The sequence below is a fragment of the Methylobacterium sp. J-118 genome (assembly GCF_057836565.1).
Genome location: NZ_JBYQFA010000001.1, coordinates 1,938,339 through 1,994,551, shown reverse-complemented (window position 1 = coordinate 1,994,551; position 56,213 = coordinate 1,938,339). Strand labels below are relative to the sequence as shown.

49 protein-coding genes and 1 pseudogene (2 of these 50 cut by a window edge) are annotated in these 56,213 nt (G+C 72.3%); 30 read left to right on the top strand and 20 right to left on the bottom strand.

What is annotated here, in order from left to right:
- From AC3IF3_RS09715 to AC3IF3_RS09695, 5 genes are all read right to left on the bottom strand, one after another.
- Positions 1-750, bottom strand: the 5' portion of a protein-coding gene (locus AC3IF3_RS09715; protein WP_489228522.1) for an Rne/Rng family ribonuclease. Its footprint begins 2,343 nt before the window's first position; 750 of the gene's 3,093 nt are visible here — the first part of the coding sequence; it begins with the start codon at positions 748-750; the stop codon falls past the left edge of the window.
- Between the two features lie 619 nt (positions 751-1,369).
- Entirely contained in the window at positions 1,370-2,698 is a 1,329-nt protein-coding gene (glcF, locus tag AC3IF3_RS09710; RefSeq protein ID WP_489228520.1) for a glycolate oxidase subunit GlcF, read from the bottom strand.
- Positions 2,699-2,832: 134 nt separating this feature from the next.
- Positions 2,833-4,020, bottom strand: coding sequence for an FAD-binding protein (locus tag AC3IF3_RS09705; RefSeq protein ID WP_489228518.1), 1,188 nt, complete (start codon positions 4,018-4,020; stop codon positions 2,833-2,835).
- Positions 4,021-4,157: 137 nt separating this feature from the next.
- The gene (locus AC3IF3_RS09700) at positions 4,158-5,600 is read right to left on the bottom strand and encodes a lipopolysaccharide biosynthesis protein (protein WP_243970089.1); all 1,443 of its coding nucleotides are present in this window, start codon (positions 5,598-5,600) and stop codon (positions 4,158-4,160) included.
- Between the two features lie 126 nt (positions 5,601-5,726).
- Positions 5,727-7,826, bottom strand: coding sequence for a methyl-accepting chemotaxis protein (locus AC3IF3_RS09695; protein ID WP_489228516.1), 2,100 nt, complete (start codon positions 7,824-7,826; stop codon positions 5,727-5,729).
- 322 nt (positions 7,827-8,148) lie between these two features.
- On the opposite strand from AC3IF3_RS09695, the gene AC3IF3_RS09690 reads away from it, so the two are divergent.
- Complete coding sequence (locus AC3IF3_RS09690; RefSeq protein ID WP_489228514.1) at positions 8,149-8,385, top strand: hypothetical protein; 237 nt, start codon at positions 8,149-8,151, stop codon at positions 8,383-8,385.
- On the opposite strand, the gene AC3IF3_RS09685 is transcribed toward AC3IF3_RS09690, so the two are convergent.
- A complete protein-coding gene (locus AC3IF3_RS09685) occupies positions 8,367-8,873 on the bottom strand; it encodes a GNAT family N-acetyltransferase (RefSeq protein WP_489228512.1) in 507 nt (168 codons plus the stop codon). The two genes, AC3IF3_RS09690 and AC3IF3_RS09685, sit on opposite strands and share 19 nt — an antisense overlap.
- Before the next feature lie 707 nt (positions 8,874-9,580).
- On the opposite strand from AC3IF3_RS09685, the gene AC3IF3_RS09680 reads away from it, so the two are divergent.
- From AC3IF3_RS09680 to AC3IF3_RS09660, 5 genes are all read left to right on the top strand, one after another.
- Positions 9,581-10,747, top strand: a complete 1,167-nt coding sequence (locus tag AC3IF3_RS09680) for a type III PLP-dependent enzyme (protein ID WP_489215488.1) — start codon at positions 9,581-9,583, stop codon at positions 10,745-10,747.
- Between the two features lie 226 nt (positions 10,748-10,973).
- Positions 10,974-11,525: a GNAT family N-acetyltransferase gene (locus tag AC3IF3_RS09675; protein WP_243970098.1), complete on the top strand. Its 552-nt coding sequence runs from the start codon at positions 10,974-10,976 to the stop codon at positions 11,523-11,525.
- Positions 11,526-11,728: 203 nt separating this feature from the next.
- Positions 11,729-12,742, top strand: coding sequence for an N-acetyltransferase DgcN (gene dgcN / locus AC3IF3_RS09670; protein WP_489215485.1), 1,014 nt, complete (start codon positions 11,729-11,731; stop codon positions 12,740-12,742).
- 1 nt (position 12,743) lies between these two features.
- On the top strand, positions 12,744-13,727 hold the full coding sequence (gene dgcA, locus AC3IF3_RS09665) for an N-acetyl-D-Glu racemase DgcA (protein ID WP_489215483.1): 984 nt from the start codon (positions 12,744-12,746) through the stop codon (positions 13,725-13,727).
- Positions 13,728-14,161: 434 nt separating this feature from the next.
- A complete protein-coding gene (locus AC3IF3_RS09660; protein WP_243970102.1) occupies positions 14,162-15,211 on the top strand; it encodes a ketopantoate reductase family protein in 1,050 nt (349 codons plus the stop codon).
- Between the two features lie 179 nt (positions 15,212-15,390).
- Here the strand turns inward: AC3IF3_RS09660 and AC3IF3_RS09655 are convergent, their stop codons facing one another.
- Entirely contained in the window at positions 15,391-15,729 is a 339-nt protein-coding gene (locus AC3IF3_RS09655) for a DUF1491 family protein (RefSeq protein WP_489215480.1), read from the bottom strand.
- 478 nt (positions 15,730-16,207) lie between these two features.
- Here AC3IF3_RS09655 and AC3IF3_RS09650 point away from each other — a divergent pair, with 478 nt between their 5' ends.
- On the top strand, positions 16,208-17,341 hold the full coding sequence (locus tag AC3IF3_RS09650; RefSeq protein WP_489228510.1) for an acyltransferase family protein: 1,134 nt from the start codon (positions 16,208-16,210) through the stop codon (positions 17,339-17,341).
- 40 nt (positions 17,342-17,381) lie between these two features.
- Here AC3IF3_RS09650 and AC3IF3_RS09645 read toward each other — a convergent pair whose 3' ends face one another.
- Complete coding sequence (locus AC3IF3_RS09645) at positions 17,382-19,526, bottom strand: helicase-related protein (RefSeq protein WP_489228508.1); 2,145 nt, start codon at positions 19,524-19,526, stop codon at positions 17,382-17,384.
- 146 nt (positions 19,527-19,672) lie between these two features.
- Positions 19,673-20,560 carry a transcriptional regulator GcvA gene (gcvA, locus tag AC3IF3_RS09640; RefSeq protein WP_243970109.1) on the bottom strand — a complete coding sequence of 296 codons (888 nt, stop codon included), beginning with the start codon at positions 20,558-20,560 and terminating at the stop codon, positions 19,673-19,675.
- A 93-nt stretch (positions 20,561-20,653) separates the two neighbouring features.
- Between gcvA and AC3IF3_RS09635 the strand changes: the two genes are divergently transcribed.
- Entirely contained in the window at positions 20,654-21,886 is a 1,233-nt protein-coding gene (locus tag AC3IF3_RS09635; protein ID WP_489228506.1) for an MFS transporter, read from the top strand.
- Between the two features lie 32 nt (positions 21,887-21,918).
- Here AC3IF3_RS09635 and AC3IF3_RS09630 read toward each other — a convergent pair whose 3' ends face one another.
- Both AC3IF3_RS09630 and AC3IF3_RS09625 read right to left on the bottom strand, forming a co-directional pair.
- Positions 21,919-23,205 (bottom strand): methyl-accepting chemotaxis protein, encoded by a 1,287-nt coding sequence (locus AC3IF3_RS09630; RefSeq protein WP_489228504.1) that lies wholly within the window; start codon positions 23,203-23,205, stop codon positions 21,919-21,921.
- Positions 23,206-23,532: 327 nt separating this feature from the next.
- Entirely contained in the window at positions 23,533-25,263 is a 1,731-nt protein-coding gene (locus AC3IF3_RS09625) for an adenylate/guanylate cyclase domain-containing protein (RefSeq protein ID WP_489228502.1), read from the bottom strand.
- A gap of 237 nt (positions 25,264-25,500) precedes the next feature.
- Between AC3IF3_RS09625 and AC3IF3_RS09620 the strand changes: the two genes are divergently transcribed.
- The 9 genes from AC3IF3_RS09620 (at position 25,501) to AC3IF3_RS09580 (ending at position 34,485) form a co-directional block, all read left to right on the top strand.
- Complete coding sequence (locus tag AC3IF3_RS09620; RefSeq protein ID WP_489228500.1) at positions 25,501-26,121, top strand: DNA-3-methyladenine glycosylase; 621 nt, start codon at positions 25,501-25,503, stop codon at positions 26,119-26,121.
- Between the two features lie 144 nt (positions 26,122-26,265).
- On the top strand, positions 26,266-27,420 hold the full coding sequence (locus AC3IF3_RS09615) for a transporter substrate-binding domain-containing protein (RefSeq protein ID WP_243970119.1): 1,155 nt from the start codon (positions 26,266-26,268) through the stop codon (positions 27,418-27,420).
- A complete protein-coding gene (locus AC3IF3_RS09610) occupies positions 27,417-28,043 on the top strand; it encodes an ANTAR domain-containing response regulator (protein ID WP_243970121.1) in 627 nt (208 codons plus the stop codon). The genes AC3IF3_RS09615 and AC3IF3_RS09610 overlap by 4 nt, the downstream gene beginning before the upstream one ends.
- Before the next feature lie 170 nt (positions 28,044-28,213).
- Positions 28,214-29,059, top strand: coding sequence for a nitrilase family protein (locus AC3IF3_RS09605; protein ID WP_489228498.1), 846 nt, complete (start codon positions 28,214-28,216; stop codon positions 29,057-29,059).
- Positions 29,060-29,093: 34 nt separating this feature from the next.
- Positions 29,094-30,248 carry a substrate-binding protein gene (locus AC3IF3_RS09600; protein ID WP_489215459.1) on the top strand — a complete coding sequence of 385 codons (1,155 nt, stop codon included), beginning with the start codon at positions 29,094-29,096 and terminating at the stop codon, positions 30,246-30,248.
- Between the two features lie 131 nt (positions 30,249-30,379).
- Positions 30,380-31,213, top strand: coding sequence for a branched-chain amino acid ABC transporter permease (locus tag AC3IF3_RS09595; RefSeq protein ID WP_489228496.1), 834 nt, complete (start codon positions 30,380-30,382; stop codon positions 31,211-31,213).
- A complete protein-coding gene (locus AC3IF3_RS09590; protein WP_489228494.1) occupies positions 31,206-33,008 on the top strand; it encodes a branched-chain amino acid ABC transporter ATP-binding protein/permease in 1,803 nt (600 codons plus the stop codon). Before AC3IF3_RS09595 ends, AC3IF3_RS09590 begins: the two co-directional genes overlap by 8 nt.
- On the top strand, positions 33,001-33,732 hold the full coding sequence (locus AC3IF3_RS09585) for an ABC transporter ATP-binding protein (protein WP_243970131.1): 732 nt from the start codon (positions 33,001-33,003) through the stop codon (positions 33,730-33,732). The genes AC3IF3_RS09590 and AC3IF3_RS09585 overlap by 8 nt, the downstream gene beginning before the upstream one ends.
- Positions 33,733-33,738: 6 nt before the next feature.
- Positions 33,739-34,485: a DUF1028 domain-containing protein gene (locus tag AC3IF3_RS09580; protein ID WP_489228492.1), complete on the top strand. Its 747-nt coding sequence runs from the start codon at positions 33,739-33,741 to the stop codon at positions 34,483-34,485.
- Between the two features lie 45 nt (positions 34,486-34,530).
- Here AC3IF3_RS09580 and AC3IF3_RS09575 read toward each other — a convergent pair whose 3' ends face one another.
- Both AC3IF3_RS09575 and AC3IF3_RS09570 read right to left on the bottom strand, forming a co-directional pair.
- Positions 34,531-35,091 (bottom strand): PAS domain-containing protein, encoded by a 561-nt coding sequence (locus AC3IF3_RS09575; protein WP_489228490.1) that lies wholly within the window; start codon positions 35,089-35,091, stop codon positions 34,531-34,533.
- 196 nt (positions 35,092-35,287) lie between these two features.
- Entirely contained in the window at positions 35,288-37,828 is a 2,541-nt protein-coding gene (locus tag AC3IF3_RS09570) for a PAS domain S-box protein (protein WP_489228488.1), read from the bottom strand.
- A 600-nt stretch (positions 37,829-38,428) separates the two neighbouring features.
- On the opposite strand from AC3IF3_RS09570, the gene AC3IF3_RS09565 reads away from it, so the two are divergent.
- Complete coding sequence (locus tag AC3IF3_RS09565) at positions 38,429-38,917, top strand: response regulator (protein WP_243970137.1); 489 nt, start codon at positions 38,429-38,431, stop codon at positions 38,915-38,917.
- A 209-nt stretch (positions 38,918-39,126) separates the two neighbouring features.
- Here AC3IF3_RS09565 and AC3IF3_RS09560 read toward each other — a convergent pair whose 3' ends face one another.
- Both AC3IF3_RS09560 and AC3IF3_RS09555 read right to left on the bottom strand, forming a co-directional pair.
- Positions 39,127-39,483 carry a hypothetical protein gene (locus tag AC3IF3_RS09560; protein WP_489228486.1) on the bottom strand — a complete coding sequence of 119 codons (357 nt, stop codon included), beginning with the start codon at positions 39,481-39,483 and terminating at the stop codon, positions 39,127-39,129.
- 44 nt (positions 39,484-39,527) lie between these two features.
- Entirely contained in the window at positions 39,528-40,631 is a 1,104-nt protein-coding gene (locus tag AC3IF3_RS09555) for an SMP-30/gluconolactonase/LRE family protein (protein ID WP_489228484.1), read from the bottom strand.
- 204 nt (positions 40,632-40,835) lie between these two features.
- Between AC3IF3_RS09555 and AC3IF3_RS09550 the strand changes: the two genes are divergently transcribed.
- The gene (locus AC3IF3_RS09550; protein WP_243970142.1) at positions 40,836-41,060 is read left to right on the top strand and encodes a DUF6894 family protein; all 225 of its coding nucleotides are present in this window, start codon (positions 40,836-40,838) and stop codon (positions 41,058-41,060) included.
- Positions 41,061-41,364: 304 nt separating this feature from the next.
- Here AC3IF3_RS09550 and AC3IF3_RS09545 read toward each other — a convergent pair whose 3' ends face one another.
- Both AC3IF3_RS09545 and AC3IF3_RS09540 read right to left on the bottom strand, forming a co-directional pair.
- Complete coding sequence (locus AC3IF3_RS09545) at positions 41,365-41,850, bottom strand: hypothetical protein (RefSeq protein ID WP_489228482.1); 486 nt, start codon at positions 41,848-41,850, stop codon at positions 41,365-41,367.
- A gap of 168 nt (positions 41,851-42,018) precedes the next feature.
- Complete coding sequence (locus tag AC3IF3_RS09540; protein WP_489228480.1) at positions 42,019-43,590, bottom strand: ABC transporter substrate-binding protein; 1,572 nt, start codon at positions 43,588-43,590, stop codon at positions 42,019-42,021.
- Positions 43,591-43,838: 248 nt separating this feature from the next.
- Between AC3IF3_RS09540 and AC3IF3_RS09535 the strand changes: the two genes are divergently transcribed.
- From AC3IF3_RS09535 to AC3IF3_RS09525, 3 genes are read left to right on the top strand one after another with little or no spacing between them, the layout of a single operon-like run.
- The gene (locus tag AC3IF3_RS09535) at positions 43,839-46,094 is read left to right on the top strand and encodes an ATP-binding protein (protein WP_243970148.1); all 2,256 of its coding nucleotides are present in this window, start codon (positions 43,839-43,841) and stop codon (positions 46,092-46,094) included.
- 1 nt (position 46,095) lies between these two features.
- Positions 46,096-46,557 carry a response regulator gene (locus AC3IF3_RS09530; RefSeq protein WP_243970150.1) on the top strand — a complete coding sequence of 154 codons (462 nt, stop codon included), beginning with the start codon at positions 46,096-46,098 and terminating at the stop codon, positions 46,555-46,557.
- Positions 46,554-48,281 (top strand): hybrid sensor histidine kinase/response regulator, encoded by a 1,728-nt coding sequence (locus AC3IF3_RS09525; protein ID WP_489228478.1) that lies wholly within the window; start codon positions 46,554-46,556, stop codon positions 48,279-48,281. The genes AC3IF3_RS09530 and AC3IF3_RS09525 overlap by 4 nt, the downstream gene beginning before the upstream one ends.
- A 149-nt stretch (positions 48,282-48,430) precedes the next feature.
- Here the strand turns inward: AC3IF3_RS09525 and AC3IF3_RS09520 are convergent, their stop codons facing one another.
- A complete protein-coding gene (locus AC3IF3_RS09520; RefSeq protein ID WP_489215436.1) occupies positions 48,431-48,685 on the bottom strand; it encodes a hypothetical protein in 255 nt (84 codons plus the stop codon).
- 20 nt (positions 48,686-48,705) lie between these two features.
- Between AC3IF3_RS09520 and AC3IF3_RS09515 the strand changes: the two are divergent.
- From AC3IF3_RS09515 to AC3IF3_RS09505, 3 genes and pseudogenes are all read left to right on the top strand, one after another.
- A pseudogene (locus AC3IF3_RS09515) lies at positions 48,706-49,383 on the top strand (PAS domain-containing protein); the annotation flags it as partial.
- Positions 49,384-49,440: 57 nt separating this feature from the next.
- Positions 49,441-51,408 carry a hybrid sensor histidine kinase/response regulator gene (locus tag AC3IF3_RS09510; protein ID WP_489231269.1) on the top strand — a complete coding sequence of 656 codons (1,968 nt, stop codon included), beginning with the start codon at positions 49,441-49,443 and terminating at the stop codon, positions 51,406-51,408.
- Between the two features lie 115 nt (positions 51,409-51,523).
- On the top strand, positions 51,524-51,730 hold the full coding sequence (locus AC3IF3_RS09505; protein WP_489228476.1) for a hypothetical protein: 207 nt from the start codon (positions 51,524-51,526) through the stop codon (positions 51,728-51,730).
- A gap of 127 nt (positions 51,731-51,857) precedes the next feature.
- On the opposite strand, the gene AC3IF3_RS09500 is transcribed toward AC3IF3_RS09505, so the two are convergent.
- Positions 51,858-52,022 carry a YqaE/Pmp3 family membrane protein gene (locus AC3IF3_RS09500; RefSeq protein ID WP_238249468.1) on the bottom strand — a complete coding sequence of 55 codons (165 nt, stop codon included), beginning with the start codon at positions 52,020-52,022 and terminating at the stop codon, positions 51,858-51,860.
- Between the two features lie 48 nt (positions 52,023-52,070).
- Between AC3IF3_RS09500 and AC3IF3_RS09495 the strand changes: the two genes are divergently transcribed.
- The 3 genes from AC3IF3_RS09495 to AC3IF3_RS09485 all read left to right on the top strand — a co-directional run bounded on the left by AC3IF3_RS09495 (position 52,071) and on the right by AC3IF3_RS09485 (position 53,198).
- On the top strand, positions 52,071-52,397 hold the full coding sequence (locus AC3IF3_RS09495) for a hypothetical protein (protein ID WP_489228474.1): 327 nt from the start codon (positions 52,071-52,073) through the stop codon (positions 52,395-52,397).
- Between the two features lie 161 nt (positions 52,398-52,558).
- Positions 52,559-52,741: a hypothetical protein gene (locus tag AC3IF3_RS09490; protein ID WP_489215430.1), complete on the top strand. Its 183-nt coding sequence runs from the start codon at positions 52,559-52,561 to the stop codon at positions 52,739-52,741.
- A 295-nt stretch (positions 52,742-53,036) separates the two neighbouring features.
- Positions 53,037-53,198, top strand: a complete 162-nt coding sequence (locus AC3IF3_RS09485; RefSeq protein ID WP_244021839.1) for a YqaE/Pmp3 family membrane protein — start codon at positions 53,037-53,039, stop codon at positions 53,196-53,198.
- Positions 53,199-53,282: 84 nt separating this feature from the next.
- On the opposite strand, the gene AC3IF3_RS09480 is transcribed toward AC3IF3_RS09485, so the two are convergent.
- On the bottom strand, positions 53,283-53,912 hold the full coding sequence (locus AC3IF3_RS09480; protein WP_409564854.1) for a lytic transglycosylase domain-containing protein: 630 nt from the start codon (positions 53,910-53,912) through the stop codon (positions 53,283-53,285).
- Positions 53,913-54,625: 713 nt separating this feature from the next.
- Here AC3IF3_RS09480 and AC3IF3_RS09475 point away from each other — a divergent pair.
- Together AC3IF3_RS09475 and AC3IF3_RS09470 are read left to right on the top strand one after the other, a co-directional pair.
- Positions 54,626-55,636 carry a hypothetical protein gene (locus AC3IF3_RS09475; RefSeq protein WP_489228472.1) on the top strand — a complete coding sequence of 337 codons (1,011 nt, stop codon included), beginning with the start codon at positions 54,626-54,628 and terminating at the stop codon, positions 55,634-55,636.
- A 49-nt stretch (positions 55,637-55,685) separates the two neighbouring features.
- Positions 55,686-56,213, top strand: partial view of a hypothetical protein gene (locus tag AC3IF3_RS09470; protein WP_489228470.1) — the 5' portion only. 9 nt of this gene lie beyond the right edge of the window; the window shows 528 of its 537 coding nt (coding positions 1-528); its start codon is at positions 55,686-55,688; the stop codon falls past the right edge of the window.

Here is a 56,213-nt window from a genome sequence, read left to right as displayed (position 1 = left end):
CTCGGCCGGCGCGTCGGCCACGGTCAGCGCCTCCGCGACGGCGATCCGGGCCTCGGGCTCGACCGCGTCGTCGGGCTCGGCCGCGGAGGGCTCGGGCCGCGCCTCGGCGGCCGGATCGGCGGCGTGCTCCGCCCGGGTCTCCGGGAGGTCCCCGGCCTCGGTCTCGGAGGCGAGCGCCTCCTGCACCGCCTCGGGGTTCTCGGCGAGGGCGTCGGGCATGCCGGCGGGGGCGATCCCGGCCTCGGCGGGGGTCTCGGCGGGGGTCTCGGAATGGTCCGCCCCGTGATCCGCGTCATGACCCTGGCCGTGATCCGCCCCGTGATCCTCGGCCGGATGCGCCGCGTGCGGATCCTCGGCACTCACCGTCTCGTCGGTGCCGCGGACGCGGGCCTCCGCGCGGCGGCCCCGGGAGCGGCGCGGCGACCGGCGGCGGCGCTCCTCGCGCTCGCGGTGCTCCTCGGCGTCGCGCGCCTCCTCCTCCAGCAGCGCCTGCCGGTCGGCGAGGGGGATCTGGTAGTAGTCGGGGTGGATCTCGTTGAAGGCCAGGAAGCCGTGGCGGTTGCCGCCATACTCCACGAAGGCCGCCTGGAGCGACGGCTCCACGCGGGTGACCTTGGCGAGATAGATGTTGCCGCGCAGCTGGCGCCGGTTGGCGGCCTCGAAGTCGAATTCCTCGACCCTAGACCCTTGGACCGTGACGACCCGGGTCTCTTCCGGGTGCATCGCGTCGATCAGCATTTTGTTGGCCATGTCGGACTCTCGGCATGGCGGCCGACGTCGTTCTCCGTGCCCGTGGTCCCGGCGGCGCCTCGCACGACCGGAATGCGGTCGCCGATGGCGCCGGCCTCGTCGCCGAGGCGGCTGGGTTCGAGGGGAAATTGCCGTCAACCGCCGTTCGGCGCCCTGGGCGCCTGGGGTTGAAACAGGCCGGGTGGGCGGACGGACCGGTGCGACGCAGGTCCTGCGCCTCCGGGGCACGCGCAGCGCCATGCTGGGCCGTGCTTCCGTCCATCCTGGTTCCGACCTCGCGAAACAATCTCGGCCGGATCGGGACCGGCCGTGAATTCCTGGGGTGCGACGGAGGATCTCCGCCGCGTCGTGCGACACCTGCCCGATCGGGGGCGAGACCCGTCGCCGCCAGACGGGACGACAGGGCCCGCCGCGACGCCGCGGCCGTTTTCGCGAGGAATTCGGCCACGTCCGCGGGCCGTTGCGGCGACCGGCGGGACCGGAGAGGGGTCGGTATCATTACAGACCGCCGCGCGGATTTGGCAAGGGTCAAGCGTGAATAGATGTCACGGGGCTGTCACGGGCGATGGGCCCGCGCGGAGGTGGGCTTAGGTCGGCGCGCGCGTCGTTCGCCGATGCGTTACTCCGCCGCCGCGAGCCGCGGCGCCACCCCGGCGAGCGCCGCGGGCTTCGGGCCGCCGGTCGCCCAGTCGAGCAGCTCCACCGTGTGGACGATTGGGATGCCGGTGCCCTTCCCGATCTGCGTGGCGCAGCCGATATTGCCGGTGGCGATCACGTCGGGGCGGATGCGCTCGATGTTGGCAACCTTGCGGGCGCGCAGCTTCCCGGCGAGTTCCGGCTGCAGGATGTTGTAGGTCCCGGCCGAGCCGCAGCAGATATGGCCCTCCGGCACGTCCTTCACGGTGAAGCCGGCGCGCTTGAGCAGAGTCTTGGGCTCCAGGCGGATGCCCTGGCCGTGCTGCATCGAGCAGGCCGAATGATAGGCGACCACGAGGTCGGTCTCGGCGACCGGCGCGAGGTCGAGCAGGGCCACGTACTCGGTGACGTCCTTGGCCAGCGCCGAGACCCGCCGCGCCTTCTCGGCATAGGCCGGGTCGTCGCGGAACATGAAGCCGTAATCCTTGATGGTCGTGCCGCAGCCCGAGGCCGTGACCAGGATCGCGTCGAGGCCCTTGGCGATCTCCGCGTCCCAGGCGTCGATCGTCTGCTTGGCGTGGGCGTGGGCCGAGGCCTCCTTGCCCATGTGGTGGGTCAGCGCCCCGCAGCAGCCCTCCTGGGCATGGACCACCTCGATCCCGTGGCGGTTGAGCAGGCGGATCGCCGCCGCGTTGAAGTCCGGCCGCAGCACGCTCTGGGCGCAGCCGCGCAGCAGGGCGACGCGCCGTCCCGCCGTCCCGGTCGTCGCCGGGAACCGGCCGGGCCGGTTGGTCGGCTCCCGGGGCGGCCTCCCGGCCGGGGCGAGGTCGAGCATGGCGGCGAGCCGGTTGCCGACCCGGGGCAGCCGCGCCACGAGACCCCGGAACGGGGCGCCGAGCTTGGCGGCGATCAGCGCCAGGCGGAATCGCCCCGGGTAGGGCAGGACCTGCGCCAGCACGGCCCGCAGGAACCGGTCATCCGCCGGGCGCGCGAAGGTCGTCTCGATATGGGCGCGGGCATGGTCGACCAGGTGCATGTAATGCACCCCCGACGGGCAGGTGGTCATGCAGGACAGGCAGGAGAGGCAGCGGTCGACATGCTTGACCACCTCCTGCGAGGCAGGCTTGCCGCCCTCCAGCATATCCTTGATCAGGTAGATCCGGCCCCGCGGGGAATCGAGCTCGTCGCCGAGCAGCAGGTAGGTCGGGCAGGTGGCCGTGCAGAAGCCGCAATGCACGCAGGTCCGCAGGATTTTTTCCGAGGCCGCCATGGCGGGGTCGGCGAGCTGGGCGGGGGCGAAGTTGGTTTGCACGGTCTCTTCCTGCCTGCTCTCCTCCCCCTTGCGGGGAGGAGTGGGAGGTGGGGGTGGCTCAGGATCGAGCGCTGCGGTGCCTCCTGCACCACCCCCACCCCTGGCCCCTCCCCGCAGGGGGGAGGGGATTAACCTCACACCTGCGCGTACATCCGGCCCGGGTTGAGCACGCCGGCGGGATCGTGCGCGGCCTTGATCCCCGCGCCGAGCCGCATCAACGGCTCGGCGAGCGGCTGGAACACCGGCACGGCGGCGCGCACCGCGTCGGGGGCGCGCACCAGCGTGGCGTGGCCGCCCTGGGCCTGCACCGCCTGCCGCACCGGCGCGGCGCCGGCATCGCCGTCGGCGCCGGTGGCGAGCCAGATCAGGCCGCCGCCCCAGTCGTAGAACCAGCGCGCGTCCCGCTCGGCCGCGACCGCCGCCGCCAGGGCCGGCCCGCGCGTCGGCGCCGTCGAGATCCGCCACAGGGCGGCGTCCCGGGGCTCGGCGAGCGGGGCGGCGTCGCGCACGGAGCGCCAGAGGGCGCCGCCGGCCGCGCCGTCCACGATCTCCGGCTGGCCGTAGCGCTTGAGCAGGCGGCGCAGCTCCCCCGTCCGGTACGCGATGGAGTCGGAAAACCCCTCGCAGCGCATCAGCGTCCGCGCCTCCGGGGCGCCGATCCCCGCGGGCAGGTGCGCCGCCCCGGTCAGTTCGAAGGGCGAGCCCAGCGCCTCCGACAGCGCCGTCACCGCCCGGGTATCGTCGAGGCCGGAGAACACCAGGGTGGCGACCCGCTCGCTGACCGGCAGGACCTTGAAGGTCACCTCGGTGAGGAGCCCCAGCGTCCCGTGGGCGCCGGCCATCAGCTTCACAAGGTCGAGCCCGGTGACGTTCTTCATCACCCGCCCGCCCGACTTGATCGCCTCGCCCCGGCCGTTGATGAAGCGCACGCCGATCAGGCTGTCCCGGGCCGCCCCGGCATTGATCCGGCGCGGGCCGGCATTGTTGATCGCCGCCACGGCGCCGAGGGTCGGCTCGCCGCCGGTGCCGTAGAGGCCGCGAAAATCCATGGGCTCGAACGGCAGCATCTGGCCCCGGGAGGCGAGCAGCGCCTCGACCTCGGCGAGGGGCGTCCCGGCGCGGGCGGCCACCACCATCTCGGCGGGCTCGTAGAGCGTGACGCCGGTGAGCGCCCGGGCGGAGAGGGTGTCGCTGTCCTGCGCGGGCCGGCCGAGCCCCGCCGCGGTGCCGCCGCCTTCGAGCCGCAGGCGCGCGCCCCGCCCGGCGGCGTCGCGCACGATCGCCCCGGCCTGCGCCTCGGTCTCGGGCTCGTAGACGCCCATCGTTTCCGTCCCGGTGCTGTTTGTATCCGTTCCAGGACGGGTGTCGCCGGAACGGCGACCGGATTCAAGCGGGGGCGGCGTCGCGGGGCCGGCCGGGGCTTTCAGCGGCGGGCTTTTCTCCGCGGCGGCCGGGACGGCTATTCCGCCGCCACCGCCCGCGCCGGATGCAGGCGCGCGCCGACCTGGCGGCGCAGGCCCGCGATGTCGAAGATCCAGACCAGCGCCCCGTAGAGGGCCATCCCGGCCGGGACCAGCACCGCCAGGGCGGTGGCCGGGGGCAGGTGGCGGAACGGCGCCAGCGTCAGGCCCATCGCGGCGCAGGCCAGCGACGCCGCCCCGATCCCGCCCCAGGGCAGGCGGATGCGCTGCGGACCCGTGAGCGCCCGCCCGCCGAGCCAGAGCGCGGCGGCGGCGAGGCCGGCGGTCTGCGCCAGGGCGACCCCGATCCCGCCCATCCGGTCGGGCAGGACCAGCAGGCCGGCGCCGTTGACCGCGAGCCCGACCAGGGCCGCGGCGATCACCGGCAGGGTCCGGCGGCGGATCTGGAAGACCGGGTTGAGGGCGTAGAACATCATCGTCAGGCAGAACAGGCCCGGCATCAGCGCGACGCTGTAGCTCTCGAACGGGCCGCGATAGGCGTCCGGCACCACCAGCGCCTGGAGCGCCGGGAGCACGGCCCAGAAGCCGACCGCGCAGGGCGCCAGCAGCGCGAACACCATGCCGGCATTCCCGGCGACCTGCGCCTCGGCGGCGGCGCGCCCGTGCCGCTCCTCGGCCTGGACGGCGAGCTGGAACAGCAGCAGGTCGAGGGCGGTGCCGAGCGTCATCAGGGCGCGGGCGGTGACGTCGGCCGCCAGGGCGAAGTAGCCGGCCTCCGCGAAGCCGGCCTGGCCCGCGACGGCGCCCCGGTTGACGAAGGCGAGGCACTGATAGGCGGTGTTGGCGGCGATCAGCGGCAGGCCGTAGCGGGCGAAGACCCCCCAGGTCGCCGACAGGCGCGGCCGCTCGAACGGCGTGCGCGGGTCGCGCAGCGGGTGGCGCAGCAGGAGGACCGCGAGGAACTGGCTGAGCCCGGCCGCGGCCAGCACCCAGGCGGGCTGCGGCAGCCACCATGCGGCGGCCGCCATCAGGGCGAAGGCGAGGACGTTCTTGACCGCGACGAGGCCGAGATAGAGCTTCCCGTCGAACCGGGCCCGGGCGAGGGCCGCGTGATAGTCGAAGACGCCGATGCCGAGGGCGGCCAGCCCGGTGCCGCACAGCACCGCCGCGTGCCCGTCCGCGCCGTCGCCGAGACCGAGGGCCCCGCACAGGGCGGCGGCGGCGAGGAGCAGCAGGCCGATGCGCAGATAGGCCCGGTCGAGCCCGTGGCGGATCCAGGGCTCGTCGACCCGCACCCGCCCCGAGTAGAAGCGCGTCGCCGAGAGCCGCAGCCACTCGAACAGCACCGTGTTGAGCACGGTCGCCCCGGTGGTCGCCAGGGCGAACCGGCCGAAATCGGCCGGCCCGAGCAGCTTGGCGATCAGCAGGCCGAGGACGAAGTTGAGCCCGGCATTGATGATGAAGGCGGCGATCACGGCCATGGACGGCAACTCATGAGCGTCGAGGGGCTTCGGGACGGTGTCGGCACGGTAGGGCCGGACGTGTAAGACTCCTTTAACGGGGCGGGAACGGGGCGGGGGCCGGTCGGCCCGGCGCCCGCGTGCCGGTCAGGCGGCCCGGACGGTGTCGAGGAAGCGGGCGACCTCGGCCTCGAGGTGCTCGGACTGGCGCGACAGCGCCGAGGCGGCGTCGAGGACCTGGCTCGCCGCCCGGCCGGTCTCCTCGGCGGTCCCGGCGACGCCCACGATGGTGCTGGTCACCGCGCCGGTGCCCTGGGCGGCCTGGCCGACGTTGCGCACGATCTCCTGCGTGGCCGCGCCCTGCTCCTCCACCGCCGCCGCGATCGAGGTCGCCACGCCGTTGATCTCCTGGATGCGGGTCGTGATCGCGCCGATCGCCGACACGGCCTGGGCCGTCGAGCCCTGGACCCGGGCGATCTGCCCGGCGATCTCCCCGGTGGCCTTGGCGGTCTGCTCGGCCAGCGCCTTCACCTCGGAGGCGACCACCGCAAAACCCCGCCCGGCCACGCCGGCGCGGGCCGCCTCGATCGTGGCGTTGAGCGCCAGCAGGTTGGTCTGGCCGGCGATCGACGAGATCAGCCCGACCACGTCGCCGATCCGGCTGACGGCGCTGTTCAGCTCCTGCACCAGGGCGCCGGTCTGGTCGACCTGGTCGGCCGCGGCCTTCGCGAGGTCCGCCGAACCCTCGACCTGACGGCCGATCTCCCGGACCGAGGTGCCGAGCTCCTCGGCCGCCGCCGCGACCGTGTTGACGTTGCTGGAGGCTTGCTCGGCGGCGGCCGCCACCGTGGTGGACCGGCTGGCGGTCTCGGCCGCGACGCCGCTCATGGTCCGCGCCGTCGCCTGCAGCGCGGTGGCCGCGTCGGCGACGCGGCCGATGATGCTCCCGATCGTCCGCTGAAAGCCCTCGGCCATCTCGCGCATCCCGGCCTTGCGCTGCGCGTCGGTGGCCCGCCGCGCCTGCTCGGCCTGCGCCTCCAGGGCACGGGTGCGAAGCAGGTTGTCCTTGAAGACCTGGACGGCCGCGGCCATCGCGCCGATCTCGTCGCGGCGGTCCCGGAAGGGCACCTCGGCGGCGGCGTCCCCGTCCGCCAGCGCTCGCATCGTCGCGGTCATCCGTCCGATCGGCCGCAGAACCCCGCGGAAGACCGCGAGCAGGCCCAGGCCGACGAGCAGGAGCGAGGCGAGCAACGCCCCGGCATTGCGCAGCAGCGCCGTTTCGGCCTGGCCTTGGAGCGTGCCGGCGCGGGTGATCAGCTCGTCGAGGGCGACAGAGGCGAGGTCCACGATCGTCTGCTGGTCGGCGGTGTTGCGCGTCCGCGATTCCAAGAGGGTGATGCCGGGCGGCGTGTGCTGACTGAACGCATCGAACAGGGCCTGACGGCGCGCCAGGGTCGGCCCCTCGAAATTATGGGCCTTGGCGCTCTGCATCGCGGCCCGGACGGTCTCGGAGATCTCCGACGCACTTGCGGCCACGCGCTGCCACGCCGCCTCCATCCGGCCGAGTTCCCTGGACGCGGCCATGGACTCGGCCAGGGACCACGACGTGCCGGCCGCGAGGGTCGACTGGATGCGCGTGCCGACATCCCCGCTCGCCATGCGCAGCGCCCAGGCGGCGCGCTTGATCGTGAGGTTCCGGCGCAGGACCGGGTCGGACAGGGGAATCGCGGCATCGACGGCGTCGGCGGTGGCGCCGAGGGCGTCGAGCATCGCCTGCCAGGCCGTCCGGGTATCGGCCGGCAGGGCCGCCGCGCGCTGCGCCTTGGGGAGGCGGATGCCCTGGGCGAGGCGGGGGCGCAGGGCCGCGAGCGCCGCCCGGTCTGCCTGGAGCTCGCCGAGCGGTGCCGTGACGGAGGGCAGATCCTGGTCCCGCAGGAGCGTCGCGATGTGCACGACGGCGCTGTCGACCCGCTGGTCATTCGTCTCGAAGTCGGACACCGACGCGGCATCGAGGGGCGTTTCGCTGGCGTTGCCCTGAAGGGCGATGCCGCGCGCGAGGCGCGTCGCCAGCAGACCCTGGAGCGCGGTGCGGCTCACCTGCGTCAGGGTCCCGACCCTGGCCGCCTCCCGGGCTTGTTCATGCACCTCCATCAGCGCGATCGTCGCGTAGCTCATCACAATGAGGCCCATCGCGCTCAGGACGAGGCACATCGTCGTGCGGATCGAAACTCCTTTTGGAAGACGCATGTTCAGACCTCGACGCAAGGGCGCATTGAAATTGAATCCGGTACTCTGTTAGCACACAGTGGTTGTCGCTTCGTTCATATTGTGCAAAGAGTTGAAATACCAACGTAGCACGATGTCTAAACAAAGCATAGCGTTTTGCGTTCTGATCGTAAATTGCAGTACATACTTCAAGTATCCGGAATTTATATTGATATCCAGCAATTGAGATCAGTATTATTGATCCAAAGCCCTTTGCATCCGTAAGGCGGCGGATGTTCCGCCCTTCCGCGGATGAACAATCCTGCAGCGTCCGTGCCGCGCCGTGGTGGCGGCCGAGGTGAAGATGCTGGCCGAACAGACCGCGAAGGCCACGCACGACAGCGCCGCCCAGGTCGCCGGGATCCGGGAGGGCACGCGGCGCGCGGTCGGCGCCAACGAGGCGGTGTCCGGCCTGATGGCGGCGATCCTGACGGCGGCCGCCGGCGCGATCGCCCGCAGCGGGCTCGCCATTGCGCGCACTGTGCGTTCCCAGGCGCCGGAGATCGACGCGCGGACCCGGTGCTACAGCGCGCGCTCGTAGCGCCACGCCTCCATGCCGTCCTCGTAATAGTCGGGACGCACCGCGAAGCGGACATAGCCCCAGCGCTCGTAGAGGCGGATGCCGGCGCCGTTGTCGGCCCGCACTTCCAGCCGCAGGCGGTCGCAGCCATGGGCGCGGGCCTGCGCCTCGGCGGCGTCGAGGATCTTTCCGCCGAGCCCGAGGCCGCCGCGGTTCGGCGCGACCGCGATCGAGGCCAGGCGGGCGATGCGGCTGCCGCGCCGCCGCTCCAGCACCGCGGCGCCGACGAGGACCGGATCCGGGGCGCCGTCCGGCACGTCGAGCAGGGCCGCCAGGACGTCCATGGTCGGCGACAGGATCGCGTGGCGGATCGCCCGGCGCTCGGCCCGGTCGGTGGCGAAGGCGGCGTGTTCCAGGGCGACGAGGGCGTCGAGGTCGGCGAGCGTGGCGGCGCGGATCACCGGCTCCGGGAGATCGACGGCGACCGCGTGGCGGATCGGGGCGCTCACGCCCGCGCCGTCGCGGTGGATCTGCTCGCCCCGCCCATCGCTCACCCGCCTGCATACGCCACGCTCGCCGTCAGATGCCCGCTTCCGCCCCGCTTGGGAAGCCCGCCCGGCCCCCCGGGATGCGCCGTTTTTGCAACGGACGGCCCGGGGGGTGGATTTCCGGCTGAAAAGCGGCTGCTGCAGGTTGTATTGCCCTTGCCGATACGGGGGCGGCCCCGTATATGCCGCTTGCCCAATTTCGCACGTGCCTGTGGCCGCGTGTCGGTTGGTGGGCATCCGGTCAACTGCCGGACAGCCGCCAGGGGTCTTAAAGGATCGATGGTCGCAAGGGTGGATCCCTACGGCCGGCATCCAGGTGGCAACACCGGACCCCGACAACAACCGGCAGCCGGAGGCGAAACCGGCGAACCCCGCTCTCCACGGGGGACGCAGCTTAAAGCAACGACGAACGGGCTTTTTTGGTCTCGTCGGCCCTCCAAAGGCCGGCACCGAAGAGGCTTGTTTCTCTTTGCCCGGCGTGCGGTGGGGGTCCTCCCTTCCAATCCACGGCAGCTTCCGGGTGCCTTGCGCCCGCACGGATGCACGCGTCTCCACACCGCGTGAGTCTGCGCGACGCTTCGCCCCCTGACGCCGGCGGCCTGTCAGGCCGTCACCTTCGACAGCGCGCCCCGCGAAGGGCGCACGCGAACCCGTGCCGGGAGACGACCATGACCGACCGCATCCGTGACTACCTGCGCGTGCGCCGCGACCTCGGTCAGGACGAGGGGCCCGTGATGGTCCTCGACCTCGATGTCGTGCGCGACAACTACACCGCCTTCGCCCGGGCCCTGCCGGATACCCGCGTGTTCTACGCCGTGAAGGCGAACCCGGCCCCCGAGGTGCTGCGCCTGCTCGCCGAGATGGGCTCCTGCTTCGACACCGCCTCGGTGGCCGAGATGGAGATGGTGCTCGCCGCCGGCGCCACCGCCGACCGGATCTCCTTCGGCAACACCATCAAGAAGGAGCGCTGCATCGGCCGCGCCCTCGCGCTCGGCATCCGCCTGTTCGCGGTCGACTGCCAGGCCGAGGTCGAGAAGATCGCCCGGGCCGCCGAGACCGTGGGCGTGCCGGCCGCCGAGGTGCGGGTGTTCTGCCGCATCCTGTGCGACGGCGCCGGCGCCGACTGGCCGCTCTCGCGCAAGTTCGGCTGCGTGCCCGAGATGGCCGCGGACGTGCTGGAGCACGCCCATCGCCAGGGGCTCGAGGCCTATGGCATCTCGTTCCACGTCGGCTCGCAGCAGGGCAACACCGAGGCCTGGGACGGGGCGCTCGGCTCCGCGGCGGCGGTGTTCCACGAGTGCGCGGAGCGCGGCATCGGCCTGTCGATGGTCAATCTCGGCGGCGGCTTCCCCACCCAGTATCTCAAGGCGGTCCCGGGGGTGGAGAGCTACGGCGAGGCGATCTTCCGCGGCCTGACCAAGCATTTCGGCAACCGGATCCCCGAGACGATCATCGAGCCGGGCCGGGGCATGGTCGGCAATGCCGGCCTGATCGAGGCCGAGGTGGTGCTGGTGTCGAAGAAGTCCGCGCAGGCCGACGAGGTGCGCTGGGTCTATCTCGACATCGGCAAGTTCGGCGGGCTGGCCGAGACCATGGACGAGGCGATCCGCTACCCGATCCGCACCGCGCGGGACGGGGAGCAGACCGAGCCCTGCGTCATCGCCGGGCCGACCTGCGACTCGGTGGACGTGCTCTACGAGCGGCAGCTCTACCCGCTGCCGGTCTCGCTCTCGATCGGCGACAAGGTGCTGATCGAGGGGGCGGGCGCCTACACCACCACCTACGCGGCGGTGGCCTTCAACGGCTTCCCGCCCCTCCAGCAGATCGTGATCTGATCGCGCCGGCCGCCCGGGATGCTCCGGGCGGCCTCCATCCAGGACCGTTCCCGGTGGGTGGGCCGCGGCAGGGTGTGGACGCACGGATTCCGTTCGTCCGGAACCATCCTGCGGTCATGCGGCGTTAAGGGCCGCCGTCGCTTCTCAGGACGCGACGGCCAGGCCCGATCGCCTGCCGAGACGATCCATCGCTTCTCCCGCATGCCGGCCCGGGGAGGGCACAGCCATGATCGAGATCCGCGCGGAGCACGGCCACGACGTCCCGGCGCGTGAGCGCCTGCTCGACGCGTGCTTTGCCGGCAATCGACGTGCCAAGACTTCGGAGCGCCTGCGCGAGGGACGGCTGCCGGCCCGCGGCCTCGCCTTCGCGGCGACCCGCGCCGGCCGGCTCGTCGGCACCCTGCGGCTGTGGCATGTCGAGGCCGGGCTCGCCCGGCCGGCGCTGCTGCTCGGGCCGCTCGCGGTCGATCCGGCGATCCAGGGCCAGGGGCTCGGCTCGGTGATGATGCAGGCCGCGCTGGGCCGGGCGGAGGCCCTCGGCCACGGCGCCGTGCTGCTGGTCGGCGACGCGCCCTATTACGCCCGCTTCGGCTTCGCGGGGGCGCTGGCGGAGGCGCTGACCCTGCCGGGGCCGTTCGAGCGCGCGCGCTTCCTCGGGCTCGAACTGCGTCCGGGTGCGCTGGCGGGGGCCGAGGGCATGGTCCGGCCGACGGGCGTCCTCGCCCCGGTCGAGCGGGTGGCGGACGAGGCCGCGGCCGGGCGACGACGCGCCGCCTGAGCGAGGCGTCCGCCTGCCGCCGGGATGAGGGCGGTCCGCCCGAGCGCGACCGCATCCCCAGCGGGGTCTCCGGCTCGGGCGCGGTGCCGGCATGCGCCGAATGGCGGCCCGGTCCACCGTCCTGGCCGCCATCGTGCATTGCGCCGGACGGGCCAGATCCCGCATAGACGGGGCGCCGGCCTCCCGAGAAGGTGTCCCGTCCGATGCAGATCGCCACGCCCTACCTGATGTTCCTGGGTGACGTGCCCGACACGCTGGCGGCCAAGACCGCCTACGGCATCAAGGACTGGCGCCCGGACTGGTGCATCGGCCAGATGCGGCTCCCGGGCTGCGCCGCCGATCTCGGCATCCCCGACATGACCCTGCCGGAGGCCCTGGCCAAGGGCTGCCGGACCCTGGTGATCGGCGTCGTCAACGCCGGCGGCGTGCTGCCCGACCATTGGGTAAAGGAGATCGTCGCGGCGATCGAGGCCGGCCTCGACGTGGCGAGCGGCCTGCACGTCAAGCTCGGCGCGGTGCCGGCCATCGCCGAGGCGGCGGCCCGGCGCGGCCGCCAGCTCCACGACGTGCGCCACACCGACGAGCGCTTCCCCACCGGCAAGGGCACGAAACGCGCGGGCCGGCGCCTGCTGACCGTGGGCACCGACTGCTCGGTGGGCAAGAAATACACCGTGCTGGCCCTGGAGCGGGGCATGCGCGAGCGCGGCCTCGACGCGGATTTCCGCGCCACCGGCCAGACCGGCGTGTTCATCTCCGGCCGGGGCGTGGCCATCGATGCCGTGGTGGCCGACTTCATCTCCGGCGCGGTCGAGACGATCTCGCCGGAGGCCGCCCCGCATCACTGGGACCTGATCGAGGGGCAGGGCTCGCTGTTCCACCCGTCCTTCGCGGGCGTGAGTCTCGGCCTGCTGCACGGCGCCCAGGCCGACGCCTTCGTGGTCTGCCACGAGCCGACCCGCACGACGATGCGCGGCGTGCAGCATCCGCTGCCGACGATCCGGCAGGTCATCGACCTCACCGTGCAGCTCGGCAGCCTGACCAACCCGGGGATCAAGCCGGTGGGCATCGCGGTGAACACGCAGGCGCTCGCCGAGGACGAGGCCCGGGCCCTCCTGGACACGCTCGGGTCCGAGCACGGCCTGCCCGCCACCGACCCGGTGCGCTTCGGCGTCGCCGGGCTGGTCGACCGGATCGTCGCCGACTTCCCGGAGGCCTGACATGGGCCGCCGCCTGAGCCTCTCGGTGGAGCGTTTCCCGATCGCCGGCGCCTTCACGATCTCCCGCGGCAGCCGCACCGAGATCGCCGTGGTGGTGGCCACCATCACGGACGAGAACGGCGTCGGGCGCGGGGAATGCGTGCCCTATCCCCGCTATGGCGAGAGCGTCGAGAGCGTGGTCGCGCTGATCGAGGGGCAGGGGGAAGCCATCGCGGCCGGGATCGGCCGGGACGAGCTGATGACGCGGATGAAGGCGGGGGCGGCGCGCAACGCCCTCGACTGCGCGCTGTTCGACCTGGAAGCCAAGCTCCAGGGCCGCCCGGCCTGGGCCATCGCCGGGCTGCCCGAACCCCGGCCGGCGATCACCGCCTACACGCTGAGCCTCGGCACGCCGGAGAGCATGGGCGAGGCCGCCCGCAAGGCCGCCCACCGGCCGCTCCTGAAGGTGAAGCTCGGCGGGACCGGGGACCCGGAGCGGATCGCCGCCGTCCGGGCCGGCGCGCCGGAGTCCCGGCTGATCGTCGACGCCAACGAGGCGTGGCGGCCGGAGACCGTGGAGGCCAACCTCGACGCCTGCCTGAGGGCCGGCGTCGCGCTGATCGAGCAGCCGCTGCCGGCCGACGCCGATGCGCTGCTCGCCGGGATCCCGCATCCGGTCCCGGTCTGCGCCGACGAGAGCCTGCACGACCGCGCCGGCCTCGACGCGCTCGCCGGGCGCTACGACGCGATCAACATCAAGCTCGACAAGACCGGCGGCCTGACCGAGGCGGTGCTGCTCGCCCGGGAGGCGAAGGGGCGGGGCCTCGCGATCATGGTCGGCTGCATGCTCGGCACCTCGCTCGGCATGGCGCCGGCGGCGCTCCTGGCCGAGGGGGCCGAGTTCGTGGATCTCGACGGTCCGCTGCTGCTCGCCCGCGACCGCGCGCCGCCGCTGCGCTACGAGGGCAGCCTGATGCATCCGCCGACGCCGGAACTGTGGGGATAGGGATCGCGCTGACCGGCGGATCAACCGGTCTGGGCACGGCCTCGATGACGGAGCGCCGCAGACCCCCTCTCCCGCACTGGAGAGGGGGCCGGTCGCGCTGCGTCATGAGCCGAGTGCCTTGAACGTGTGTCGCCCTTCGCCCGTGCGGGGAGGAGAGAACACCTCGGCCAGCGATCTGTGAACATCATAGCTCGTACGGGGGAGGGGACCCGCGCCGCGTTCTTTGCATCCGAGAGGCATCCGAGCGTCTCCGAACCCGCGTCTCCCATCGTCCGATCGGACATCGGAGCAGGTTGGGATCAGGTATACCAGAAGGCTTGCCTTCTCCCCGCCCCGCTGCCATCCATCGGTCAAGCGATGGGGCCGAGCGTCGACGCCCAGGACCCCGGCAGCCCGACAACAACAGCAAAACCAATATGCTGGGGAGGACCGACATGGCCAAGAACATCCTGATCCTGGGGGCCTCCTACGGCTCGCTCCTGGGCACCAAGCTCCTGATGGCCGGTCACAACGTGACCCTGGTCTGCCGCAGGAAGACCGCCGACCTGATCAACCGCGACGGCACCGAGGTCCGGATCAAGCTCCGCGACGAGAAGGAGCACCGGTCGATCCATTCGCGCGACCTGCCGGGCAAGGTCGACGCGATGCCGCCGGAGGACGTCGACGTGGCGCGCTACGACCTCGTCGGCCTCGCCATGCAGGAGCCGCAATACAACAACCACACGATCCGCGTGCTGATGATCAAGATCGCGGCAGCGAAGCTGCCGTGCCTGTCGATCATGAACATGCCGCCGCTGCCCTACCTCAAGCGGATCCCGGGGCTCGCCGCCATGGATCTCGAGGACGCCTACACCAATGCCGGCGTCTGGGACCGGTTCGAGCCGGGTCTGGTGACGCTCTGCTCCCCCGATCCGCAGGCGTTCCGGCCCCCGGAGGAGGAGGCCAACGTCCTCCATGTCGGGCTGCCGACGAACTTCAAGGCCGCGACCTTCGCGGACGAGGGCCACAACGCGCTGCTCCGGGAGCTCGAGGCCGATATCGACGCCGTCCGCCTCGACGGGCACGACGTGCCGGTGAAGCTCAAGGTGTTCGACTCGCTGTTCGTGCCGCTGGCGAAGTGGTCGATGCTGCTCACCGGCAATTACCGCTGCATCACCCCGGGCGAGCCGCAATCGATCCACGACGCCGTGCACGGCGATCTCGCCCGCTCGCGGGCGATCTACGAGCATGTCGACGGGATCGCCCGGAAGCTCGGTGCCGACCCGGCCGATCAGGTGCCGTTCGAGAAATACGCCAAGGCTGCCGAGAGCCTGCTGAAGCCGTCCTCGGCCGCCCGCGCGGTGGCGAACGGCGCCCCCTACATCGAGCGGGTCGATCTGCTGGTGAAGCTGATCTCGCATCAGCTCGGCGAGCCCAGCGCCGAGATCGACCGCACGGTCGCGACCGTCGACCGCAAGCTCGACGAGCGCATCATCGAGGGCTGACGGATCCCGTCGCGTGCGGGCCGGGCGCGACGCCGAGCGGTGTCGCGCCATCCACTCCGTCATCACGAGCGCAGCGAAGTAACCTGGGGCGAAGTAACCTGGGGCGGCCCGACACCGGTCGCCGGGGTGCCACGGGATCGCTTCGCTGGACGCGCAGAGGCGGTCAGCGGGCCTTCATATCACTCCGCCAAGTCCAGGAAATGGCGGCCCTGGCGGTCGTCGATCTCGACGATCCAGAGGTCGGAATCGAATCGGATCTCCTTGGTCAGGCGCTCCTCCACGTCGAGCGGGCTGCCGCCGGTGACGATGGCGGCGAAGCGGCGATCCCCGCTCTCCTCCGCCTCGAACAGGGCCTGGGGCGCCGGCCCGTAGAGATCGGCGCTGCCGTCGAGGCGGTCGACCTTCACGAAGATCGCCCCCGCCTCCGGCGAACCGCGCCGGCGCAGCACCGCCGGGACGCCCGCGACGCCGAGGCGGCGCAGATGGGCCGAGACCCAGAAATCGGAGCGCAGGCGCATGCGGCGTTAGACCTTTCGAGATGCCGGTTCCGGCGCGGTGACCAACGCCCCAGCGGCGATGGATCGGCCTGCACCGCGGGACGCGACGCGGGGCCGCGTCCGGGGGGCGACGAGAGTCACACAACGTCCGCCGCGTGTCTCCCTCTCCCCGCACGCCTACGGGCTACACAGGTTCAAGGCACGCGGCTCATGACGCGGCGCGACAGGCCCTCTCTCCCGTGCAGAAGAGGGGGGGGGGCCTGTCGCGCCGTCCCGAACCGATCTGCGAGCATCGTCGCCCCCCGGTCGGGGCCGGTCCCGTATCCCGCCCGCGATGCGATCGATGGACGGGATCTCGCCCGGCGCTCTTAACCGTCCCGATACAGTTTCGGGGATGAACATCGATTCGCCCGTCACGGTGCAGGGAACCGATTTACTGTGCCCGGACCGGTTCGCTGCCCACGATGCAGCCCGACCCTCCGGTTGCACGGGTGGAGCGATGCGCGGCACACGGCTCGGCTATATCGATACGATCCGCGGCCTGGCCGCCCTGGCGGTCATCTACTTCCACGTCGCCGATCACCTGCTGAAGACCGGCCAGGCAGGGGCGGGGATCGAGTCGGTCCTGTTCGTGGCGCTCACGCAGTGGATCGATCTCGGGAAGGTGGCGGTGGTGATGTTCTTCGCCGTCTCCGGCTTCGTGGTCCCCTACTCGCTCGACGGGCGCAGCCGGACCCCCGTCCGGGACTTCGCGATCAGCCGGTTCTTCCGCCTCTATCCGGTCTACTGGCTCTCGATTCCGCTCGGGATCTACGCCTTCTACGTCGTGCCGGGCCGCGGCATCCCGGTGGCGACCGTGCTGGCCAACCTGACGATGCTCCAGCAATTCGCCGGGATCGAGAACGTCATCGGCCTGTACTGGACCCTGCAGATCGAGCTGATCTTCTACGGCCTCTGCGTGCTGCTGTTCTGCGCCGGGCTCCTCCAGCGGACGCGCGGCGTCGCCGGCGCCGCCGTGGCGATGCTGGGCGCGGCCATCCTCATGGCGGTCGCCCGCCACCAGCTCGGCAAGGCCCTCCCGGTGGCGCTCCCCCTCGCCCTGGCGATCATGCTCTGGGGAACCCTCTGGCGCCGCTGGCACGTCGAGGGGCAGGCGGAGGCGCGGCGCGCCGCCCTCGGCGTCCTGGCCCTGATCGTTCTCGCCGTCCCGGTCGTCTCGGTGCTGGCCTACGGGCGCGATCTCGGATTCGGCGAGACGTGGTACCGCTACACCGCCACCTACTGGGCGGCCCTCGGGCTGTTCGCCCTGATGACCACGCGCGGCCGGATCGAGGCGCCGGTCTTCGCCTGGCTGGGGGCGCTGAGCTACGGCCTCTACCTGTTCGGCCCGATCGCGCAGGAGGCGGTGAGCGCCGCCGCCCGGTCCGTGAAGCTCACGGGCCACGGCCACGCGCTGATCGCCGCGGCGATGCTGGTGGCCGTGGCCTGCGCGGCGCCGGTCCATCGCTTCGTCGAGCGGCCCAGCATCCGCCTCGGCCGGCGCCTGATCGCGGACCTCCACCGGGACCGGGCCGCCGGGGCCGTATCACCGTCCCCCGCGGGGGCTTCGTCCCGCGTCGGGACGGCGTCCTGACCGGGTCTCGCGTCGGAACCCCGCGCGCCGCAGCCGTCGGTCACCGCGCCCCGGCGCTGCGGCGGGTGCGCCGTTCCGCCTTGCGGGTCGCGGTCTCCCGCAGGTGCTGCTCGATGGCGTCGTTGGCCCGGCCGCGCATGTGCCGGATCGCCTCCACGTCGTCGAAGGTCTCGGGGAAGCGCCGCGACAGCCAGAGATAGGCGCTCGCGAGCTTCACGGTCCGCTCCTGGTAGTCGAGGGCGCCGGTGAGGTTCCCCCGCAGCGCCGGCACCGTCTGGCCGCCCGCCCGCGCCTGACACCAGCGCTCCAGCAGGCCCATGGCGATCTCGTCGCGCCGGTTGATCGGGCAGACCGAGAAGGCGAACTTCTCCTCGATCGGCAGCCGCGCCCGGTCGACCGTGCGGGCGACCTCCAGCACCTCCTCCAGGGCCGAGGGCTGGAACGGCGAGCCCGCGTAGAAGGTCGCCCGGGCGAAATGCGTCAGCACCTCGTGGAGGCTGTGCGTGCGCATCTCCGCGGCCACCGAGCGGATCGCCCCGAGATCCGGGCGGACATAGAAGCGCGTGTCGGCCGCCGGCGCCGTGGGCGCCCCCGACAGGGCGGTCCGGATCGGCTCGACGGCGACGGGGTCGGTCGCCGCCACGTAGCCGACATCCTGGTGGCCGTAGCGGCCCGCCCGGCCGGCGATCTGCCGGATCTCGGAATGGGTGAGCGCCCGCTCGGCGCTCCCGTCCCACTTGCGCACCGCCGAGAACACGACCCGCTTGAGCGGCCCGAGGTTGAGCCCCATGCCGATCGCGTCGGTGGTGACCAGCACGTCGGCCTCGCCCGCGCGGAAGCGGGCGGCCTCGGCCCGGCGGACCTCCGGCGACAGGGCGCCGTAGATCGTCGCCACCCGGTGGCCCCTGGCCACCAGGATCTCGCGGTTCTCGTGCACCGCCCGGCGGGAGAAGGCCACGACCGCGTCGCCGGGCTCGACCTTCTCCAGGGGCACCGGCGCCTCCAGCAGGAGCAGCGGCGACTTGCGGGTGAAGGGGATCACCTCCAGGGATTCGTTGGCCGCCTCCGCGGCGCGGCGGACATACGACAGGGCGTCGTCGGAGCCGCAGACGATCACGGTCCGGGCGGCGACGCCGAACAGGGCGTTGCTCCAGGCCCAGCCCCGGTCGGGATCCGACAGCATCTGGATCTCGTCGATCACCGCCACGTCGATCGGCCGGGTCAGGTCGGCGGTCTCGATGGTGCGGGCGGTGTGGGTCGGATCGGGCTCGCCCAGCACCTCCTCGCCGGTGATCATGCCGGCGCGCAGGCCCCGCTCGCGCAGGGCCTCGTAGTTCTCCAGCGCCAGGAGCCGCAGCGGCGCGAGGTAGGCGCCGGTCTCCGCCGCCGTCAGGTGCTGGAGCGCCGCGTAGGTCTTGCCGGAATTGGTCGGCCCCATGTGGAACAGGATTTTCCGGTTGAGGCGCCGGGCGGCGGTGAACCGCTCGATATAGGCGCCGAAGCCGACCTGATCGCGCAGGCGGCGCAGGCGCGAGCCCTCGCGGGCCACCGCCTTGGCGTGCCGGCGCACGGGGGTGAGCGTGTCGTTCAGGGCACGGGCGAGCTTCGGGCCGTAGGTGAACACCCGGGACCGAAGCGACCGGTCCATATGGGCGATGTAGGCGGCGGCATCCGCCCCGACCTCGCGCAGGTCGACGAGGATCTGCGCCCGCAGCCCGTCCACGGGCTTGTGCAGGGCGCGGACCGCCTGGAGCGCGGTCTGCGCCACGGCGGCGCGCAGGGCCTCCAGGCGATGCGCCGGGTCGTTCCGGGCCGCCATCCGGGCGAGGATCTCGGCCGCCTCCGGGTCGGGGGCGATGTCGAGCCGCAGGTCCAGGCGGCCGTTGTCGAGGAGCGGGATCTCGGTCCGGATCAGCCACGTGATCCGGTGGTCCTTCGTGACGACGGCCCGCAGGGCGGGAATCGCCCTCCGGACCGCCGGGACCCCGGTCTCGGCGAAGACCCGGGCCGCCCGCATCGCGCGCAGCGCCCCGGCGACCCGCGCGTCCTCCACCTCCGCGCCGTAGTCGGGCAGTTCGAGATGGGCGAGCAGCCGGTCGAGATCGACGGCGTCCGGCGACAGGCCGAGCCGCCCCAGGGATTCGATCAGGCTGTCGATCGTCGGGCGGAGACGCTTGCGCGCCATGCGGTCACCTCTGGCAGCGGCGTCTCACGCCAACCCGGACGTGGTCGGGGGCGTTCCGAGCGCCACCATGCGCCGGGACGCGCCGGCGCGCCACGCCGGATTCGCCGCCGCTCCGGGTCGCTTCGCTGCGCGCGCGAGGACGACCCTCATGGCCGCCGGGCCGCTTCGGCGAGCCACCCGCAGAAGGCCCGGACCGCCGGATCCTCCGCCCGGGGCTCCGGGACGTAGGTGTAGTAGCTCCGCGCCGGCAGCGCCGGGCCGGCGAAGGGCAGGGTCAGACGGCCGGCCGCCACGTCGTCGGCGATCAGGCGCTCGGGACCCATGGCGACCCCGAGCCCGTCGAGGGCGGCCTGGAGCGTCAGGTAGAAATGCTCCAGCGTCACCGAGGCCTGGGGCTCCAGGTCCGGCACCCCCGCCGCCCGCAGCCAGTCCGGCCAGACCCGCGGCAGCGTCGCCGCGTGCAGGAGCGTGTGCCGGGCGAGCTGTTCCGGCGTCGCGAGGGGGAGGCGCCGCAGCAGTGCCGGGCTGCAGACGGGGATGCGCCGCTCCGAGAGGAACGGCTCGGCGACATGGCCCGGGCGCGCGTCCGGGCCGCCCCGGATCGCCACGTCGAACGGGTCCGTCAGCTGCGCCAGGGGCACGTTGGAGGTGGTCAGCCGCACCTCGATCGCCGGGTTGGCCCGCTGGAAGCCGGACAGGCGCGGGATCAGCCAGCGCAGGGTGAAGGTCGCCAGCGCGTTGACGTGCAGCAGGCGCGGGCGGCCCCGCTCCGCCTGCCGGGCCGTGGCGAGGGCGATCCGGTCGAGGGCGGCGCCGATCTCGGCGGCGTAGGCGGTGCCGGCCTCAGTGAGGACGACGCGCCGGTTGTGGCGCTCGAAGAGCGGCAGCCCCAGCCAGGCCTCGAGCATCTGCACCTGCCGGCTCACCGCCCCGTGGGTGACGTGCAGCTCGTCCGCCGCGCGGGTGAAGCTGCCGTGGCGGGCGGCGGCCTCGAAGGCCTTCACGGCGTTGAGCGGCGGCAGGCGGCGATGCATAGGTCAGGTTTCCTCACGCGAGCGTCAGCATAAGTCGTTTGTCAGGCTCGAACCAGGCGGCCATCCTGTGACGCCAGCACGGATGGTGACAGGATGTCCTTCGCGTCGGACCGGACCGCGTCCCCCGATCACGCCCGCCCGCAGGAGGCCCGCCAAACCCTCGCGGTCACGGGGCTCAACCATGCCCTGCACGACGGCTACACGGATCTCATCTACGTGCTGCTGCCGGTCTGGCAGGCGGAGTTCGGCCTCGACTACGCCGCCCTCGCGCTGCTGCGCTCCCTCTACAACGGCGCGCTGGCGGCGCTGCAGATGCCGGCGAGCCGCCTCGCCCAGTCCCTCGGGGCCCGCACCGTCCTGGCGCTCGGCACCCTGCTCAGCGCCGGGGGCTACGCCGTCGCGGGTGCCTCGGGCGGCCTGGTCGGCCTCGGCGCCGGATTGCTGCTCGGCGGTGCCGGCAGCAGCACCCAGCACCCCCTGGCCTCGGCGGTGATCGCCCGGGCCTACGGCCCCGGGGCGCGGGGGCCGCTGGGCACCTACAATTTCACCGGCGATCTCGGGAAGGCGGCGGTTCCGCCCCTGGTCGGGATCCTGCTGACCCAGTCGGGCTGGCGCCACGCGCTCTGGGCGGTCGCCGCCGCGGGGGTGGTGGTGGCGCTGGCTGTCGCGCGCCTGCTGCCGCGTGATCCGGCCTCACGCGGTCCCGCGCCCGGCACAGCCGTCCGGACGGCCGCGCCCGCCGATTCCGGGGCGGCCGGCGGCGGCGGCTTCAGGCTGCTGGTCGCCATCGGCATGCTCGACAACGCCGCGCGCCCGGCCTTCCTGATCTACCTGCCGTTCCTGATGCAGGAGAAGGGCGCGGCGCTGACCACGGTGGGCCTCGCGCTCGCCCTGGTCTTCGTCGGCGGTGCCCTCGGCAAGGCGATCTGCGGACGCGTCGGGGCGCGCCTGGGCGTGACCCGCACCGTGATCCTCACCGAGACCGGGACCGCCCTGACGATCCTGGCGGTGATCGCGCTGCCGCTCGCCCCCGTGCTGCTCCTGCTCCCGGTCCTGGGCGTGATGCTGAACGGCACCTCGTCGGTGCTCTACGGGACCGTGCCGGAACTGGCCCCGGGGGGCCGCGTCGAGCGGGCCTTCGCGGTGTTCTACACCTGGACCCTCGGCGGCAGCGCGCTGGCGGCGCCGCTGCTCTACGGGCGGCTCGGCGACGCGGCCGGGCCGCACTGGGCGGCGGTCGCGGCGGCCGCGACGGCTCTGGCCGCGGTGCCGCTCATGCTGGCCCTGGCGCCGCGCCTCCGGGTGGCGCCCGCGCGACGGCCCTGATCGGCGCGATCCGGCGCCGGTCCCGATCGACTTCAGGCGGCCCGAATCCGCCCGAGGAAGTCGTGGACGGCGGTGCCGAGACGCTCGGCATGGGTCGACAGCTGCAGCGCCGCGTTCAGGACCCCGTCGGCGGCCGAACCGCGCGCGCCCGCGTTCGACGCGATCTGCCCGATATTGTGCGTGACGTCCCCGGTGCTCGACGCGGCCTGTCCGATCGTGCGGACGATCTCCTGCGTGGCGGCCTGCTGCTGCTCCACGGCGGCGGCGATCGAGGTCGTGGTCGTGTCGATCTCCCGGATGCGGCCGGCGACGCCGCCGATCGCCGCCACCACGCGCTGCGTGGCCGCCTGCATCTGGCTGATCTGCGTGGTGATCTCCTCCGTGGCCTTGGTGGTCTGGCCCGCCAACTCCTTCACTCCCGCGGCGACGACCGAGAAGCCCCGGCCGGCCTCGCCGGCCCGCGCCGCCTCGATCGTGGCATTGAGCGCCAGCAGGTTCGTCTGGCTGGCGATCGACGAGATCACCGCGATGACGGTCCCGATCTTCGAGGCGGCCGCATCGAGGTCCGTGATCAGGCCCGTCGCCTGCTCGGCCTCCGTCACCGCGGTGCGGGCGAGCCGCGCGGAGCCGTCGACCTGCTGGCCGATCTCCGAGACGGACGACCCGAGCTGCTCGGCCGCCGATGCGACGATGCCGACGTTGTCCGACGTCTGCGTGGCCGCCTTCGCGACCTCGCCGGTGCGCTGCGTGTCCTGCTCGGCGAAGCCCGTCATCCGACGCGCGACGGCCTCCATCTCCGCCGCCGCCGCCGACAGGGCGGCGACCACCGACGACGCGTTCGCATCGAACTCGGCGATCAGCGCCTCGAGCTGCCGCGAGCGCAGCGTGCTGGAGTGAAGTGCCTCGACCTCGGCATGGATGTCGACGAGGGAGCCGCAGGCCCGCTGCGCGATACCGGCCCGATCGAACGCGACGCCGCCCGTCGCGCGGAACCAGCGATACGTGCCGTCGGGCATCCGCAGCCGGTACTTGACGTCGTACGCGCCCCGGTTCGTGACGTTCTTGAGCGCGGCACCGAAGGCCGCGAAGGTCGGGCCGGCATCGTCGGGATGCAGGCGGCTCGACCAGGACTCCATCGTGTTCGGATACTCCGCCTCCGATTTGTAGCCGACCAGCCGGCGGAATTCGGCGCTCCACGTCCAGCGGCTCTTGGGATGCGCGGGATCACCGTCGTGCAGGATCGCGTCCCACAGCCCGACCCCGGAATGGACCTGGAGCAGCGCGAGCAGTTCCGACGTGTCCCGAGGCTTTGCAAACATTTTCCGCCCCTCGATAGTGATCAATCGTCGCTGCACTTGCCGTATTCCGGCGTCGATTTTATTTTTGATCGATTAATCGAGATATGTTTTTCATTTGTGATGGAAATTGGAAGATGTGATTTCGCTTTTAGCCAGTTAAACATTGGCTGTGATGCAAGATCTGCTATCACACGATTCCCTGTTGCGGAAGCGTTGCGGCCCGGGCCGGAGGGCGTGGCGGGCCGGCCGAAACGCCGTTCGGCTGTGCCCTCCGGACGCACCGCCGGAGCCGTTTCGCTCGGCCCCCGCGGCGGTCGGCCCCCGCGGCGGTCGGCACCCCGCGAGGCCTTACCGGCGCCCGAGCACGTTGACCCGCACGGCCTCGGAGCGGCCGTCCACCGCGACGTCGCGGATCGTCTCGGGGGCGAGGCTGGCCGCGCGGTACACCGCCTCCGACACGACCGCCACGCAGCCGAGGCCCTTGGTCAGCCCCTGCAGGCGCGAGGCGACGTTGACGGTGTCGCCGAGCGCCGTGAAGCGGGCATCGGTGGCGTCCCCCATCTCCCCGACGATCGCCGGGCCGGCATGCACGCCGATCCCGTACCGCAGGGTGTGTTCCAGGTCGGCCGCCAGCAGCCGGTTCAGGGTGGCGACGGATTCGGCGATGCGGTCGATCGCCCGCAGGGCGTCCCGGGCGGCCTGTTCGGGCTCCGTCTCCAGGCCGAACAGGGCGAGCAGCCCGTCGCCCAGGAACTGGTTGGTCGAGCCGCCCGCCTCCCGCACGGCGTCCCCGACCGCGCCGAGGAAGCGGTTGATGATGAACACGGTGTCGTAGGGCAGCCGCTCCTCGGCGAGCCGCGTCGAGCCGCGCAGGTCGACGAACATCGCCACGATGAAGCGCTCCTCGCCGGATTCCGCCCGGTCGAGCAGATCCGCCTGACGCACCCGCGGCTGCGGCGGCAGCAGCGGCACCACGGCGAGGTCGGTCTCGGGCCGGAACTGGCAGGCGAGGCGCACCCCCGGCCCGGCGGCGATCCGCTCCAGGACGGCCCGCTCGGCCCGGCCGGGGTCCGGCGCGCCGTCGCTGCCGTCCGTCACCCGGATCCGGCAGGTCGAGCACCGGCCGCGGCCGCCGCAGACGCTGGCATGCGGGATCCGGTTGCGGCGGCTGGCCTCCAGGACGCTGGTGCCCCGGGGCACCCGGACCACCCGCCCGTCGGGGTAGCTGAGCCGGACCGTCCCGCGGGTGACCTCCGCCAGGCTCCGCAGCCCCCGCGCCGCGACGACCGCCGCCACCAACCCCGCATAGGTCAGGAGCATCCCGTCCCGGATGCCGGCGAGCCGCGCCACTTGGTCGGGCCGCCCGACATGGATGGGCTGGAGCGCCGTCGCCCGCCAGGCCGGATCCTGCGCCAGGGCGAGGATCGCCCGGCCGCCCTGCACGAAGCCCAGCAGCGCCAGGACCGGCACCAGGACCGCGAGGGCCAGCAGCACCGGCGCCGCGCGCCCGAAGCCGGGCTTCAGCCGGAGCCAGAAATGCAGGCCCGCGCAGCCGTGGATCCAGGCGACGATCAGCACGGCCGCCTGCATCAGGCCGAGCGGCGGGGAGGCCACCCAGAAGGTGTAGAGTTCCTGCGCGTAGCCCTTGTCGAGATGTTCGGTGACGAAGGCGATCCGGGTCCCGGCGATGTGGCTGACGAGCAGCGGCGGGATGAGCAGGCCGGAGACCAGCTGCAGGATCTCGGAGGCCCGCCAGCGGAAGAAGCGGGCGGCGTAGAGGGCCTGGAGCCCGAGGAGCAGATGGGCGAGCAGCGCGCCGTACAGGAGCGTCAGGCCCAGGGGGTTGAGCCACAGGGCCGTGACGAGGTCGAGGCCGTCCTCCATGGCGGCGAGGGAGACGTTGCCGAGCGCGTGGTTGGCGAGGTGGCTCAGCACGTAGCCGAACAGCACCAGACCGCTCGCCAGCCGGAGGCGGCGCAGGGTCAGGGGCCGCCACGCCCGCGCGGCGGCCGCGGCCGGCCGCCCCTCGGCGTGCCCGTCGGCGGATCGCAGCGTCGCGACCGAGGCTGTGCGCGTCATGCTGGGAGGTCCGATGGGATCGGCCGCGGGCCCGCAATTCGCCGACCTTCGTACCAGCAAGACTTCCACCGCGTCCGATTTATTTCGCTTCGCCGGTGGAACACGGCGTCGATGTCCGCGGGCACTGCGCGCGGTCGCGGCCCGTCGCGGGTGACGGGATCGGTCGGATCGGGCCAACCCCAAGGGCCGGCTGTGCGTTGCCCGTGCCGGATGGCGCCTGCCGGACCCGGGGACCCGATGCTGGATTTCGACTTCGCCCGACCGGCCGCCGCGGTGGCGGCGGACCTGATCGGCGCGCACCTCTTCGTCGACGGGGCGGGGGGCCGCATCGTCGAGACGGAGGCCTACGACCGGACCGACCCGGCCTCCCACAGCTACAACGGTCCCACCCGGCGCAACGCCAGCATGTTCGGTCCGCCCGCACACGCCTACGTGTATCGCTCCTACGGGCTGCACTGGTGCCTGAACCTCGTCTGCGCGCCCGGCAGCGCGGTGCTGCTCCGGGCCATCGAGCCGACGGAGGGTCTGGCCGCCATGGCGCAGCGCCGGGGCCAGGGCAATGGCGAGAACAAGGGCAATGGCGAGGTCAAGAGCAAGGGCGAGCGCGAGGCGCGGCTCCTCTGCGCCGGGCCCGGCCGCCTCTGCCAGGCGCTCGGCGTCACCGGCCTGCTCGACGGGGCGCCCCTCGGGCGACCGCCGTTCCGGTTCGAGCCCCGCACCCGGCCGGTCGCGGTGGTGAGCGACCGGCGGATCGGGATCACCCGCGGGGCCGGCACCCCCTGGCGGTTCCTGCTCGCCGGCTCCCGGTTCGTCAGCCGGCCGGTGCGCCGGGGCGGCCCGGGGGAGGGGGCCGCGTGAACGGGATCGCCCGGCCGGTCGGAGAGCGCCGTCCGGATCGGCGGCGGTGCCCCCCGTCCGGCGGCGCACCGGTCGGCTTTCACCCCGCGGGGTTCGTCGGGTAGGACGGGTCGGCCGCGCGACCGGCGCCGATCGGGAGGAACCATGGCGGGCAGGGATGAGGCGGCGTGGCGGGTCGGCGTCCTGTTCTCCCGCAGCGGGGTCAGCGGCGTCACCGAGACCGAGCACTTCCTCGGCACCGCCCTGGCGATCGAGGAGATCAACACGGCCGGCGGCGTGCTCGGGCGCCCGATCGAACCGGTCTGCTACGACCCGGCCGGCGACAACGCGGCCTACCGCGTGCTGGCCCGGCGCATGCTCGGCGAGGACGGGGTCGAGGTGGTGTTCGGCTGCTCGCTCTCGGCGAGCCGCAAGTCGGTGCTCTCCACCGTGGAGCGGCACAACGGCCTGCTCTGGTACCCGTCGATCTACGAGGGCTTCGAATACTCGGAGAACATCATCTATACCGGCGCGACCCTCAACCAGAACGTCTTCGCCCTGGCCGACTATCTCCTGCAGGCGCACGGCCCGCGGATCTTCCTGATCGGGTCGGACTACATCTACCCGCGCGAGTCGAACCGCGTGATGCGCGACCTGATCGAGGCCAAGGGCGGGACGATCGTGGGCGAGCGCTACGCGCCCCTCGACGGGGACGATGCGGCCCACGCGGCGATGATCGCCGAGATCCGCCACGCCGGGCCGGACGCGGTGTTCTCCACCGTGGTCGGGCGCGGCGCCGAGCGGCTCTACCGGGCCTATGCCGGGTCCGGCCTCGACCGCGCCCGCTGCCCGATCGCCAGCCTGACCCTGGCGGAGGGCCAGATCCGGGTGATCGGCCCCGAGCTCTGCACCGGCCATGTCCTGGCGGCTTCGTACTTCGCCGCCCTGGCGGGCGAGGAGAACCGGCGCTTCGTGGCCGCCTTCCAGGCCCGGTTCGGGCCCGGGCGGCCGACCAGCATGTGGTCGGAGACCGCCTACGCGCAGGTCCACCTCTTCGCCCGGGCGCTCGCGGAGGCCGGCACCCTCGACGCCGAGCGCCTCGGCGCCGCGGCCCTGCGCCAGCGCCTCGCGGCGCCGGAGGGCGAACTCGCCTTCGACGGCGAGACCCGGCACCTCTGGCTGACCCCCGGCATCGGCGTCGCCCGCGCCGACGGGCAGTTCGACGTGGTCTGGCGGGCGCGCCGGCCGGTGCGGCCCGATCCCTACCTGGCGTGGTCCCGGTTCGAGACGAACGGGCTGGAGGAGGGTGTCGCCGCGTGACCGCCTCCGCCCGCAAGATCCTGGACGACCTGAGGCGGGCCCGCGCCCTCGTGATCCATCCCCGGGACGAGGAGGGCGCCGCGCTCCTGGAGCAGCTCCGGCGCCTGGGCTGCGCGGTCTCGCTGGCCTGGCCGCCCCCCGCCGCCCTGCCGGGCGACATCGACACCCTGTTCATCCAGCTCGACGACGCCCAGGTGATGCACCTGCTGCCGTCGATCGAGGCGATCGAGCCCGCCGTCATCGCCATCGTGGCCTACGAGAGCCCGACCTCCCTGAAGGCCATCGCCGACGTCAACGCCCACGGGGTGCTGAACAAGCCGCTCCACCCGCGGGGCGTGCTCACCCAGTTCGCCCTCGCCCGCTACCGGCGCGGCTACGAGGGGCGGCTCACCAGCAAGATCAACCGGCTCGAGGAGACCATGAAGGGCCGCCGCACCGTCGAGAAGGCGGTCCGGCTCCTCGTGGAGCTCAACCGGATCGACGAGGACGCCGCCTACCGGATGCTCCGCGACCGGGCGACCGCGTCCCGGGTGCCGATGGCGAGCGTCGCCGAGGGCGTGGTGACGGCCCACGAGGCGATGAGCGGTCTCGGTCTGCGCATCGCGTTGGCGGACAAGACCTGATCGCAGCAGCGTGACGCAATTATAGTCTTGCGGTCCGTGTCTCGGGGCGTATCGTTCGAGCGGGCAAGGGTGCCCCGCAGCAGGATTGCTGCACCACATCTCGGCTTTGGAGCCTCTGGTTCGCGGATGATCCGTCCGCGTCCAGGGGCTTTTTGCGTTTTGGAGCTTTCATGATCCAAGCGAACGGTCCCGCGCGCCCGCCGATACGGGTGTCCTGCATCCAGTTCGAGCCGCGGATCGGCGCGGTCGCGGCCAATATCGCCGGCGCGTCGGATCTCGTCCGCGCCGCCGCCGCCGGGGGCAGCCGGCTGATCGTCCTGCCGGAACTCGCCAGCACCGGCTACGTGTTCGAATCCGAGGCCGAGGCGCGCTCCCTCGCCGAGCCGGTGCCGGACGGCCCGACCACCCGGGCCTGGGCGGCGCTCGCCGTCGAACTCGACGTGCACATCGTCGCCGGGATCGCCGAGGCCGCGGGCGACGTCCTGTACAACGCCGCCGTGGTCGTCGGGCCGGAGGGCTATATCGGCACCTATCGCAAGGCGCATCTCTGGGACCGGGAGAACGTGTTCTTCGCCAAGGGCGACCTCGGCTTCCCGGTCTTCGCCACCGCGCTCGGCAAGGTCGGCGTCGCGATCTGCTACGACGGCTGGTTCCCCGAGACCTTCCGGCAGCTGGCGCTGGGCGGCGCGGAGATCGTCTGCATCCCCACCAACTGGGTGCCGATGCCCGACCAGCCCGCGGGCGAGGCCGCCATGGCCAACACCCTGCACCGGGCCGCCGCCCATTCGAACGGGATCTTCATCGCCTGCGCCGACCGGGTCGGGATCGAGCGCGGCCAGCCCTTCGAGGGCCAGAGCCTGATCATCGGGCCCAAGGGCTGGCCGCTGGCCGGTCCGGCGAGCCGCGACCGGACCGAAACGCTCTCGGCCCTCGTCGACCTCGACGCGGCCGGCCGCAAGAACCTGAACGCGTTCAATTCCCTCCTGCGCGACCGCCGCACCGACATCTACGGCTGAGCCGCGATCCCTTACCCTCCCAAGGAGTTCGTTCATGGTGAAATGGTCCCTCCTCGGCGCCGCCGCGCTCGTCCTCGCCGCCCCGGCCGCGCGGGCCGCCGACGGCAAGCCGATCGTCATCGGCGTGCCCGTCGGCCTCTCGGGGGCCAACAGCGTCGTGGCGCCCTCGGTGGTGCAGTCGGCCGAACTCGCGGTCGAGGAGATCAACGCCAAGGGCGGCGTGCTCGGCCGCAAGCTCGCCCTGGAGGTGGCCGACGACGCCTCCGGGGCCGCCGGCGCCCAGAAGGCTTTTGACGGGCTGATCTACCAGAAGAAGGTCGACGTCCTGATCTCCATGGAGACGAGCGCGGCCCGCAATGCCGGCCTGCCCGCCGTCACCAAGGGGAAGGTGCCGTTCCTCTACACCTCGTTCTACGAGGGGCATTCCTGCAACAGGAACCTGTTCGTCGATGCCTGGGTGCCGGAGCAGCAGGTGCCGCCGGTGGTCGACGCCTTCAAGGCGAAGGGCGCCAAGACCTATTTCCTGATCGGCAGCGACTACGCCTTCGGCCGCGGCATGCTGGGCTTCACCCGGAGCTACGTCGAGAAGACCGGCGGCAAGGTCCTCGGCGAGGAATACCTGCCGATGGACGGCAGCGACTGGACCGCGATCGTCTCCAAGCTGAAGGAGGCCAAGCCCGACGCGCTGATCACCTCCACGGCCGGGGGCGCGCCGAACGTGACGCTGACCAAGCAGCTGCGCGGGGCGGGCGTGGCGCTGCCCTTCGCCAACCTCGCCCTGGACGAGGGCACCGCCAAGAGCATGGGCGCCGACGCGGAGGGGGTCTACCTCTCGGCCTCCTACGTCACCGGGATCGACAGCCCGGAGAACAAGGCCTTCCTGGCCGCCATGAAGAAGAAGTTCGGCGCCGAATTGCGCACGCCCAACGACCTCTCGGTGCCGGAATACGAGGCGATCTACCTCTACAAGGCCGCCGTCGAGAAGGCCGGCGGGACCGAGACCGCCAAGGTGCTGGAGGCGCTGCCGACGGTGAGCTTCACCGGGCCGCGGGGCACGATCACCATGAGCAAGCAGCACCACGCGCCGCTGACCATGTATCTCGGCCAGATCCAGGCCGATGGCACGGTGAAGGTCGCCGGCACCTTCAAGGATGTCGATCCCGGCGCGCAGTGCCCGAAGCTGCCGTGAGGGGCGGGGGCTGAGGAAGCCGCGCATCGCCCTCGCCGAAGAGCACCGCGCGTCTCCCTCCCCCCTCTGCGGGGGAGGGGGCGCAGCGGCCCGTGCCGTGCCTTCCTATTCCCGCGCACCCGGAAGCCCCGATGCTGCTCACCCTCGACATCCTGACCACCGCGGCGATCCTGTTCATCGTCGCGATCGGCCTGCTGGCGATCTTCGGCGTCCTGAAGATCATCAACTTCGCACACGGGGCGTGGCTGACGGTCGGGGCCTATTGCGCGGTGGTGACCGCCCGGCTCGGGCTCAACCCCTGGCTGGCGCTGCCCCTGGCCTTCGTGGTCGGGGCCGTCCTCGGCGGCTTCGCCGAGCAGATCATCATCCGGCCGCTCTACCGGCGGCCCCTGGACGCGATCCTGGCGACCTGGGGCCTCGGCATCGTGGTCGGCCAGCTCATCACCCTGGGCTTCGGCCGCGACGTGCAGCTCACCCCGAACCTGCTCGCGGGGACCGTGACGATCCTCGGCGTCGACTATTCCGCCTACCGCCTCGTGGCGCTGGGTATCGCGCTGGCCATCGGCCTCCTGTTCGCGCTCACCATCGAGCGGACGCGGCTCGGGCTCTCGGCCCGGGCGGTGATCATGAACGAGACGCTCGCCCGCAGCCTCGGCATCGACACCGGCCGGGTGCGCCTCGTGGTGTTCATGATCGGCGCCGGCTTCGCGGCGCTCGCCGGCGTCCTGCTGACGCCGCTCACCAGCGTCGATCCGAACATGGGCGTCTCCTGGCTGATCGGCGCCTTCATGCTGGTGATGGTCGCCGACGCCTCCTACCTCGCCCTGGCGGCGGCCTGCCTGGTCTTCGGCGCCGCGCAGGTCCTGATCAGCACCTTCGTGAGCCCGATCCTGGGCAGCATCGCCGTCGCGGTGCTCGCCGCCCTGGTGCTGCGGATCAGCCCGAAAGGATTCTCCCGTGCTTGAGAGCGTCCCCGTCGCCCGGCGCGACGCCGCGGCCCCGCGCCGGCGCCTGTCCCGCGCGGCGCCCTTCGTGGCCGCGATCCTGGCGGTCCTGGCGCTCTGGATCGCGCCGCGCGTCCTCGACACCTTCGCGGTCAACGTCCTGACCCGCTCGATGATCTACGCGGTGCTGGCCGTCACGGTGGACCTGCTCTGGGGCTTCGCCGGGATCCTGACCTTCGGGCAGGCTGCCTTCTTCGGCGTCGGCGCCTACGCCACCGCGATGATCCTCGCCGCCTACGGGGCGACGCCGCTGGGGATCGCCGCGGCGCTCGCGGCGGCGCTCGCCGCCCCGGCCCTGCTCGGCCTCGCGGTGGGGTGGCTGTCCTTCTACCACCGCTCCACCCCGCTCTACGCCTCGGTGATCTCCCTGGTCGTCCCGATCGTGGTGACGCAGCTCATCTACTCGGGGGGCGAATGGACCGGCTCCAGCAGCGGCCTCGTCGGCTTCGACGTGCTGCCCCTGGAGATCGAGGGCTATTTCCGCCTCGCCGCCCTGGTCCTGATCGCCGTCACCCTGGCGGCCTGGATCCTGGTCCGGGCCGATGCCGGGCGCGCCCTCGTGGCGCTCCGGGACAACGAGGCGCGCTGCGCCTATCTCGGCCTCAACCCGCGCCGCCTGCAGATCCGGCTGACCGCGGCGCTCGCCGCCGTGGCCGGGCTCGCGGGCTTCCTGTTCGCCAACGCGTCGGGGGTGGTCGCGCCGGAGAATGCCGGCTTCCTGTTCGGGACCGAGCTGGTGATCTGGGTGGCGCTCGGCGGGCGCGGCACGCTGCTCGGCCCGGTGCTGGGCACCATCGCCATCGACTACCTCGCGGCGAACCTCTCGGGGGATCTGCCGTTCCTCTGGCAGCTCCTCCTGGGCACGGCCTTCGTGGTCATCATCATCCTGCTGCCGGGCGGCCTCGCCGACCTCGTCGGCCGCCTGTGGCGGGCGCTGCCCTTGGGCCGGCGGGAGCCCGTGCCGCCGCGCCTCGTCGCCCGGGCCGCCGAGACCGGCGCGGCGGCGGCCGGTCCCCCGATCCTCAAGGTCGCGGGCCTCGCCAAGGCCTATGGCAGCCTCACCGTGCTGGAGGCCATCGACCTGGAGATCCGCGCGGGCGAACTCGTCAGCCTCGTCGGCCCCAACGGCGCCGGCAAGACCACGCTGATGCGCTGCCTCAGCGACGGCACCGAACCCTTCACCGGCGCCATCGCGATCGGCGGCATCCCGACCACCGGCCTGACGCCGAACCGCATCGTCGGCCTCGGGGTCGGGCGCAAGTTCCAGGTGGCGAGCGTGTTCGAGAGCCTGTCGGTGGCCGAGTGCCTCCGGCTCGCCCGGGCGCCGCATGACGGCCTGAGCCCGGTCGGGCAAGCCGAGACGCTGGGCCTGCCGCAGCCGGCCCTCGACGTCCTGCGGATGACCGGCCTCGACCGCCTGCTGACCCGGCCGACGCGGCTCCTGTCCCACGGCCAGAAGCAGGCGCTCGAACTCGCCATGGTGGTGGCGCTGGAGCCGCGCTTGATCCTGCTGGACGAGCCCACCGCCGGCCTGACCAAGGCCGAGCGCACCACCATCGGGACCGTGCTCAAGGCGCTGACCGCCGGGGGCCGGATCGCCGCCGTGCTGGTCGAGCACGACCTCGACTTCGTGCGCGAGATCTCCTCCCGCATCGTGGTGCTGCACCAGGGCCGGCTCGTCCTCGACGGCACGGTGGAAGACGTCGTCGGCTCCGAACTGGTCCGGACCATCTATGCGGGAGGCGCCCATGGCTGAGGCTGCGCGGCGGAGCGAGCCGGCGACGGCGGCCCTCGCCCTGGAGAACGTATCGAGCGGCTACGGCGCCGTCTCCATCGTGAAGGACGTCTCGCTGGCGGTGCGTCCGGGGGAGATCGTCGCCCTGCTCGGCAAGAACGGCATGGGCAAGACCACGCTGCTCAAGACCGTCCTGGGGATGGTCGCCCTGCGCGGCGGCGGGATCACGATCGGCGGCCAAGCGCTCGCGGGGCTCACGCCCGCCAAGCTGGTGGCACTCGGCGTCGGCTACGCCCCCCAGGAGCAGCCCCTGTTCCAGGACCTGTCGATCCGCGACAACCTGCGCCTCGCGGTGCCGTCCGACCGGATGCTGCCCGAGGCGCTGGAGCGGCTGTTCGGCCATTTCCCCTTCCTGAAGGACCGCCTCGCCCAGCGGGCCGGCACCCTCTCGGGGGGCGAGCAGAAGATGCTGATCCTCGGGCGCGCCCTGATGCTGCGCCCGCGCCTCCTCCTGATCGACGAGATCTCCGAGGGCGTGCAGCCCTCGATGGTCGAGCGCCTGCGCGGCGTGCTCCAGGCCGAGCGGGATTCGGGCGTGTCCATGCTGGTGGTGGAGCAGCACGTCGCCTTCGCGCTGGGGCTGGCCGACCGCTACGCGGTGCTCAAGCGCGGCGAGATCGTCGACAGCGGCCCGGCCGGGGCGCCGGAGGCGCGCGCCCGGGTCATCGACCACCTGGCGGTGTGAGGCACGATGGAACTCAACACCTTCTCCATCGCCGCCCGCTGTCCCCGGACCGGGCAGCTCGGCGTCGCGGTGGCGAGCGCCGTCCCGGCTGTGGGCGGGCTGTGCCCGTATCTCAGGGCCGGGATCGGGGCCGTCACCACGCAATCCTGGGTGAACCCCTACCTCGCCGCCCGCATCCTCGACCGGCTCGCCTTGGGCCAGGTCCCCGATGCGGCCCTGGCGGCGGCCCTCGCCACCGACGACCGGCCGGACCTGCGCCAGCTCGGGCTGGTCGACGCGCACGGCACCGGCGCGGCCTGGACCGGGGCCGGCTGCACGGCGGCGGCCGGCCACCGCACCGGCGCCGATCATGCCGTGCAGGGCAACATGCTCGCCGGGCCGGGGGTGCTCGACGCCATGGCGCGGGCCTTCGCGGACGCTACCGCAGCCGATCTCGACGAGCGGCTGATGCGCGCCCTGGAGGCCGGCGATTCCGCCGGCGGCGACCGGCGCGGCAAGCAGTCGGCGGCGCTCCGGATCGTGGCCGGCGAGGATTATCCGCTCCTCGACCTGCGCGTCGACGAGCACGCGGAGCCCGTGGCGGAGCTGCGCCGCGTCCTGGAGGTCGCCCGCCGGCAGCTCGTGCCCTTCGTGGCCGGCATGCCCCGGAAGGACGGGCCGGCCGGCGCACTGCCGGACGCGGTCGTGGCGATGCTCCTCAAGCCCCCCGCCGAGCGCCCGGGCGGGGCGCGCGATCCTGCGCGGGAACCGTGACGCCCCGCGCCGCCCAGGACCTCCGGGTCTCCGGCCCCGGTCTCGTCACGGACATCCGGGCGCCTCGAGATCCGCGAGGGTGAGCTTGGCCTGCGCGACGGTGGCGACCGTGTTGGCGATCGTCGTCAGGGACCCCTCGATCACGATGCCGCTCTCGGCCAGCGTCGGGTTCAGCCGGGACACGGTCCGGCTCAGCGCGGTCTCGTAGGCGGACAGCAGCTCGGGCTGCGAGCGGCTGACGTCGAATTGGGAGGCGAGAAGAAAGCGGACCTCGCCCGACAGCGCCTTCAGCTTGGACAGGGACAGCAGATTGACGAACGGCCGGCCGTCCTTGCGGACATTGACGATCGGCGTGCGCACCGAGCCCAGCCTTTCGTCCTGCAGGAAGGCCTGGATCCTGGCCCGGGCCTCGCGGTTCTCGGTGTCGCGCTGCAGGAGGCGGCAGTTGCGCCCGACGACGTCCACGTCCGCGTAGCCTGTCAGCTGGCGGAAGGGTTCGTTCACCAGCAGCAGCGGCGTGTCGCCGCCGGCCGCGGCCAGGGCCAGGGCGATGTGCGCGTCCTCGATATAGCGCCTGAGTTCGGTCGGGATGTCCTGCGTGTGCACGGCAGATCCTCCGTCGCCTCCGATCGGTTCGGCACGTCGCATCCGGGCCGGACGTCCCCCCGGTCCGTGATTCCGAGGATGGCGGCGCCATCCGGTTCGCGCCCCGGGCGGCGGGGCGCCGCCGCCGTCATGAGCGCCACGGTTCCCCGTGGCAATGACCGGGGCCGCGCCGGCCCGCAGGGCCCCGTCCCCGGCCTCAGCCCTCGCCCGCGATGATCCCCCGGATCCGCGTGGCGAGCGCCTCCAGGGCGAAGGGCTTGGTCATCACCTGCATGCCGGGGCCGAGATGGCCGTGGTTGAGGGCGGCGTTCTCGGCGTAGCCGGTGATGAACAGCACCTTGAGGTCCGGCCGGGTCTCGCGCGCGGCGTCGGCCATCTGGCGGCCGTTCATGCCGCCGGGCAGGCCGACATCGGTGATCAGCATGTCGATGCGCACGTCGGACTGGAGCACCTTCAGGCCCGAGGCGCCGTCCGCCGCCTCGATCGCCGCGTAGCCGAGATCCTCCAGCACCTCGGTGACCAGCATCCGCACGGTCGGCTCGTCGTCCACCACGAGGACTGTCTCGCCCTGCTCGGCCCGCGGCGCGTGGGCGAGGTCGGGCAGGATGGTCTCGCCCTCCGTCTCGCCGAGATGGCGCGGCAGGTACAGGCAGACCATCGTCCCCTGGCCGAACTCCGAGTAGATCCGCACCTGCCCGCCCGACTGCTTGGCGAAGCCGTAGATCATCGACAGACCGAGCCCGGTGCCCTCGCCGATCGGCTTGGTGGTGAAGAACGGGTCGAACGCCTTGGCGACCACGTCCGCGGTCATGCCGGTGCCGTTGTCCGAGACGCAGAGCGTCACGTACTGCCCGGGCTCCAGCTCGCGCTCCTGCCCGGCCCGGTGGTCGAGCCAGCGGTTGGCGGTCTCGATGACGATCCGCCCGCCCTCCGGCAGGGCGTCCCGGGCGTTGAGGCAGAGGTTGAGCAGGGCGTTCTCGAGCTGGCTCGGATCGACCAGCGTCGGCCACAGGCCGCCCGCGCCCACCGCCTCGATCGTCACCGCGGGGCCGACCGTGCGGCGCACGAGCTCCATCATGCCCTCGACGAGGCGGTTCACGTCGGTCGGCTTCGGGTCGAGGGTCTGGCGGCGCGAGAAGGCCAGCAGCCGGTGGGTCAGGGCGGCGGCGCGCCGGGCCGCCCCCTGCGCCGCGCCGATGTAGCGGTCGAGGTCGCCGACCCGGCCCTGGAGCATCCGGGTCTGCATCAGCTCCAGCGAGCCGACGACCCCGGCCAGCATGTTGTTGAAGTCGTGGGCGAGCCCGCCGGTCAATTGCCCGACGGCCTCCATCTTCTGCGATTGCCGGAGCGCCTCCTCGGCCCGCATCAGCTCGGCGGTCCGCGCGGCGACGCGCTGCTCCAGGGTCTCGTTGAGGCTGCGCAGGGCCGCGGTGACGCGGTCCCGCTCCGCCTCGACGGCCCGGCGCTCGTCCACGTCGAGGAGGACGCCCGGGAAGCTGAGCGGCGTCCCGTCCGGGCCGTGGTCGACGCGGCCGTTGGCCTCCAGCCAGTAATAGCGCCCGTCGGCGCGGCGGACCCGGTACTGGTGCGCGTAGGCCCCGCCCCGGGCGATGGCGGCCTCGATCGCCGCGGCGAGGCCGGCCCTGTCGTCCGGGTGGACGGTCTCCACCACCTGGGCCAGACTCAGGCCCTCGCGCCCGAGGACCGGGTCGAGGCCGAAACTCGTCGCGAAGGCCTCGTCCACGGTGAAGCGGTCGTTCGGCAGGTCCCACAGCCACGTGCCGATGATCGCGCCCGCCGCCAGGGCGAGCTGGACGCGCTCGACATTGGTCCGGGCCAAGGCCTCGCTGGCGCGCAGGGCGTCCTCCGCCTGCCGGCGCGCCGTGATGTCCCGGAACAGCACCGAGACCTGGCGCCGGCTCGGCGGCTCGATGCGCACCGCCGAGACCTCGATGGTGCGGTCCACGAGCGCGAAGTAGCGCTCGAAGCGGATCGGGACGCCGGTGCGGAGCACACCGCCGTAGAGATCGAGCCAGGCCTCCGCGTCGTCGGCCGGGACGAGGCCGCGCAGCGTCCGCCCGACGATGCCGGCGATGCCGGTATGGCGCTCGTAGCCCGGATTGGCCTCGACGTGGACGTAGTCGCTCAACGGCCCGTGCGGGCCGTCGAGGAAGGTGATGACGCAGAAGCCGTCGTCGATGGCCTCGAACAGCGTCCGGTAGCGCTCCTCGCTGGCGCGCAGGGCCTGCCCGGCCTCGCGCAGATCCGTGCGGTCCTGGAGAATCTGCACGAAGCCGGCGGGGTCGCCCGCATCGTCCCGCAGGGGCATCGTCTCGCTGGCGACCCAGAGGCGCGCGCCGTCGGCACGCAGGCGCCAGCCCGTGTCCTCGGCACGGCCCCGATCCAGGGCCATGCGCATCCCGGTCTCCGGATGGCCCGCCGCCCGGTCCTCGGGGGTGAACAGGTCGGCGATCGGCCGACCCCGCATCGCCGCCGCGGTCCAGCCGAGGAGGCGCTCCGCCCCCGCGTTCCACGCGGTGACGTGCCCGTCGCGGTCGGCGGCGACGACCGCGAGCCGGGTGGTCCCGTCGAAGATCGCCCGATGCAGCCACGCCCGCGCCGCCGCACCCGGTGCGTCCCCCCGGGCGGCCATGCCGGCCCGGGCGCGGAGCGCGGCGGCCTCCTCCTCCAGCGCGCGGGCGCGCCGCAGGAGATCCTCGGTCCCGGCCTCGCCCATGCTCAGGTCCCGATCCGCGCGCGGGCGCGCGGATCGGCCCACGCGCGCCGGGCGCGGCCGAGCTCGTCGGGGGTGGCGAAGGGGGCGGTCACGGTCGGGAATCGGCCTCCGGGAGGGATGGGGATGCGTCGGCGCCTTCTGCCGGAAACCGGCCCGGGGCGCCACAGCGGGCCGCACCTTTCCGGGGCCGCCGATCTGGTCCGGAGCCGGTGTGGTTTGGAGCGCAGCCTCGGGAACGGGTGCGCGCCTCGGGCGGGACCCGGCCGGCTTGGCGTGCATGGCGGGGTGCGGCCCGCAACAGACCCTCGGCGGGTCCGCTTTCGGGCGCTGGGTGGGGCCGCGGCGAATGACCGGAACGGGCGGTTTTCCGCCGGTCCGGACCTTGGCGCGGCATTGGCACATCGGATATTGGCCGCCGCCACGCGGCGATCCGGAGGGGGGCACGAGGGGTTCCGGGTGCAGCCCGATTAGGCGCTTTGCCCGCGGTGCGGTAGCAAGGTCGGCGGTTTCAATGTCTCTGGAGCGGCTACCTCGCCATGCCGGAGCGCTCTGCAGCGCCTCGCCCTGACGAACGTAAGGCTGAGATCAGGAGCAAACCCAGTGATCGCTGACCGCAGGCCTCTCGCTGTCCTCATCGCGGAGGCTGACCAGCTCGTCCGTATGGTGACGGTTGATATGCTGGAGGATGTCGGCTTTCAAACCATCGAGGTCCGCACGGCCGCCGAGGCGCTGGCGGTGCTCGAAGGACCGACCCCGGTGCGCGTGCTGATTACGGGACGGGGCATCGTAGGCGACGGCGTTGCCCTCGCCCATCTCGTTCACCACCGTTGGCCCGGTGTTCGCATCATCGTCACCTCGGGCGCCGGGGCGGATCTTCAGCGCGAACTGCCGCCGGGCACACGCCTGCTCAGCAAGCCGTACGTGTTCGCAGACCTCATCCAGGAGGTGGAAGCCGGCCTCGCCGAGGGGCAAGAGGACCTCGCGGCCGCTCCCGTATTGCCGAGCGGCGTCCCACCTCATACGGGACTGGAGCTGGGCAACGGCATCGGCGCCCTTGCCGCTCCCACGACCGAGCCGGACAAGACGTAACCTCGGCCTCTCCGACGGCCGAGCAGGATTTCCTGCCTCGGCGGGGTTGGTCACGGTCGATCGGAGCCATCCCTATGGGGGGCTGCCCTGTTCGCCCGCTTTCGAGAATGGGGCGCGTCTGCATCGAGGGCCGTTACGGGTCGGAAACAGAGGGCCTGCGTCCCACCCCGGGCGGACATCGCCAAGGCCAAGCCGTTCGACCTCACACCTCAGCGCGGCCCGGCGAGGCGGCAGGCGGCGGCGCCCGCCCGGGGCCAGCCGTAATAGATCGCCTCGGCCTGCCCGGCGGCGCCGCCGGCGATCGCCGGCACGGCGGCCGTCTGCGTGGCGAGGACCGTCCCGCCCGCCCCCGTGAAGGTGCAGAGGACACTCGCGTTCGTCACCGGGTCCGATCCCGCGTTCCGCACCTCGACCAGGGCCCGCTGTGGCTCGTGGGAATCCGGGGGCGTGTGGAGGCGGGTCTCCTGAGCGACGAGGCCGTCACCGGCCCGCACCGGCGCTGCAGGCCCGACGAGGGCGGCGACCAGGAGGGTCCGCGCCAGCCAGGAGACGTAGAATGCCGCCATGATCGTACCCTTCCATCCTTCCGTCGCGGCCCCCGCGGCCGCGCTCAGTTGCGCAGCGGCTTGGCGTCGATCTGCATCCGGTAGATCGTCGTCGGGAACTTCACCGCTGAGGCCTCGCCGCCGTTCATCGCCGGGGTCCGGTTCATCTGCGCCGCCGGGATCCACAGGCCGCCCTGCTCGTCGATCCAGAGCGCGTCGACCCAGACCAGCCGCGGGTCCTGCACGAGCGTGCTCATCGACCCGTCCGGGGCGATCTTCAGGATGCGCAGGCCGTCGGTGTCGCTCGCGTAGATAGTGCCGGCCGCGTCGATCGCGGTGCCCCCCGTCGCCACGGTGGCGGCGTGGAGCCGCACGTGCTTGGCGCGCTCGGCGTCGCTCAGGGTGGCGTCGTCGAGGTCGCGGGTCGGGATGCTGTAGAGCGGGCCCGTGCAGGCCTGATAGTAGAAGGTCTGGCCGTCCGGCGAGACCTCGAGCTGGTCGGCGTGGATGAAGAGCAGCTTGCCCTTGTCGTCCCGGAGCACCCGGCCCTGGCCGGTGAGCGGACGCTGCGCGATCGTCGACCAATGCCCGTCGAGCACCCGCCGCAGGGATCCGGTATCGAGGTCGAGGACGATCAGCCCGGGCTGCCCGGCATCGGTCAGGTAGACGTGGCGGCCGTTGAAGCGGAAATCGTCGATGAAGCTCTTGTCGGTGGTCGCCGCCTGCAGGGGGTAGACCTTGCGCACGGCGTTCGTGGCGAGGTCGATCTGCACGAGCTTGGGGCCGCCCGGGAGCGGCGCCTCGCCCATGCCGGAGGCGCCCTTGTCGACCACCCAGAGGTCGCCGTCCGGCCCGATCCGGATGGCATTGACCGCCACGAACGCCTTGGCCGGGTCGTCCCCGGCCTTCCAGGCGTTCCAGCCCGCGTCGGGATAGGCCACGGCCTTGCCGTCCCGCCACTCGCCGAGCTCGATCCCCGTGTCCTTGGTCTGGCGCTGGAACGGCGAGAACACCCGGCCGTCCCGGGACCGGGTGACGCCGTTGAAGACGAGGCTGTCCGACTGGATCATCGGCTGGAGGGCATCGACGGCGGCCGGCGCCTCCGCGGCACGGCCGGGCGTCGCCAGGCCGGCCACCAGCAGGAGGGCAAGGAGTGAGGGGCGGGTCATGCGGCGTCCCGGGATGCACGGCGAAACTGTCCGCCGGAAAGCGCGGGCGGGGGGTTCCTGTTCCTCGACGGGCCGCAGGCGATCCCGGATCGCGGTTCGATCCGGGCCAGCTGCGACGCTTCGACCGGGCTGGATCCCGGCCAAATCAGAACATATAGTGAACTCAAGGTGAGGGCCGCGCGGGGCGGTCGGGAGGCGCGAGGGATGGCACGCTACCGGTTCCACTGCACCAACGGCCTCGAATGCGTGTTCGACGCCCGGGGCACCGAGATCCGCGCCGCCGCGCGCCTGACCGCCCGGGCGCGCCGGGTCGCGGCCGACGTGCGGCACACGCTGGCGAACCGGACCGACTGGTCCGAGTGGCGCGTCAGCGTCCACGATCTGACCGGACGGCGGGTCCTCGTGCAGCCCTTCGAGGCGGCCGCCTGAACCGCCCCGCAGCCAGACTCGGATCGGCCTGGGCGCGCTGTTCACGCCGAGCGGATCCACAAACCGGGCAACACGGGCGCAGGACGGTGCGTGGGTCTCCCCTCTCCCGCACGGGAGCGGGGCCTGTCGCGCCTTCCCGAACCGAGGGTGTGGGTACCGTGGCCCGCAGGGGGCGGGAGGGGCGTGGCGGCTCCGGACTGCCAGACCCATGGACCGGGCGATGATCCCAAACCCGAACTGGGAATCGCGGAGCCCGGCGGGTCGCAGGGACGTCGCGATCAGCCGGGCCCCGCGCGTCCCGCCGTCACCGGCCGGCCACACCGCCCCGCGCGGACCGGACCGGCACCGGCGCACGTCCCCGCCCGCGCCGGAGCGAATCGGGCAGGAAATCGGGATCGGTCAGCGCGGCCGCCACCACCGCGAGCAGGCCGAGATGCAGGGCGCCCGCGGCGATCGCGGGGCTGTGGAGCGCGCCCAGCACGAGCGCCCCCGCGGCCATGGAGGGCGGACCGGCGACGTAGACCGCGGTCCGCCAGGGGCCGGCGGGCCGGGCGAGGCGCCAGAAGCAGGCCGCCAGGGCCGCCAGGGCGAACCCGCCCTTGAGCGCCGCCATGAACCGGATCACCCGCACCAGATCGGGATCGACGGGCGTCACCGGGCTCCGGGACACCGTCCAGGCCCCGAGCAGCGCCAGGGCCGTCAGCAGGACGAGGGCGGCGCGCGCCGGGAGCGGGCGTCCGTCCGCGCGCCCGGCGGCGGCCGGTTCATCGAGCGGGATCTCAGCGCGCATGGGCTCCTCCCGGACAGGGTATGGGTCGAGCCTCGGGCATCAGCGGGGCGATGACCGGACCGTGCCGGCGAGTGTGGGGCAGGACCCGCGAGCCGTCAAAGACCCGGCTGGACGACATGTCGGCGCAGCACGGACACGGCCGCGTCCCGCCGGATTCCGGAACGCCGCTCACGCCTTCCGGAGGTTCCAGAGGATCGGAAAGCCCACGACGCGGCCGGCGAGATTGCGCCGGTGCGCGGTCATCGACCGGTAGGAGCCGACCGGCACGTAGACCACCTCGTCGAGGGCGACCCGCTGCATGTCGGCGCAGAGTGCCCGGCGCGCCGCCTCGTCGGGGGCGGCGAACCAGGCGGTGCGCAGCGCCTCCAGCTTCGGGATCGAGGGCCAGCCGAACCAGGCATTGGCGCCGTTGGCCCGGAGCGGCTGGAGCGCGGCCGGGTCGGCATTGTCGAAGGACGAGAACGTGGTCAGCAGCACCGACCAGCCGCCCCTGTCGACGGGCTCGCGCGAGACCCGGCGCTGGATCACGGTGCCCCAGTCGCTGAGCGCGGTCTCCACGGTGAAGCCGATCCGGGGCAGGAGATCGGCCGCCACCTGGGTGATCGCCGAGGGCGCCAGGATGTCGGTCGGGCCGATCAGCCGGACCTTCGCACCGTTATAGCCCGCGGATTTCAGCAGGGCCCGGGCCTTGTCCAGGCTGCGCGGACCGGTCAGCGCCTCCAGACCGGCCTCCGTCGCCATCGGCGTGCCCGGGGTGAAGATCCCGCACCGGTCGTTGTAGTTGGCCGGATCGTTGCCCGCGACCGCCGCCATGAAGTCGCCCTGGACGATGGCCGGCAGCAAGGCCCGGCGCACCGCGACGTCGTCGAAGGGCGGGTGCAGGTGGTTCATCCGCAGGATCGCGGGATTGGTGAGGCGGTCGAGCCCCTCCACGACGATGTCCCGGTTGCGAGCCAGCAGCTGCTGAAGTTCGGGCGGCGGCTGCTCGTACCAGTCGATCTCGCCGTTCTGCAGCGCGGCCGCCGCGGTGGCGCCGTCGGCGATGATCCGCCACTCGATCCGGTCGAAATGAGCGACCTTGCCGCCGGCGGTCAGGCTCGGCGCCCCGGGGGCGGGCACGTAGCCGGCGTGCCGCTCGTAGACCATCAGGCTGCCCGAGTTGAACTCGTCGGCCTTCCAGCGGAACGGGCCGGAGCCGGTGGCGTCCGTGATCTGCTTGAACGGGTCGGTGCGCGCGATCCGCTCGGGCATGATGAAGGGGGGCTGGCTCACGCTCGCCAGCGCGTTCGGGAGCAGCGGGAACGGCGTCTTGAGCCGGAACACGAGGCGCGTATCGCCGTCGGGGCTCAGGTCGTCGGTCGCCGCCATCAGCACCTGGCCGAAGCCGTTCCGCGCGGCCCAGCGCCGGATGCTGGCGACGCAGTCCCGCGCCAGGACCGGGGTGCCGTCGTGGAAGCGCAGGCCCTCGCGCAGGGTGATCGTCACCCGGCGTCCGTCCTCCTCGACCCGGTGCCCGGCCGCCATCTGCGGGCGGGGCTGCAGGTCGGCGTCGAGGCCGAACAGCGTGTCGTAGACGACGTAGGCATGGTTGCGCGTCACGATCGCCGTCGTCCAGATCGGGTCGATGGACGTCACGTTCGCCTGCGGCACCATGCGCAGGACCCGGGCGTCCTGGGCCCGGCCGACGACCGGGGCCGCCAGGGTCGCCGCGCCGGCCGCGAGGAATGTGCGTCGCTTCATCGTGGTCCTTTCGCGGGATGCATGAGCGTAGCAACCCCCGGACCAGAGCGGGCGCGTGCCGCGTCCGGGCGCGCCGGGGAATGATCGGTCCGACGCGACCGTCTGTCGCTTCCTTGAAACCCGGCCCTTCGGCCTCGGTATCGTGCACGGAGCGGCCGGACCGCGCATGGTCAGGCCCGCGGCTCGATGTTAATGTTCGTTAGATGGTACGGTCCCCCCGAGCGTCCGTCGCAATGGGGTATATCGGTTTGGAGCCATCGAAGAACGCGGCGCCCCGGGTCGACCTGACCGCCTGCGACCGCGAGCCGATCCACATCGTCGGGAGCGTGCAGCCGCACGGCTTCCTGCTCGCCCTCGACGCGGGGAGCCTCGCGATCGTACAGGCCAGCGCGAATGCCCCGGTCGAGGCCGCCGTCGGCACGTCCCTCCACGCGGCTTTTCCGCACCTCGCCATCATCGTCCGGCGCCATCTCGACGAGGGCGGCCCGCAGGCCGGCGCATCCTACCTCCGCACCGTGACGCTGACCTCCGACGCCGCGCGCCTGACCTACGAGGTCGCGGCCTACCGGGTCGACGACCTCGTGGTGCTGGAACTGGAGGAGATCGACGCCGCCGCGATGGGGGTCGGCCTCGACGTGCTCACGCCGCGGCTGCGCGCCTTCGTCGAGCGGCTGCACACCGCCCGCAGCATCGAGGAACTCTGCCAACTCGTCGCGGAGGATATCCGCCACGTCACCGGCCTCGACCGGGCGCTGGTCTACCGGTTCGACCGGGACTGGCACGGCACGGTGCTGGCCGAGGACGGCAACGGCGTCCTGCCGTCCTACCTCGACCTGCGCTTCCCGGCCTCGGACATCCCCGCGCAGGCGCGCGAACTCTACCGCAGCAACCGCCTGCGCATCATCCCGGACGCGGGCTACGCGCCCGTGCCGATCCTGCCGGCGACGACGCCGGCCGGCAAGCCGCTCGACCTCAGCCAGTCCGTGCTGCGCTCCGTCTCGCCCGTCCACGTCGAGTACATGCGCAACATGGGCACGATGGCCTCGATGTCGGTGTCGATCCTGATCGACGGCGGCCTGTGGGGCCTGATCTCCTGCCACAACAGCAAGCCCAAGCGCGTGCCGCTCCACGCCCGCAATGCCTGCGACGTGCTCGCCCAGATCTTCGCCCTGCAGCTCTCGGCGCGGGAGCGCGGCGCCCAGGCCGAGCAGCGGCTGGCGCTGGGGCAGGTGCAGGCGCGCCTGCTCGGGTTCATGGCCGAGGAGGACAGTTTCGTCGACGGCCTCCTCAAGCATCCCGACGACGTCCTGGCCCTGGTGAACGCCTCCGGCGCGGCCATCGTCACCGCGGACCGGTGCCGGCTCCTCGGCGCGACGCCGGACGAGCGGGCGGTGCGCGCCCTGTACGAATGGCTGTCGGCCCGCGGCGACACCGACGCCGTTTTCGTGTCCGAGGCCCTGTCGGAGGTCATCCCCGGGGCGGCGGCCTTCGCCGACCGGGCGAGCGGGCTCCTGGCGATCTCGGTCTCGAAGAAATACGCGAGCTACATCCTGTGGTTCAGGCCGGAGGTGGTCCGGACGGTCAAGTGGGGCGGCAACCCGACCAAACCGGCCGTGCCCGATCCCGAGGGCGGGCCGGACCGCCTGCATCCGCGCAAGTCGTTCGAGATCTGGAAGGAGACGGTGCAGGGCCGCTCGCTGCCCTGGTCCATCCCCGAGGTCGAGGCCGCCAAGGACCTGCGCGCCTCGGTGCTCGGCATCGTGCTGCGCCGGGCCGAGGAACTCGCGGCCATGAGCGAGGAGCTTCAGCGCTCGAACAAGGAGCTCGAAGCGTTCTCGTACTCGGTGAGCCACGACCTGCGCGCGCCGTTCCGGCACATCGTCGGGTACTCGAACTTGCTCAAGACCCGCGAGGGGGCCAACCTCTCCGAGAAGGGCCGGCACTACGTCGACACCATCATCGAGGCCGCCTTCTCGGCCGGGACCCTAGTCGACAACCTGCTCGCGTTCTCGCAGATGGGCCGGAACGCCCTGAACAAGGTCTCGGGCGACATGAACGCCCTGGTCGAAGAGGTCCGGCGCAAGATCCTGCGCGACGTCCCCCCCGACCGGAGCATCGTGTGGGACATCGCGCCGCTCGGGCGTGCCTACGCCGACCCGGTGATGCTGCGGCTCGTCATCGAGAACCTGTTCTCGAACGCGGCCAAGTACACCCGGGGCAAGCCCGAGGCCGTCATCACGATGGGGCGCCTGCCGCCGAAGGACGGCGAGGCGGTGTTCTTCGTGCGCGACAATGGCGCCGGCTTCGACATGGCCTATGTCGACAAGCTGTTCGGCGTGTTCCAACGCCTGCACCGGGTCGAGGAGTTCGAGGGCACCGGCATCGGACTGGCCAACGTCCGGCGCATCGTCGAGCGTCACGGCGGCCGGACCTGGGCCGAGGGCGAACTGGGCCAGGGCGCGACCTTCTATTTCACCCTGCCGCTCCGGGAGGAATCGCACTGACATGGCGGGACTGAAGCCGATCCTCCTCGTGGAGGACAACCCGAACGACATCGAGTTGACGCTCGCGGCCCTGGAATCCAGCCAGCTCGCCAACGAGATCGTCATCTGCCGCGATGGGGCGGAGGCGCTCGATTTCGTCTACCGGCGCGGGCCGCACGAGCGGCGCCAGGCCCAGGATCCGGCGGTGGTGCTGCTCGACCTCAAGCTGCCCAAGGTCGACGGCCTGGAGGTGCTCGCCAAGATCAAGGGCGATCCGACGACCCGCGGGATCCCGGTGGTGATGCTGACGTCGTCGCGGGAGGAGACCGACGTGGTGCGCTCCTACGACCTCGGGGTGAACGCCTTCGTGGTGAAGCCGGTCGGGTTCGAGGAGTTCTTCGCCGCCATCAAGGAACTGGGAGTCTTCTGGGCGCTGTTGAACGAGCCCCCGCCGCACCGGGGAGGCTGGCCATCGAACGTGTGATCGGAAGCGCCGCCGGCCCGCTGCGCATCCTCCACCTGGAGGACAGCGACCTCGACGCGGAACTCATCGAGGCGGAACTGGAGAAGCTCGGCCACGCGGTGGTGATCGAGCGGGTGATGACGCGCGACGCCTTCGCGGCCGCGGCCCTGCCCGGCCGCCACGACGTCATCCTGGCGGATTACGTGCTGCCGACCTTCGACGGGGTCAGCGCGCTCGGCATCGCCCGGGAGCAATGCCCGGACATCCCGTTCATCTTCTGCTCGGGCACCCTCGGGGAGGAGGTGGCCGTCGAGGCGCTGAAGAACGGCGCCACGGACTACGTGACCAAGCAGCGGCTCGACCGCATGCCCCGCACCATCGTGCGGGCCCTGGCGGAGCGGCGGGCCCGCGCCGACAAGCGGGCGGCGGAAGCCGCGCTCCAGGCGCTGAACGAGACCCTCGAGGCGCGCATCGCCGAGCGGACCCGGGAACTCGCGGAAGCCAATGCCGAGCTCCAGCGCCAGATCGGCGAGCGGGAGCGGGCCGAGGAGGCCCTGCGGCTCAATCAGCGCCTGGAGGCGGTCGGCCAGCTCACCAGCGGCGTGGCGCACGACTTCAACAATCTCTTGACCGTGATCGCCGGCAACATCGAGTTCCTGGAACGCGCGGTCTCCGACGACCGCGCGAAGCGCCGGCTCGCGATGATGAAGGGCGCCGCGGAGCGGGGGGCCAACCTGACGGCGCAGCTCCTGGCGTTCTCGCGCCGCCAGCGCCTGGAGCCGACCCCGGTGGAGCTGAACCAGACGGTCCTCTCGATGCGGGACCTGCTGCAGAGTTCCATCGGCGGGGCGGTTCGCATCGAGACGACGCTGCAGGAGGGGCTCTGGCCGGCTCTGGTGGACGCCACCCAGATCGAACTTGTGATCCTCAACCTCGCGATCAACGCCCGGGACGCGATGGCGGTGGGCGGAACCCTCGCCATCGAGACCGCCAACGTCACCGTCACGGGGCCGCCGAGCCGGCCCGAGCAGCCGCAGCCCGGCGAGTACGTCATGGTCTCGGTGAGCGACACCGGCACCGGCATGGCGCCGGCGGTGCTGGCGCGGGTGTTCGAACCGTTCTTCACCACCAAGGAGGTCGGCAAGGGGTCGGGCCTCGGCCTCGCCCAGGTGTTCGGCTTCGTGAAGCAGTCCGGCGGCGGCATCCGCATCGATACGGTCCTCGGCGAGGGCACCTCGATCAAGGTGTACCTGCCCCGCGTCGCAACCGGCGAGGCCGACAGGCCGACCGCGATGGCGCCCATCGACTGCGCCCTCGCGCACCCGCCCGGGAGCATGCCGGTCATCCTCGTGATCGACGACGACGGCAATGTCCGGGAGGTCACCGCGACGCGGCTGGGGGAGGCCGGGTACGCCGTGCGCGAGGCGTCCTCGGGCCTTCAGGGGCTGGCCGCCCTGGAGGCGGATCCGTGCGTCGACCTCGTCGTGCTCGACTTCGCCATGCCGGGGATGAACGGCGCCGAGGCCGCGGTCGAGATCCGCAAGCGCTGGCCGTCGCTCCCGATCCTGTTCGTCACCGGCTTCGCCGACACCGCCATCCTGATGAAGGCGGGGACCGTCGGGTCGGACGGGATCGTGCAGAAGCCGTTCCGCAACGGCGAGCTCGAACGCAAGGTCGCCGCCGCCCTCGCGGCGCAATTCGCCCCCGGCCTGCGGCTGGTCTCGGACCGCGGTCGCGGCGCCTGAGCCGCCGTCCGACCGCGGGGCCGGGCGGCCGCCTCGAAGCCCGTCCGGTCAGCCCGTCACCGGCCGATCGGCATCGCGGGCGCAGACCATAAAAAAGGCCCCGGTCGTCGACCGGGGCCCCTCCGCGCCGGGATTCGGCGTCGGCGCGATCAGTACGAGCGCGTGTTGGTCGTCGTGGGCGCGGTCCCGGCGGAGGTGGGCACGGTCCCGTCCGTAGTCGTCGCGCGGTTGGCGCGGTGATGGCCGATCGCGCAGCCGGCCGCGGCGCCCGCCACCCCGTGCCCAACCATGTGCCCGGCCAGGCCGCCGACGACGGCGCCCTTCAGGCAGCCCTTGGCTTCGGCCTGGCCGACGCCCGCCAGGGCCGTCAGAGCGAGAAGTGAAACAGCGGTCAACATTCGCATGGGGTCGCTCCTGGGATTGGATGTTGCCCAGAAACGTGGCGCACCCGCATCCCGTTCCGGATCAGGATGCGGGAACGGGGCTCCGCGCGAAATCGGGTCGGCCGCCGGCGCGTCACCCGCCTGAGCCGCCCGCCGGAGGCCCCCGTTGGACCAAAGTCCGGTGCAGGCAGGACCCGTTCGGACGCTTCGTCGCAGGTTCGATCACCCAGACCCGCGGCCGCGCATGCTATCGCGGCGTCCCGCGGCCGGCACGCCACGCCCCAGAGGTCGCGAGCGAGCCGACGCCTCCATTGCCCGATCGTTTCGAACACGACCGCATCGACGCGGAAATCCACCGCTCCGACCGCAGCCACGATCCGTTTTCCGCCGCCGTGCGGGCGACACGGATGCCGATGCTGATCACGGACCCGCATCATCCCGACAACCCGATCGTCTTCGTCAACGCCGCCTTCAGCAGGCTGACCGGCTACGGCCGGGACGAGATTCTGGGGCGCAACTGCCGGTTCCTGCAGGGACCGGAGACCGATCGCGACGACGTCGACAGGATCCGCGCGGCGATCGCAGGGCGCGAGGCGATCGAGATCGATCTTCTCAACTACAAGAAGAGCGGCGAGCGGTTCTGGAATCGCCTGCTGGTCTCCCCGGTCTTCGACGCGGACGGGGCGCTCACCTACTTCTTCGCATCGCAGTTCGACGTCACGCTGGAGCGCGAGCGCCTGCGCGACCTCAACGCCGCGCTTCACAAGCGCGAGCAGATGCTCGACGCGCTGCTGCGCTCGTCCTCCGAGGTCCGCTACCGGATGAGCGCCGACTGGGGCAGCATGTTCCAGCTCGTCGGCGGCGACGTCCTCGCCGATACGACGCAGGACAACCCGCATTGGCTCGCGGACTACATCCCGCCCCAGGCGCGCGCGGCGGTCTCCGCCGAGATCCGGCGCGCGATCGAGACACAGTCTCCGTTCAGCCTGGAGCATCAGGTCCTTGCCGCCGACGGGACGACCGGCTGGATCATGTCGCGCGCCGTACCCGTGTTCGACGGGCAGCAGGCGATCACCGAATGGTACGGGGCCGCCACCGACATCACCCACCGCAAGCGGAGCGAACTCGCCGCGCGCGACCGCACCCTATCCCTGCAGACGCAGGTCGCCGACCGGACGGCGCAGATGCGCCTCTACGGCGACATCGTCCAGTCGAGCGCCGCCCCGATCTGCGCGTTCGATACGGGCTACCGGCTGATCGCGTTCAACCCGGCGCATAGCGACGCGTTCTTCCGGATCTTCGGTCACCGCGTGGCGCTCGGAGAGGTCTTTCCGGACCTGTTCCCGCCCGACCAGGCCCCGGTCATGCGCGCGCTCATGGACCGGGCCCTGGCCGGGGAATGCTACACCGTGACGGAGGCGTTCGGGGACCCGAACCTCGCCAAGCCGGTCTGGGAAGTCTCCTACGCGCCCCTGCGCGACGCCGAGGGCGCGGTGATCGGCGCGTTCCACTTCGCCAAGGACATCTCCGAGCGGCTGCGCGCCGCGGCCGAACTGGCCGAGACCCAGGACGCCCTGCGCCAGTCGCAGAAGATGGAGGCGGTCGGCCAGCTCACCGGCGGCCTCGCGCACGATTTCAACAACCTGCTCGCCGGCATCTCGGGATCGCTGGAACTGATGCAGGCCCGCATGCAGCAGGGGCGGTTCAAGGACGTCGAGCGCTACATGGCGGCCGCCCAGGGCGCGGCCAAGCGGGCGGCGGCCCTGACCCATCGCCTGCTGGCGTTCTCGCGCCGCCAGACCCTCGATCCGCGGCCGACCGACGTGAACCGGCTGGTGCTGGACATGCAGGACATGATCCAGCGCACCGTCGGTCCGTCGATCGCCCTCCAGGTCGTCGGCGCGGCGAGCGTCTGGCCGGCGCTGGTCGATCCGTCGCAGCTCGAGAACGCGCTGCTGAACCTGTGCATCAATGCCCGCGACGCCATGCCGGAGGGCGGACACATCACGGTCGAGACCTCCAACAAGTGGATGGACGGACCGGCCGCCCGGCAGCACGACGTGCCCGAGGGGCAGTACCTCGCCCTGTGCGTGACCGACACCGGGACCGGCATGTCGCAGGAGGTGATCGGCCGGGTGTTCGAGCCGTTCTTCACCACCAAGCCGCTGGGGCAGGGCACCGGCCTCGGCCTGTCGATGATCTACGGCTTCGCGCAGCAATCGGGCGGTCAGGTCCGCATCTATTCCGAAGTCAGTCACGGCACGACCGTGTGCCTCTACCTGCCGCGCTACCACGGCGCGGTGCCCGGTCCGCGCGCCGCCGCGACGCCGCCGAAGTTCCCGCGCTCCGAGCAGGGGGAGACGGTCCTGGTCGTCGATGACGAGCCGACCGTGCGCATGCTGCTCACCGATATCCTGGACGAGCTCGGCTACACGGCGATCGAGGCGGCCGACAGCGCGGCCGGGCTGAAGGTCCTGCGATCGGACGTGCGCATCGATCTGCTGGTGACCGATGTCGGCCTGCCCGGCGGGATGAACGGCCGCCAGATGGCCGATGCCGGGCGCGAGACCCGGCCGGACCTCAGGGTGCTGTTCATCACCGGCTACGCCGAGAACGCCGTCCTCGGGCCCGGCCAGCTCGGGCCCGGCATGGCCGTGCTGACCAAGCCGTTCGCCATGGAGACGATGGCCACCCGGATCCGCGAGATCATCGAAGCCGACAAGGAGCAGGCGCGCCGGCCGTAGGCGCCTGTGTCTTTCGGGGCGCAGGGGAGGGGTCATCCACGGCGTTCGGGGGCGGGCCGGGATCCGATCTCCGGCGCCGCCGTTTCATCCAGACGCGGACCATGGAGACCCGGCGATGCGCGCGGCCCCCAAGCAGGCACAGGGCCGATACGATGCCGGCCTCGACCGGTGGGTCCGGCCGCGGGGGGCTCGGAACCGCGCGGCCAACGACAACGCGGCACCGGACCGGGCCGAGGCCCTCACCGTCGCCATCGGCCAGGCCAGCGCGGCGATCGCCGGCATCTGCGGGATCGTGGCGATCGCGCTGATGATCACGCACTGAGGCGCGCGGCTCTGGGCTTCGACCCCGGGCATCGCTCGTTCGCTGCCGCGAAGCGGGCTCGCCTCCTGTCCAGCGACGGGCCCGCAGGGTGCCCTTCGTTCCGCCGGTCGTGATCCCCGGCGGTCCGTCAGGCCGCGCTCTCGCGCCGGGTGACCACCAGGGCCCAGATCGTGGCCGGGATCCAGCCGATCAGCGTGATGTGGAGAAGGATGCACAGGATCCCCTGGAGGACCTTCCCGCGCAGGAACATGGCGAGCCATGGCGCGAGGATGCAGATGATGATCATGACCATGGCGGTATCGGGTCTCCAGCGACGCTGACGAACCGTCACACCGCCGAGATGTTCCCGCCCCTCACGTCATCGCGGCCGCATCGCGCGATCCCTGCTCGCGCGTGTGGGTCCGCCCGCGACGGGCGCGCCAAATATCCTGTCGACAGCTTCGACGCGTTGGAACCGTCGCGCTTCGCCGCGGTAGACTTCCCGTCCTGGTTCGGTGCGGAGGCCATCATGATGGCGCTCGGGGTGTTCTGTGTCATGGCCGGCGCCGGCATGGCTGCCGGTTCCCTGTGGTCGCCGCGCTACCGCGCGATCCTCGAAGTGATCGGCGGAAGCCTGTTCCTGGCCGGCCTCGGTTTCGCGGGCGCGGACTTCGCACTGGCATCCTGACGCGACGACGACGCGCAACCGGAAGTCCGGCGCGGATACGGCTCGGCCGCGCCTGCCGGGGATTGCCCTTGTCGCACGCGGATATTTCGCGTCTCCGATCCGTTGTACTGAACCGCGCGATGGTTGGTCAGTCCTGCCGCTGGCGGACGAGGATCACCAAGATGACTATTCTGATGGCTATTGCCCTCGCTGTCGCGTCGGTCGGCGTCGCGACGACGGTCTCGGCTTACCGGTTCGCCCCGGTCTCATCCCGCATCGCGGGCTGGGACGTCGCCTTCGTGAGCGGCGTCAGCGCTGCGGCCCTGGGTGGTCTCGGTGCGCTCGTGCAGGTGTTCACCGCCTGAGCGGGGTCTCGGCATCTCCCGCCGCATGCCCTGATGCGGCGTTGCCGCCGCGGCAGCCAGGCGCATTTTGGCCCGGGCGGGGCTTCGCGGCGGGCATCAGCGGCTCGATGCGACCGTCGCCGGCTCAGGGTCGGTGTCTCTACTCGCGGACATGCGGCGGAGGCCATGCGATGCCGGGATGGAGCCGGACCGGCGCGGACACGCGCCGCGGCACGCCTCACAGGGCGGCTGGAGGCGGAGGGCTACCTGAATTGCGGCGGGTGCCTATGTCGGTGGTCAAGGAGCTGTCCGACCCATGATCATGATCATCATCTGCTTCCTCGCGCCCTGGCTCGCCATGTTCCTGCGCGGGAAGGTGATCCAAGGCATTCTTTGCATCATCCTCCACCTGACGATCATCGGCTGGATCCCCGCGACCATCTGGGCCCTGGTCGTCACGCGCCGGGAAGCCGCCTGACGGGCGCGCGCTGCGGGGACCCGACGTCTCCCGCCCATCCGCCCGGAGCGGGCCGGCGGCGGAGGTCGGGCCCTCCGGCCGCGATCACCAGCCGTCCCGGATCGACGGCTCGGCGAGGGCGAACGTGTCATCCCCCTGCCGCCAGGAGTCCGCGGATCGTCCCGTGATCGTCGCCACGTAGGCGCGCGTCTCCTTCGGCAGTGGCGCCCGTCCGGCGAGCCAGTTCCTCACGCGCTGGGGGCCGGCATTGTAGGCGGCCGCCGCCAGGCCGAGGCTGCCGAACGCCGCGCGCTGTTCACGCAGGAACGCCGCCGCCTTGGGTATCGCTTCGAAGGGGTCGAAGGGGTCGGTCAGGCCCCGCTCGGCCGCGGTCGCGGGCATGAATTGCGCGACGCCCTGAGCCCCCGCGCGGCTGACCGCGCGGTGGTCGAGCCCGCTCTCCTGCTCGAGGAGCCGGAGGAAGAAATCGACCGGCAGGCCGCTGGCATCGGCCGCCTGCCCGATGAACGCCCTCAGGCGCTGTTTATCGCCATAGAAGGCGTTCAGCCACGTATCCTGTAGCGCGTCATCGACCTGCGGGATCGCGGCCGCTGCGGTGTCGGCCCGCATGCGGATCCGAATGAAATCGGCGGTCACGCCGTCGAGCGACATGATCACGACGAAACAGGGCGGCCGCGGTGCCGGCAACACCAGGGCCGCGACCGGCGCGACCACGCCTGCCTCCGGTCGGGGAGGAGGGACCGTCAGCCCGGCTCCCAGCAGTGCCGCCACTGAAAAAACGACGGTTCGGGCGGCGGTTCGGGGACGCGGCCCGACGAGCCCGTTGGGGTCGCCGCCCGGGATTTGCGCCCGGAACCGAGGCTGAGCGATCGATCTCGGAGCCTGCATCCTCGCCTTGGCGCGCGCGGTTCGGGCTGCCGTTGGCGTGCAGCCATCCTGAAGACCGGTGGATCTTCAGCTTTATCTACCACAGCAGATCCGGAGAACGGTAATCGGCGCTGGACCGAGGTTCCAATCCTGTTGATTGTGGTGACGCGGCAGCGAGGCCTTTACTGCCCGCGCCCTGCGGCATCCCCGGCGCGGCATCCCGGCGTCCGACCCAGGCAGCGGGCGAACGTGATCCCGCGGACATCGCGTGTATTCGCGCGGACAGTGCCGGGGGGCGAGGGTCCTCGATCGGTATGGCGACGGCGGGGATGCGCGATCGGAACATGCTCGGGCACCGCGAGGGCTTGTCGGTGCGAAGGATCTGAAACGTCCGAAGCACCAAGCCGCGTCGGCGCAGCCCGATCGGTATTCGCGCGTGGCCAAACCTTAATCACCGCCGCCTTGAACTGTTTGTCCCCCAACGCAGTTTCCAGGATATGGTACGTCGTTGCCCAGCTACGGTGGGGGACCTGCAGCCCGTCGGCGTGCCGAGACACCTCATGGTCGTCCGGCGCGACGATCACCTGTCGTCCTGGGCCACGATCTCGATCTCCTGCCTGTCGACCCTGGCGTTGCTCGCCTCGGGCGCGGCCTGGCTGGGGCCGCGCAACGGCTGGATCCCACCGATGTCGTCGCGCCGCACGGCCTCGGTCATGCCCGCCGAGTCGCCGCAGCCGGCAGTCTTTCCGTCGTGGGTCGAGGTCCCGCACCTGGCACGGGGCCCATCGGCCGGGGACGATCCGGAGGCTCCCCCGTCCGCGGAGGGGCCCCGCACCTTCCTGGATCCGAACCCCGCGGATGCGGCGGAGCCGCCCGCATCCCTGCCGCCCCGGGCCAATCCGCGCCAGCCGCTGATCGGCCGCACCCCCCTCGATGCGGCACGTCTGACGCAGGAACAGCCGCCCGCCTGGACGGAACGCACCGGATTCCGGGACATCGCCACGGCGGTCCCGCCCTCCGCGGTCGCGACCCTCGAACCGGACGCGCCGCAACCGCTGCAGGGTCGCGCCGAGACGGGGACGACGCGAACCCGGCCGGCGGATCCGACGCCCACGCCGATCCTGCCGCCCGGGCCGGCCCAGGCGCGGCCTCCGACCGAGGTCGTAGTTCGTCCCGCGCCGACGGTCACCGCCGCACCCCCGCCCGGACGCGTGGCGACGCTCGGCCCGGATCCGGCGCAGCCGGTGGTGGATCGAACGATCCCGATCACGCCGCCGCGCGAGGCCGGGGGCGTGGTCGCGCCGATCCTGAACCCCGGACCCGCCCGCCACGCGCGGTCGCTCAGACGGCCGCGTGCCGCGGCGGTGGCGGCCGCGCGGGCCCGGGTGCCGTACCGCGACGCCGAGCAGACGGCGAGCATCACGGGCGCGCCGCGCGCGCTCCGTGCGCGGATCGATGCCGGCGCGGTCGCCTACGCCACGATCCACCGCGGTCGCTCCGCCGCCTCGGCGACCGCGCCCGCGCCGTCCGCCGTGTGGACGCTGCCACCCGCCCTTGCGCCGTCGGATTAGATCCATGCCGCGGCCCCCCATTCACCCCCCGCGAAGAAGGAGAGCCGTGATGTTCCGTCGTTCGATCTGCTGCGCTACCCTCGTGTCCGCCCTGGTCGGGCCCGCCCTGGCCCAGGAGGCGGCTGCCCCGCCGGACAGCTCGGCCGCCACGTGGCAGATGCCCTGGCAGATCGCACCGATCGGGCCGGCCTCGACCGCGGCCGGCGAGCAGACCATCCTGTCGATGGTCCCCGGCACCGGTCTGGTAAAGGGCACCTCCGCGGCCCTGCAGACCATCGGCCAGCCGCTCGCTGAGGTTCCGGGCCGCAACCGCACGGTCGAGACCTGCCGCAGCACCGTGATGATCGAGGCCACCAAGGCCGGGGCGAAGCAGGTCGAGGCGGTCTCGGTGGGGGCGGACCGGACCGACAAGAAGGGCGACTACTTCGCGCCGGTGCTGTTCCGCATCACCTACGAGCGGCCGATGATGTACGAGGTGCGCGAGGCGGCGATGATCTGCGTCGTGAGCCGCAAGGGCGCGATCGTCGACGCCTATATGCCGGCCGATGAGGCCGTCCTCACGCAGTGGACGGCGCTC

Excerpts from the sequence above, each read along its gene's own strand:
- AC3IF3_RS09650 (WP_489228510.1), top strand. The coding sequence starts at position 16,208 with ATGCGCGGCACACGGCTCGGCTATATCGATACGATCCGCGGCCTGGCC.
- AC3IF3_RS09695 (WP_489228516.1), bottom strand. The coding sequence starts at position 7,826 with ATGCGTCTTCCAAAAGGAGTTTCGATCCGCACGACGATGTGCCTCGTC.
- AC3IF3_RS09510 (WP_489231269.1), top strand. The coding sequence starts at position 49,441 with ATGCTCGACGCGCTGCTGCGCTCGTCCTCCGAGGTCCGCTACCGGATG.
- AC3IF3_RS09600 (WP_489215459.1), top strand. The coding sequence starts at position 29,094 with ATGGTGAAATGGTCCCTCCTCGGCGCCGCCGCGCTCGTCCTCGCCGCC.
- AC3IF3_RS09605 (WP_489228498.1), top strand. The coding sequence starts at position 28,214 with ATGATCCAAGCGAACGGTCCCGCGCGCCCGCCGATACGGGTGTCCTGC.
- AC3IF3_RS09555 (WP_489228484.1), bottom strand. The coding sequence starts at position 40,631 with ATGACCCGCCCCTCACTCCTTGCCCTCCTGCTGGTGGCCGGCCTGGCG.
- AC3IF3_RS09560 (WP_489228486.1), bottom strand. The coding sequence starts at position 39,483 with ATGGCGGCATTCTACGTCTCCTGGCTGGCGCGGACCCTCCTGGTCGCC.
- AC3IF3_RS09625 (WP_489228502.1), bottom strand. The coding sequence starts at position 25,263 with ATGACGCGCACAGCCTCGGTCGCGACGCTGCGATCCGCCGACGGGCAC.
- AC3IF3_RS09585 (WP_243970131.1), top strand. The coding sequence starts at position 33,001 with ATGGCTGAGGCTGCGCGGCGGAGCGAGCCGGCGACGGCGGCCCTCGCC.
- AC3IF3_RS09485 (WP_244021839.1), top strand. The coding sequence starts at position 53,037 with ATGATCATGATCATCATCTGCTTCCTCGCGCCCTGGCTCGCCATGTTC.
- AC3IF3_RS09475 (WP_489228472.1), top strand. The coding sequence starts at position 54,626 with ATGGTCGTCCGGCGCGACGATCACCTGTCGTCCTGGGCCACGATCTCG.
- AC3IF3_RS09645 (WP_489228508.1), bottom strand. The coding sequence starts at position 19,526 with ATGGCGCGCAAGCGTCTCCGCCCGACGATCGACAGCCTGATCGAATCC.
- AC3IF3_RS09615 (WP_243970119.1), top strand. The coding sequence starts at position 26,266 with ATGGCGGGCAGGGATGAGGCGGCGTGGCGGGTCGGCGTCCTGTTCTCC.
- AC3IF3_RS09520 (WP_489215436.1), bottom strand. The coding sequence starts at position 48,685 with ATGCGAATGTTGACCGCTGTTTCACTTCTCGCTCTGACGGCCCTGGCG.
- AC3IF3_RS09550 (WP_243970142.1), top strand. The coding sequence starts at position 40,836 with ATGGCACGCTACCGGTTCCACTGCACCAACGGCCTCGAATGCGTGTTC.
- AC3IF3_RS09690 (WP_489228514.1), top strand. The coding sequence starts at position 8,149 with ATGCTGGCCGAACAGACCGCGAAGGCCACGCACGACAGCGCCGCCCAG.
- AC3IF3_RS09530 (WP_243970150.1), top strand. The coding sequence starts at position 46,096 with ATGGCGGGACTGAAGCCGATCCTCCTCGTGGAGGACAACCCGAACGAC.
- AC3IF3_RS09490 (WP_489215430.1), top strand. The coding sequence starts at position 52,559 with ATGACTATTCTGATGGCTATTGCCCTCGCTGTCGCGTCGGTCGGCGTC.
- AC3IF3_RS09505 (WP_489228476.1), top strand. The coding sequence starts at position 51,524 with ATGCGCGCGGCCCCCAAGCAGGCACAGGGCCGATACGATGCCGGCCTC.
- AC3IF3_RS09705 (WP_489228518.1), bottom strand. The coding sequence starts at position 4,020 with ATGGGCGTCTACGAGCCCGAGACCGAGGCGCAGGCCGGGGCGATCGTG.
- AC3IF3_RS09580 (WP_489228492.1), top strand. The coding sequence starts at position 33,739 with ATGGAACTCAACACCTTCTCCATCGCCGCCCGCTGTCCCCGGACCGGG.
- AC3IF3_RS09495 (WP_489228474.1), top strand. The coding sequence starts at position 52,071 with ATGTTCCCGCCCCTCACGTCATCGCGGCCGCATCGCGCGATCCCTGCT.
- dgcA (WP_489215483.1), top strand. The coding sequence starts at position 12,744 with ATGGGCCGCCGCCTGAGCCTCTCGGTGGAGCGTTTCCCGATCGCCGGC.
- AC3IF3_RS09700 (WP_243970089.1), bottom strand. The coding sequence starts at position 5,600 with ATGGCCGTGATCGCCGCCTTCATCATCAATGCCGGGCTCAACTTCGTC.
- AC3IF3_RS09620 (WP_489228500.1), top strand. The coding sequence starts at position 25,501 with ATGCTGGATTTCGACTTCGCCCGACCGGCCGCCGCGGTGGCGGCGGAC.
- AC3IF3_RS09540 (WP_489228480.1), bottom strand. The coding sequence starts at position 43,590 with ATGAAGCGACGCACATTCCTCGCGGCCGGCGCGGCGACCCTGGCGGCC.
- AC3IF3_RS09655 (WP_489215480.1), bottom strand. The coding sequence starts at position 15,729 with ATGCGCCTGCGCTCCGATTTCTGGGTCTCGGCCCATCTGCGCCGCCTC.
- AC3IF3_RS09660 (WP_243970102.1), top strand. The coding sequence starts at position 14,162 with ATGGCCAAGAACATCCTGATCCTGGGGGCCTCCTACGGCTCGCTCCTG.
- AC3IF3_RS09500 (WP_238249468.1), bottom strand. The coding sequence starts at position 52,022 with ATGGTCATGATCATCATCTGCATCCTCGCGCCATGGCTCGCCATGTTC.
- AC3IF3_RS09595 (WP_489228496.1), top strand. The coding sequence starts at position 30,380 with ATGCTGCTCACCCTCGACATCCTGACCACCGCGGCGATCCTGTTCATC.
- gcvA (WP_243970109.1), bottom strand. The coding sequence starts at position 20,560 with ATGCATCGCCGCCTGCCGCCGCTCAACGCCGTGAAGGCCTTCGAGGCC.
- AC3IF3_RS09680 (WP_489215488.1), top strand. The coding sequence starts at position 9,581 with ATGACCGACCGCATCCGTGACTACCTGCGCGTGCGCCGCGACCTCGGT.
- dgcN (WP_489215485.1), top strand. The coding sequence starts at position 11,729 with ATGCAGATCGCCACGCCCTACCTGATGTTCCTGGGTGACGTGCCCGAC.
- AC3IF3_RS09630 (WP_489228504.1), bottom strand. The coding sequence starts at position 23,205 with ATGTTTGCAAAGCCTCGGGACACGTCGGAACTGCTCGCGCTGCTCCAG.
- AC3IF3_RS09635 (WP_489228506.1), top strand. The coding sequence starts at position 20,654 with ATGTCCTTCGCGTCGGACCGGACCGCGTCCCCCGATCACGCCCGCCCG.
- AC3IF3_RS09545 (WP_489228482.1), bottom strand. The coding sequence starts at position 41,850 with ATGCGCGCTGAGATCCCGCTCGATGAACCGGCCGCCGCCGGGCGCGCG.
- AC3IF3_RS09675 (WP_243970098.1), top strand. The coding sequence starts at position 10,974 with ATGATCGAGATCCGCGCGGAGCACGGCCACGACGTCCCGGCGCGTGAG.
- AC3IF3_RS09570 (WP_489228488.1), bottom strand. The coding sequence starts at position 37,828 with ATGGGCGAGGCCGGGACCGAGGATCTCCTGCGGCGCGCCCGCGCGCTG.